Below are 51478 nucleotides of genomic sequence, written 5' to 3' on the forward strand. Positions count from 1 at the left end.
CTTGCCCCTCCAAATCTCAAAAGTCCCCCCTACCCCCCCCAAAAAAACCCCCCCCCCCCCCCCCCCCCCCCCCCCCCCCCCCCCCCCCCCCCCCCCGAGGGCGGGAAGAGGCCGGGGAAGAGGCCGGGTCCGGGGGTCAGCCGAGCCAGGCGCCGTCGCGCATGAGGCCGCGCCCCGCCAGCTCGTTCGCCTCCCGCCAGGCCTGGATGCGGCGCGGCAGGATCCGGAAGTACTGGTAGTCGTCGAGCTTGCGCGGATCGAACCCGGTCTTGTCCGCGAAGGCGTCGGCCGTCTCCGCGCCGAGCTCGGCGATGTCGACCGGCTCCGCGACCCCGTCGATGATCACGACGTCGCGCGTCGGGCCGACGCCGAGGCGCACCCTGCCGTCGGCCAGCAGGTTGCGGCCGGTGACCGACTTGCGGGGCGTCGAGACGACGATCGCGGTGCCGTCCCAGAGGTACGAGAGCGGGATGAGGTGGACGCCGGCCGAGCCGCCCGAGGTGGCGACCCAGAGATCCACGTCCTTCTCCAGGCGCGCCCGGGTGTCCCGCAGCCTCTCCTCCAGTTCACGCGGTGGTGCCTCCGTCATGCTTCCTCCATCCATGTCATGCGGATTCCCTGTCCGGGAGGTCTCCGTCGGTCGTCGGACGGGCCGCGGGCGCCGTGGCCGCCACGGCGGCCAGTGCCCTGACGGCCTCGTGCACACCGATCATGTCGTGCGCGCGGTGCGTCATGAAGCGCACGTATCCGTTCGGCAGCGGCAGCACGGCCACCCCGTGGTCGGCGAGGCGCGCGGCGCACTCGCCCGGGGTGAGCCCGGCGAGCCGTGCCATGACGACGTTGGTCGGCCGCGGCGGGCGCATCAGCTCGACGCCGGGCACCGACCCCAGCCCCGAGGCGAGCGCCGCCGCCGTCTCGTGGTCGGCGGCCAGGTCGGGCAGGCGGGTGAGCGCGACCAGGGCGGGCGCCGCGACGACGCCCGCCTGGTGCAGGGAGCCGCCCAGCCATCCCCTCAGTTCGCGGGCGTGCGCCACATAGGCGCGTGACCCGCACAGCAGCCCGCCGACCGGCGCGCCGAGCCCCTTGGAGACCGAGAAGGTGACGCTGTCCGCCGGCTCCGCCAGCGCCCTGGGGGGAACCCCGAGGGCCACGGCCGCGTTCGCCAGCCGGGCGCCGTCGAGGTGGACGTGCGCGCCGTGACGGTGGGCCAGCGCGGCCACGGCGCGCGTCGCTTCGGCGTCCAGGGCGTTGCCGGAGCGCATCATGCTCGTGTTCTCGAGACAGACCACGGTCGGCGGGCCCGCCCCGGTGGCGAGCAGCGCGGCCAGCGCGTCGAGGTCGGGCAGGCCGTCGGGGCGCTGCTCCACCGGCACCAGCTCGACACCGCCGAAGCGGCGCAACCCGTCCGGTTCGAGGAACGCCATATGGGTGTCGGCGCCGACGATCAGCCGTGGCGCGGGCGATCCGGCCGGCCCGGCCGCGGCGAGCGGGGCGAGCAGGTTCGCCATCGTGCTGGTGGGCGTGAGCAGTGCGGCCTCGGTGCCGAGCAGCCCGGCCACCCGCTCCTCGAGAAGGGCGACCGTGGGGTCGTCGCCGTACACGTCGTCCCCGACCTCCGCTTCGGCCATCGCCGCGCGCATGCGCGCGTCCGGCACGGTACGGGTGTCACTGCGGAAGTCGAGCCGTGGGGAACCGTTCCAGCCCATACGGCCTACCGCCCCGGCCGGTGGGCCACCCACACGGCACGGGGCCTGGTGTAGCCCTCCACCGCGTGGATGCCCAGCTCACGGCCGTATCCGGACTGGCCGAGGCCCGAGACGCTGACCGTCTCCTCGGTGTCGCCCCAGGTGTTGACCCACACCATGCCGGCGCGCAGGGCCCGGCCGAACCGTTCGACCCGGTCGGCGTCCGACGTCCACACCGAGGCCGACAGGCCGTAGGCGGTGTCGTGCGCGAGGGCCAGGGCCTCGGCGTCGGTGCCGAACGACGCGACGGACAGCACCGGGCCGAAGATCTCCTCGCGCCAGGCGCGGCTGTCGAACGGCACGCCGTCCACGACGGCCGGGTGGACGAAGAACCCTCCGTCGAGATCGTGCCGAACTCCCGAGCGGCCGGGCGGAAGGATCACCCTCGCGCCCCGCGCCGCCGCCTCCGCGACGATCTCCACCGTACGGTCGGTGGCCGCTTCGCTGATCAGCGGGCCGAGATCGGTGCCGGGGTCGGCCGGGCGGCCGACCCGGAGGGCACCGGAGAGCTCGGCCACGCGCGCGACGAACTCGTCGTGCACGGCGCGGTCGACGACCAGCCGTGAACCCGCCACGCACACCTGACCGGTGTTGCCGGTGAAGCCCATGACCACGGCCCGCGCCGCCAGGTCGAGGTCGGCGTCGCGGAAGACCACGACCGGGCTCTTGCCGCCCAGTTCGAGGGAGACGGGCTTGAGGCCTTCCGCGCAGCGCCGCGCGACGTCGCGCCCCGCCGCGGTGGAGCCGGTGAACGAGACCATGCCGACGGCCGGCTGGCCGCAGAGCAGCCTTCCGGTCTCTGCGCCGCCGTAGACCGCGGTGAGCACGCCCTCGGGCAGCACCGCGGCGGCACGGTCGACCAGGCGGCGGATCGAGAGCGGGGTCTCGGGCGCCGGTTTCACGACGACCGTGTTGCCGTAGGCGAGTGCCGCTGCGATCTTCCAGACGGCGAGCAGGAGCGGGTAGTTGTTCGGGACGATCGCCGCGCACACCCCGACCGGCACCCGGTCGGTGTACGTCCGCATGCCGGGTCCGGTCGGATGGGTCTCCCCCACCGGGTACCGGGCGGCCGCCGCGAACCAGTCGGCGACCTGGGCGGCGAAGTCCACCTCTCCGGCGGCGCGTGCCGTGGGCTTGCCCGCGTTGCTGCGCTCCAGGGCGGCGAGTTCGTCCCGGTCGTCGCGCAGCAGCTGCGCGAGCTCGCGCAGGAGGCCGGAGCGGTGGGCCGGGGAGGTGTCGGCCCAGCCCTCGTGGAACGCCGTGTCCGCGCGGGCCACGGCGGCGGCGACGCCGGATTCGCCGGTGTCCGGCACATGGGTGAGGACCCGGCCGGTGGCCGGGTCGAGGACGGGCCTTCCCTGTGCGGCGGCCGGATCGGGGAGCGCCCGTTCCGCCGCGGCGACCAGGCCTGCTGCCGCCCTCACCCCAGCACCTGCGCGTTGCCCGCGAGCCGCAGCCCCGCGTCGATCCCGGCGACCAGGGCGTGGAACGCCTCCCGCCCGAGGCCCGCCCCCGCGCTGCCGAGCAGCCTGAGGTCGTACCCGTCGGGGTGCTGCCACCAGGCGTCGCAGGACCCGAACTCGGCACTGAGGTAACCGAGGTGCACCGGGCGGCCGCCGAGGTCACGCACCTCGTCGGTGGCGGGGTGCTTGTCCCGCTCCGGCGGGAACGCCAGCCGCCCGCCGCCGGTCCGCTGCACCGTGAGGCGCAACTCGCCGCCGGACGCCGACAGATAGACGACGTCCAGCTCCCGGACCGAGGAGCCGTCGCCGAACGTCGCGGCGCTCTCCGCGCGGAATCCGCCGGCCGACACCGGCACGCCCTGCGCGGTGAGGAACGCGGTGACCTCCCCCGACGGGATCCAGTCGCCCTCGTGCTCGCGCCCGCGCCGGTGGAAGTGGAAGACGCCGGTGGGCACCGACACCATCTCGGCCGGGTGCCTGGCCCAGTAGCTCAGCTCGGAGAACGGTGTGGCCAGCACCCGCGGCACCGCCTGCGGCACGGCCGGCCGCAGCGCGGCGAACAGCGCGACGATCTCGTCGTCGGTGAAGTCGCCTTCCAGCACCGACAGTTCGACGGTGGTCCGGGCCATCCGGGCGCTGCCGGCCCGGTTGCCCAGGTAGTCGGTCCCGAGCCAGACCACCCGGCCCTCGCCGATCTCGGCCGGCCGGGTCTCACTGCCCCACAGGCACGGGTGGTCCGCGGCCGGGAAGGCCCAGTCGTACAGGAACTGCTTGAGGCGCAGGCGCCGTCCGCCGCCGGAGATCTCGGTGCGGTAGCCGGCCGGGTTGGCGTCGCTCCAGGGCGAGCGGCCCTCGGCCTCGACCCGTCCGGGCGGCGCCTCGCGGCGCAGCGTGCCGACGCTGGTGTCGCAGCCCTCGGGCAGTGCGGACGGCCGCCACAGCACGAAGTTGCACCCGTCCTGGGCGTGCGCCTCGTCGAGCACCGGGGGCACCCGGTCGAGGCCGTCAGCGCGGTCCAGGATCTGCCAGCGCCACCGGGGTACGGGACTGCTCACCATGACTCCTCGGGTCGGTTCTGAGCTCCGCGAGGTGGCCGAGCCAGGCGGAGGTCGAAGCAAGGAACATCCATTCGCCGACGCCCAGTTCGGCCCGGAGCGCATCCGGCAGCGGCGGCAGCCCGAAGGGTGCGCCGAGCCCGTCGGCGAGCTCGGCCAGCTGCCGTACGTAGCGCGGGTCGGTGGGGGTCGGAAAGCCCTGTTTGGGGCGGTGCCGCACCGAGTCGGGCAGCAGGTCGGCGAGCGCGTCCTTGAGCAGCCCCTTGTGGCTGCTGCCGGGCTCGCCGGAGTCCTTCAGATGCTCGGGGCAGCGGAAGGCGAGCTCGGCTAGGGCGACGTCCTGGAAGACGGGCCGGTCCTCCAGGGTGAAGGTCGCCGAGGTGGCGTCCACCATGTCGTTGACGTAGACGAGGAAGCGCCGCAGCAGGTGGTGCCGGCCGCGTTTGAGCGGGGACGCCGTCTTGAGCGACCGGTACGCGTCCATGGTGCGCTCCCACACCAGGTCGGTGACCGCCGTCATGTCGACGCCGAGCTCCGCGGCCATCCAGGTCACCAGGCGCGCCCAGACGGGCCGTTCGTCGGAGTAGAGCTGGTGGGTGAGGTAGTGGCGGCCGTGGATGTACGTGGGTGCGTAGGGGTCGACGACGGGGAAGTAGCGGCCCGCCTGGTAGCCCCACAGCTCGTCCGCCCCGTGGCCCGAGTAGACGACCACGTTCCGGTCCTTGGCGATGGTCCCGTACAGGTGGTGCATCGCCAGCTCGGCGCCGTGCAGGAGCGGGCGCATCAGCCGGGTGGGCAGCACCGGTACGAGGTCCGCGGCGGCGTGCCGGTCCAGGTCGCAGACGGTCAGCGGCACGCCGAGCCGGTCGGCGGCCTCGGCGGCGTGCACCACGTCGTCGCCCGAGCCGCCGATGCCGTCCTGGTAGCGCAGGACGTATCCCTCGACGGGCACCCCCAGGGCGGTCAGGCCCGCCACCGTCGCCGTGCTGTCGACGCCGCCGCTGAGCACCGCCGCCCGCGGCACGTCGGACACGGAACGCTCCGCGATCGCCCGGTCGAAGGCCGCCCTGATCTCCTCGGCGGAGACCAGGCCGTCCACCGGCGTGGGCTGCCAGTAGCGGTGGACGCTCGTGTGCGGCCGGTCGGCCACCAGGTACTCGGCGGGCTGCAGCGCCCTGATGCCGCGCACCCAGGTGTGGTCGTCGGCCGCGTCCATCCGGATCCAGGAGCGCAGCACGTACTCCAGGGGGTCCACCTCGGGGGTCACCAGGCCGGTGCGGAGCAGCACGCCGGACTCCGATGCGAACAGGATCCCGCCGTGGGTGAAGGCGTAGAACAGCGGCTTCACCCCGAAGTGGTCGCGGGCCAGGACCACGCGGCCGGTCGCGGTGTCGTGCCAGGCGAGCGCGAACATGCCGGACAGCGGGCGCAGCGCGGCCGCGGGGTCCGTCTCGCGGCAGACCTGCTGGAGGACGAACTCGGTGTCGCAGGTGGTGCGGCGCGGCCACACCGTCGGTGCGGGCGAACGGGAGCCGTACACCTCGCCGTTGTGCACCAGGACGACGCGTCCGGTGGGGTCGGCCATCGGCTGGTCGCCCGCCTCGGTGCGGTCGCGGATCGCCAGCCGTGTCGCGCACAGCATCACGGTGCCGCACGAGGAGACGTAGGGGGCCGAGGCACCCTCGCCGCGGTGTGCCATGGCGTCGGTCATCGTCCGGCCCAGCGCGTCCAGCCACGCGGGGTCCCGCCGTCCGTCCAGGCTGATGAAGCCCGCTATGCCGCACACGTTTCGGCCCCCGTTTCCCGCCACACCCGCCGGAGCTCCGCCAGCGCCTCGGCGAACACGTACTCGATGCCGTGGTGTCCGCCCTCGTGCTCCCGGTAGAGATGGGGGACGCCGTGTGCGTCGAGGGCCGTGTGGAGGGCGCGGACTCCCCAGTGCATGCCGTAGTCGTCGCGTTCGCCGACGCTGAGGTGCAGCAGGCCGAGTCCGGCGAGCCGGCCGGCGTGGGCGGGGAGCATCCGTACCGGGTCGTGGGTGAGCCAGCGCTGCCACACCTCGTCGCGGAACAGGCCCGTCGTGGGGTCGCAGGGCAGCGCGTCCGACGGGGTGGTCCCGGGATCGTCGGCGTAGCACATGCCCATCGCGACGAGGCTCATCGCCACCATGAAGGGGACGTCGTGCGGGCCGCCGGTCCGGCGGGCCAGCAGCCCGTCGAGGCCGCCGGCCGCCCTGACGGTGTCGAGCGCGGCGGGCAGCAGCGGAAGGTAGCAGTGCTCGAACCCGGCGTCGGGCGAGAAGGCGAGCACCGACCCGAACAGCTCGGACGTCATGCCCGCGACGAGCGCGCCGTAGCCGCCGCTGGACTTCCCCGCCACGGCGCGCCAGGCCGGCTCCGGCCGGGTCGCGAACCGCCGGTCCACCTCCGCGACGACCTCGGCGAGATAGCCGGCGTACCGGCCGGAGGCGGCGGAGTCGAGGTACTGCGAGCCGCCGTAGGCGGTCGTGCAGTCGGGTACGACGAGCAGCGCGGGCGGCACCCGGCCGTCCGCCATCGCCCCGCGCAGGCGGTCGGCGACGGATCCGCCGAAGGCGAGCGCCCGGCCGGCGAGGCTGGGGTGGGCGCCGAACCCCGGCAGCCAGTACACGACCGGGTACCGCCGGACACCGTCGTACCCCGGCGGCAGGTGCACCTCGATCCGGCGGTGGTGCGGGTCGCCCAGCGGGTTGCCGCGCAGGCAGCTGCTCTCGTGGTCGAGCAGCACCGCTTCGAGGGTGTCGGTCATGGACCGCTCGCCTCCCGCAGTGCCCGCTCCACATGGCGCGTGTAGAACGACGGGTGGTGGAAGACCGCCGACAGCAGGACGCCGTCGCTGGCCCACAGCCCGAAGGAGCTGCCGAACAGCAGGTCGGCGTCGAGCATGGCCTCCAGCGTGGCGGCCGCCGTCTCGGTCCAGCCCTCGCCACCGGCGAGGTTGCTCCGGGCCGGTCCCGGGCCGAGCCGTGTCACCCGGCCCGCCACCGGGTCGAGCAGGAAGGAGGTCTCGCCGCCGTCGTCCTCGTACAGCGAGACGACATGGCGTCCGGCGCCGTCGTCCAGCGCCCGGTACCAGTAGTCGGTCGCCACCAGACGGTCCAGCAGCTCGCGCAGGAGGTCCTCGCAGGCGCGGGTCTGACGGCCGTACCGGTCGCGCGAGGCGTCGAACGGCGGCACGGGCGTGTCCGGGTCGAGCGTCACCTCGGCGTAGACCTCGTCGAAGTCGTAAGTACCGGGCGCGACCGGCCCGTCGGCCGGGCGGGCCTTGCCGTCCGCCACCTCGATGACCTGGCCCGGGCCCCACAGCAGGCCGTCCCGGCCCAGCTCGTCCAGCCGCCGCAGGGCCTCGACCGGGGTGAAGGGGAAGATCGTCCGGTTGCACCAGGAGTAGTCGCGCTCGCCGTCGCCGCTGATGCGCCACCCGAACGAGGAGGGCACCGTCACGGCCGCGGGGATCGACTCGACGTACCGGTCGAAGTTCGCGACGGCGCGGGCGCGGACCGCCTCCGGGTCGGTCAGCGGGCGGCGCTCGGTGAGCACGCCCGGCGGCGAGATGCTGTGCGCGGGGACGAACACGGCGTCGAGGCGGGGCGCGTCCTCGCGGCGGAAGGCCGCCACGGTGTCCTCGTGCAGGAGCGCGTCCCCGCACAGCATGACCGCCGCGTCGGCCGTCTCCACCAGCACGCTCATCTCGGGGAACGACACCGCCGAGGGGAACGTCCGCAGGGTCGCCCCGCCCAGGGTGATCGTGTCGCCCGGCGTCACCGGGTGCAGGCGTTCGTAGCCGAAGCGGCGGAGCGTCCAGGCGATCGCCTGGTGCCCGAGCCCCGATGCGGTCAACTGCGGCGGCACGGGACCGGCGGGGTAGATGCAGGTGACCCCGGAGCTCTGCCGCGGGCTGTCGTCGAAGTCCACGTCGGCGCCGTCGACGAGGCGCAGCAGTGAGGGGAAGTGGTGGTGGTCGAAGTGGTGGTGGCTGAGCACCACGTAGTCGACGCCTTCGTCGAGCACCTCACGGACCAACGGGTCGGGCAGCGGGGGGTGGTGCTCCCAGAAACGGTCCAGGCGCTGGGTGAGCCACGGGTCGAACAGGATCCGCTCCGTCCCTGTGTCGACGAGCACCGCGGCATGGCCGAGGGAGGTCAGTCGCATCAGTCGCCCGCCTCGTACACGCAGCGGAAGCCGACCTCGTTGTGCCGGTCGGTGATCAGGTCCTTGCCCCGGTAGAACGTGGTCAGGCAGGCCGGCGGCGACGTCCAGGTGCCGCCGCGCAGCACGTGGAAGGCCTCCTTGCGGTTCATGAAGTCCAGCGGGTGCCGTCCCTTGAAGAACGGGTCCATGTCGTCGCCCGTGTAGAAGTTGGTCCGCGTCAGCTCCCAGACGTTCCCCGACATCTGCAGCACGCCGTAGGGGCTCGCGCCGTGCGGGAGGGAGTCCGCGGGCAGCACCGGATGGGCGGGGTTCTCGCCCTGTTCGATGGTGACCAGCAGCGCCTCCAGGGAGTCGAGGTCGGCCACGGCCTCGCCGAACGACCGCTCCACGTAGTTCACCCGGTCGGGGTCCCACTCCTCGCCCCACGGGAAGCGGCGGCCGTCCACGCCGCGCGCGGCCTTCTCCCACTGGACCTCGCTGGGCAGCGAGCCACCGGCCCACTTCGCGAAGGCGTAGGCGTCGTACCAGTCGATGCCGACGACCGGGAGGCCGGGTGCGTTGAAGCGCGGGTCGTGCCAGTGCGCCGGGCGGTGCGAGCGCTCCAGAGGCTGGTCGGGGTGGTCGAACTCACCGGAGTCGCCGGCCTCTTCCAGGAACTCCCGGTAGCGCGCGTTGGTCACGGTGGTCCGGTCGATGAGGAACGCGGGGACGTCCACCGCGCGCAGCGTGCTGTCGTCCTGCGCCATGCGGAAGGCGTCGGGCTTCTCGTCCGCACCGATGATCGCCGGGCCGCCCGGCACCAGGACGACGTCGGTGTGGCGCCGGGGGCGCTTGCGGGCGGCCTCGACACGTGCCCGCATGTCGGTGAAGTACTCGTCCTCGAGACGGCGGAGTTCGGCGGAGTCGCGGGTGCCGAAGACGGCGATGAGGGCGCGCTTGGTGAGCGCCGCGCCGCAGCCGACGGGCTTGCGCACCCAGTCGGGCCGGGTGAAGTTGCTGGGCCAGCCGGAGATGCGGATGAGGTCGGGGACGGCGGCGGCGATCCGGTGCTCCGTGATGACCTTGAGCGCCGTGAACGCGACCCAGTCGACGGTGTCGTGGGTGGCGGCGGCCACGGCGGCGTCGGCGGCGGAGTCGCCCGCGTGGTGCGTGGCCAGCAGCCGCACGGCGCCGGCCCGCACCGGCCACTCCGGGTGGGTGACCGCGAGACTCGCCAGCAACGGTATCCCCTCGGCGGTCCGCCCCTTCTCCTCGGCCAGCTCGACGATGCGCTCCACCGATGCCCAGTAGCGGTCGTCGGCGGAGTCGTCGATCACCAGTAGATCGGCGGGAATGTCGATGACTTGTGAAACGCGATTACCTACCATGTCGAACCTCTCTTGGACCACCTGCCGCCCGTACGGAATTGAATTCCGTACGGGCGGCATAATTCGCTGATCAGCGCATTACCACTTGCTGGTCTCCTGCTGCGCGTCACGGGTCTCGATGAAGTCGCGGTCGCTCATTCTTCACTCCCTCCGTCGTATCCATTTTTATGTGGCCCAATGGCCTCACGACTCGGAAGAATACGGAGGGCGCAGAAGGCACGGCAACGTGCCGTGCCCCGCGCACCTTGAACACGAGAAAAGGGAAGAAAGGGAGCTGAGAATGGTTGACACCCATTCCCGTGACCTGCGGGAGAACGGATTCGTACGACTCCCCGCGCTGGCGGACGGCGACGCGCTCGCCCGGCTGCGGCGCGCGGTGGGCCGGCTTGAGGAACTCGCCCGCGGCCGTACGGTCTCGACCGGGGAGTTCGTCCTGGAGGCGGCCGGCATCGGCGGCTGGGCGGCCTGGCAGCAGGGGGCCGAGGCCCTCACCGGGGTGCTCCGGTCGGCCGACCGCATCCATGAGCACGTCCCCGAGTTCGACGCCGCACAGCGGTCGCTGGGCCTGGCCGGCGGGCCGGTCGCCCGGGCCGTCGGGGCCCCGGGCACGCTGGTCAACGCCTTTTTGTGGGCCAAGCCGCCCGTGGTGGGCTCGGCGAAGCCCTGGCACCAGGACATAGCCTTCGCGCCGGAGGGGTTCGGCCCCGAGGAGCACGGCATCGTGACGGTCTGGGTCGCGCTCGAACCCGCCACCCCCCGCAACGGCTGCCTGGAGTTCCTCCCCGGCTCCCACCTGCTCGGGCTGTTCCCGCACACCGGGGACCGCGAGCGCCTGCCGGGCGAGGCGCCGCTGACGGCAGCCGTCGAGCCGCATGTCGCGGACGAGCACCTGCCGCGTACGGCCGAACCGGTCGCCGTACCCCTGGAGCCCGGCTCGGCCGTCCTGTTCGACGGCATGGTGCTGCACCGCTCGGCGCCCAACACCACGCAGGCGGAGCCGCGCACCGCCGTCAGCTTCGTCTACCGGGTGCCCCGGCCGTCCTGGACGCGCTGGGAGCCGGCCGTCGTCACCCGCCGGTGACGTTCGACCGCGGCGGATCGGCAGTCGAACGTCACCGGCGGGTTCAGGAGGCGGCAACCTGGGCCAGGGCGTAGAACGCGGCGCCGTCGAGATGGCGGATCGTGTTGAGGTCGCGCTGCACGACCTCCTCGAGGTCGTGCAGCAGCGTCACGATCACCGGGTAGGTGAGGTCGTCCACCGTCGGGGTGATCTCCTGACCCGGTTTCACCAGGGTCGCCAGGGTGTGGAAGCTCTCCAGCCGCTCGATCTCCTCGATGCCCCGGTACTCGCTGAGCACGCCCCGCACCGGCGAGACCAGGCCGGCGATCGCGCAGTAGCGCCGCACCGCGTACGGGGTCCCGGCCCGGGCGTGGAAGCGCTCGGGCCGCAGACAGGCCTCGACGGTCCACTCCAGCTGTGACTCGCCGATGCCGAGGCCGGCGCTGGCCGGGATGCCGCCGCCGGCGATCCGGGCACCGACCTCCACCAGGCACGGCCCCTGCGGGGTCATCCGGATCTCCACGTGCGCCGGACCGTGCCGGATGCCGAGAGCGTCCAGCACCCGGAACGCGTAGGCCCCGAGCGGTTCCACGACCCGGCTCTCCGAGTCGATCAGCAAGAGCGCGTCACAGAGGTCGACGACGCCGTTGGCGCTGACGCGGCTGGTCCGCCAGACGTCGCACACATGGTGGCGTCCGTCCCGGCTGACGGTGTTCACCATGTACTCGGTGCCCGGGAGGTACTCCTGCGCGACGGCCCCGTTGTTGGGCTGCGAGAAGACGTCGTCCGCGGCGGCGAGGGCCCGGAAGGCCCCGGCCGACTCCTGCGGTGTGTCACAGAAGAAGACCCCCTGGCTGCCCGCGCTGCGCAGCGGCTTGACGACGACGCGGCCGCCGAGTTCGCGGTGCCAGGCGGCGAGGCCGTCCGCGTCGGTGGCCCGCAGCTGCCGGGCCGCGCGGAGGCCGGCGGCGCGCACGGTCTCGACCATGAGGTGCTTGTCGCGCCGTGCGGCACTCAGCGCCGTACCGTTGCCGGGCAGGCCGAGGCGCTCCGCGAGCAGGTCCGCGAGCTCCACCCCGATCTCCCCGCCCGCGAGGACCGCGACCGGCGCGAACGCCGCGACCTCGGCCACGGTGGCGTCCAGGTCCCCGTCGTGGCGGATGTCGGCGACGAAGTCGTCCGGGACGAACGGGGCCGAACGGTAGACGAACGGGATCTCACGCGTGCTCTGCACACGGACGACGGAGCATCCCTGCTCCCGGAATTCCAGCACAAGTGAACGTGCCGCGGCATAGGCATCGACCATGACGATGCACGGGCCGCTTTTCATGGCTACTGTCATGCGTTCAACGGTAGACAGACCTTCCGCTCGCCGAAATCCGTTCAACTCTGACATCCTCCAGCCCTGGAGGAGTAGCTGATGACATCGTTTTCCACGAGATTTTCCACGAGGTTTTCCACGAGCTTTTACGCAACACTTTCCGCGCGGTTTTCCGCAGGATTTTCCGGAAGGTTCCGGTCGCCGTATTTCACTCCGGTACTGCTGTTCGTGAACGCGCTCGGGAGTTTTCTGGTCCTCGTGAGCCTCTCCACGCGCGTGGGGTCGGCGACCGGGTCCGGACTCCTCGCCGGGGCCGTGCTGAGCGCGCCGTGGCTGCCCGCGCTGCTGCTGGCCGGTCCGCTCAACCGGCTGCTCAGCCGGCACGCCCCGGAGCTGCTCGTCCGGCTGGCCGAGGCGGCGAGCCTGGTGCTGACCGCGGCCGCCCTCCTGGCGCCGGGCCCTGCGCTGCTCGTCGTCGCCACCGTGCTGCTCCTGGTCCGCGGGTACTTCGAGGCGATCACCCGTTCGGCCACCTCGCTCGTGCTGCGGGGCGCGGTCCCGGCGCAGCGGCTGGACCGGGCCAACACCGTCGCCGAGATCGGCAAGCTGACCGGGCTCAGCATCGGTGCGGCGCTGGCGGGACCGGCCGGAGCGGTCCTGTCGCTCCGGGGCCTGATCGCGCTGAACGCGGCGACGCTGGCGCTCTCCGCGCTGCTCGCCTGGGCGTTGCCGGCCTCGCCCGGGCAGGATCCCGTGGGCGCCCGGGACGGCACGGACTCCACCGCCGGCACCCGGCCGCGCGTCATCGACCCGGGCCTGCGCAGGCTGTTCGCCCGTTTCCTGCTGGTGGCCTTCTGGCAGGGCTTCCACACGGTGGCCGTCACCGTGGTCCCCGTGCAGGTGCTCGGCGGCGGAACCCGCCTGGTGGGCGTGTTCGTCGCGGTCTCGGCCGTCGCCATCTTCGCCGGCTCGCTCGCCGCCCTGCCCGCCCAGCGCTACCTCGACCGGCTGCCCTCGGGCGTCTGGGCCCTGCTGCCCATGCCGTTCCTGCTGGCCGCCCTGCTGGTCGGCCGGACGAGGCCGACGCTCGTGCTGTACGCGCTCTTCCTCGTGCTGTTCGAGGTCGCGTACGTCCACTTCAACAACCGGCTGCTGGCCGCGTCCTCCGCCGAGGAGCTCCCGTCGGTGGTGACGCTCCGGGCCACCCTGCTCCCGTCGGGTGTGGCGGTGTCCATCCTGGTCACGGGCGCGCTCTGCGATCTCGCGGGCCCGCTGCCCACCGCCTTCGTGGTGGCCGCCGTCACCGTCGTCGTCACCGCCGCGACCGGCGCCGCCCGGGGAACCCGGCAAACCTGGAGAAGCCCCGTCCGCGATGCGTGATCAGGATGGCAGGGGGCGGGAAGCCCGGCGCTTCCCGCCCCCTGCCATCCCCCACTCCCTGACCGAAGGACATTCGTCGTGCGGGTTCTCCTGGTGCCGTTTCCGTGGAAGACACATGTGTACAACCTGGTTCCGCTGGCGTGGTCGCTGCAGACGGCCGGGCACGAGGTACGTGTGGCCGCGTGGCCGGACTGCCTCGACGCGGTCACCGGGGCCGGGCTGACGGGGGTCGGCGTCGGTGCCGGCGAGACCACGCAGGAGCGGACGAGACAGGACCAGCGCAGGGCGGCTCGGAAGGCTCCCGCGCCGGGCACGGCTCCCGGGGCTCCCGCGTCTGCCGCCGATACCACGGGACGGCCCCCACAGGGCGGCCTCGACCCGCTGTTCGACATCCGGCCGGATCGCGAGCGGCTGAGCTGGGAGCAGGTCACCCGGCTCTTCGGCACCCTCGTGGTGCCGCAGGCGCGGCGGTTCAACGACTCGATGATGGACGACCTGGTCGCCTTCGCCCGCGCCTGGCAGCCCGACCTGGTGCTCTGGGGGGCGAAGGCGTTCGCCGGGGCGGTGGCCGCCGCCGCGGTGGGGGCGGCGCACGCCCGGGTGCTGTACTCGGTCGACGTCTACCCCCGTATGCGGGAGGACTACCTGCACGCCATGGCGCTCCAACCGCCGGGTGAGCGCGTCGACTTACTGCGTGACTGGCTGGAGGGCTGGACGGCGAAGTTCGACTGCGCGTTCTCCGAGGAGTTGGTGAGCGGGCAGTTCACGATCGACCCGCTTCCGGAGGCGTTCCGCCCCGACCACCGGACGACCACCGTGCCCATGCAGTTCGTTCCTTACAACGGGCCGGCTGTCGTGCCGGGTTGGCTCGCCGAGCCGCCGCGGGCGCCACGGGTCCTGATGACCTTCGGCGACTCGGTGAACGACGGGCCGGTACAGCAGCTGGTGCCCCTCGAACGCATGCAGGACATCCTCGACTCGGTGCGCGACCTGGAGATGGAGCTGGTCCTGACCCTGCCGGCGGACGCCCAGCGACAGCTGCGCGACGTCCCGGCCAACACCCGCCTCGTGGAGTCCGTGCCCCTCGCCGACATCCTGCCGACCTGCGCGGCCATGGTGCATCACGGCGGGGCCTGGTCGTTCGGCTGCGCACTGCGCTACGGCGTACCCCAGCTGCTGGTCAGCCGCGCGTTCGACGTTCCGCTGAAGGTCCGGTGCCTGGACCGGTCGGGAGCGGGGCTCGCCATGCATCCCGACGAGGTGGACGGTCCCGGAGTCCGGGCCGCGATCCTCCGGCTGCTGCAGGACGGAACCATCCGGGCGAACGCCCGGCAGCTCCGCCGGGACGTGCTCGGCACGCCCTCCCCCAACGAACTGGCGCACACCCTGGAAGACCTGGTCACCGCCCACCGGGGCGGCACCGCTCCCACCCGGCGCTGACGGAGAGAGGGCGGGCCCCGCACGGCGCTCGTGCGGGGCCGCCTGACGGCGGATCAGGACGCCGGCACGGGGTCCGCGGGCGCCTGGCAGGTGGCGTCGACCCCCTCCACGGAGGCGGGACGGGTGCCGTCCCTCAGGTAGTCGCCGACGTAGGTGTTGAGGCAGGTGTCGTTGTTCGCCGACAGCGCCGCGCCGACGTTGTGGCCGCCCTTCTCCAGGACGAGCGCGGAGTTCGGGAACAGCTCGTGCGTCTCGTAGGCGCCCGTGACGCCGTGCGCCGTGTCGAACTCCGGCTGCACCAGGAGGACGTTCACCCGGGGGTTGCCGACCTTCGGCGGCGTCTTGGCGTGCACCGGCCAGAACGCGCAGGGCGCCATGTACCAGGCGTTGGTCCAGGTCAGGAACCGGTTCCCGGCGTCGTACTGGCGGGAGTAGTCCTCGTGCCAACGGTCCCAGTCCTGCGGCCAGGAGGCGTCGAGGCACTGGTCCGCGTTGTTCATCGCCTGCCGGTTCTGGTGCGGGAAGCCCGGGACCGTGAAGGTGGCCCGCAGCGACGTCGGGTCATTGCGGACCACCCAGTCGGCGAGCACCTTCGCGCGGGAGATCCAGGTCCAGCTGCGGTAGACGACCGGCTCGAAGACGTCCGCCCACTCGGCCGGCCCGATCTTGCCGTCCACCGGCGACTCGCGGAGCGCGTCCTCGCCCTTGTAGTAGTTCGCCTCGGCCTCGGCCTCGGTGGCGCCCAGGTGGTAGACCGAGTCGTACTTGGCGACCCAGCCGAAGAAAATCTTGGCGTTCTGCTCGGTCGTCTCGTTCTTGTCGAGGTTGTTCTGGTACCAGACACCGCCCGGCCGCACCACGCTGTCCAGCACCATCCGGTTCACCCGGTCGGGGTACATCGAGGCGTAGACCGAGCCGAGGTAGGTGCCCCAGTCGGTGCCGAGGTAGGTGATCTTCTTCTGGCCGAGCGCGACGCGTATGCGGTCGAGGTCGCGTGCGGCGTCCTTGGTGCCGAGGTGCTTGAGCACATCGCCGTACTTGTCGCCGCAGCTCTCGGCGTACGCGCGGGCCCGGTCCACCCAGTCCTGCTCGTCCTCGGGTGTGCTCGGCACGGGGTCCGCCTTCGCGTACCCCGGGTCGACATAGTCGGGGTCGCAGACGACCGACGGTTCGCTCGCCCCCACGCCCCGCGGGTCGAACCCGATCCAGTCATATGCGGCGCCGACGTCCTGCGCCAGCCCGCTCGTGCCCTTGGCGTACCGGGTGGGCAGGTCGCGGCCGATGCCACCGGGCCACTGGCCGCGGTTCAGCAGGACGACTCCCTTGTACTGGGCATCGGCGACGGTGTGCTTGGCCCTGGTCAGCGCCAGGGTCAGCTGCCTGCCGTCGGGCCGGCCGTAGTCGAGCGGCACCTGTACCGAACCGCACTCCAGGCCCTTGAGCAGGCTGCCGAGCATCGGGTCGGAGTCCGGGCACGGCGACCAGGCGACGCTGGGGGCGGCCACCTCCGCTGCGTCCTCCTCGGCCGCCACCGGGGTGACGGCCGGACCCCCCAGTCCGATCAAGATCACTGATGTGACCAATGCGAGCTTTTTCACTTGGTTTCCCTTCTGGATACAAGCCGCTCGCACCCTGACAAGTCGCTCTCCGATTCCGGTCAAAGATGGCTTGATTCCAGCCGGAGCGAGCAAGAACGGAGAAGCGCCGAGTCCGCGGAATTCCCTAGCATGCGAAAAGAGATCCCAACCCCCAGGAGCGTTCAAATGGGTAAGCCCGCCACCCAGGGAGTCAAGACGGTGCTCCATCCCGTCACGGACCTGGCGAAGGCCAAGAAGGTGTACACCGCGCTGCTCGGCATCGAGCCGCAGACCGACGAGGACTTCTACGTCGGCTACGACGTCGCGGGGCAGCACATCGGCCTGGTGCCGGGAGCCGCGACACAGGGCATGACCACGTCCGTCGCCTACTGGCACGTCCCCGACCTCGGGGCGAAGCTGGCCGAGGTGACGGCCGCCGGCGCCGCGGTGCGGGACGAGGCCTCGGACGTCGGCGGCGGCCGTCTGGTGGCCACCGTCACGGACTTCGACGGCAACGTGCTGGGGCTGCTGCAGGACCGCTGAGAGCGCGGCTCCTCGAAATCCCCTCGAATCCCTCTCGAATCCTTCTCGAATATTTCTCGAATCCCCCGCGAGTTCTGTTCGAGTCATCCTCGAGGGGGATTCGAGGGTCTCCCATCACACTCCCCGAACGGGGCCGGGCGAGCGAGGGCGGTCCCCATCCGCGAGATGGAGACACGATGAGCAGGGACACCAGGACGGACGCGTCCTCCCCGGAGCCGCACGCCGCCGACCGTCACGATCTGATCCGCGTGCACGGGGCCCGGGTCAACAATCTCAAGGACGTCACCGTCGAGATTCCGAAGCGCCGGCTGACGGTGTTCACGGGGGTGTCCGGCTCGGGCAAGAGCTCGCTGGTGTTCGGCACGATCGCCGCGGAGTCGCAGCGGCTGATCAACGAGACCTACAGCACGTTCGTCCAGGGCTTCATGCCGACGCTCGCGCGTCCCGAGGTCGACGTCCTGGAGGGGCTGACGGCCGCGATCATCGTCGACCAGCAGCGTCTCGGCGCCGACCCCCGCTCCACGGTCGGCACCGCCACCGACGCCAACCCGCACTTGCGCATCCTGTTCAGCCGGCTCGGGCAGCCGTACGTCGGCCCGCCCAGCGCGTTCGCCTTCAACGTCCCCAAGCGGACGGCGAGCGGGGCCATGAGCGTCGACAAGGGCGAGGGCGAGCGGATCGTGGTACGCAAGGCCGTCTATCACGGCGGCATGTGCGCGCGCTGCGAAGGCCGTGGCACGGTCTCCGACATCGACCTGACCCAGCTCTACGACGACTCCAAGGCGATCGGCGAGGGCGCGTTCACGATCCCCGGCTGGACGCGGGACAGCTTCTGGACCACCCGGGTCTACGCCGAGTCGGGCATCCTCGATGCGAAGAAGCCGATCCGCGACTTCACCGCGAAGGAGATGCGGGACTTCCTGCACGGCAAGCCGACCAAGGTGAAGGTCGACGGCGTCAACCTGACCTACGAGGGCGTGATCCCGAAGCTACAGAAGTCGATGCTCTCCAAGGACCTGGACTCCCTGCAGCCGCACATCCGGGCGTTCGTGGAGCGGGCGGTGACCTTCGCCTCCTGTCCCGAGTGCGCCGGCACCCGGCTCGCCGCGGAGGCCAGGTCGTCGAAGATCGGCGGGATCAGCATCGCCGACGCCTGCGCGATGGAGATCAGGGACCTGGCCGCGTGGGTGCGGGGTCTGGACGAGCCGTCGGTGGCGCCGCTGCTGACCAAGCTGCTGCACACCCTGGACTCGTTCGTGGAGATCGGCCTCGGCTACCTCTCGCTCGACCGGCCGTCGGGCACCCTGTCGGGCGGTGAGGGACAGCGCATCAAGATGATCCGCCACCTCGGCTCCCCGCTCACCGACACCACCTATGTCTTCGACGAGCCCACCACCGGCCTGCACCCCCATGACATCAGCCGGATGAACGACCTGCTGCTGCAGCTGCGCGACAAGGGCAACACGGTCCTCGTCGTGGAGCACAAGCCGGAGGCGATCGCGATCGCCGACCACATCGTCGACCTCGGCCCGCGCGCGGGCGCCGGCGGCGGCCAGGTGATGTTCGAGGGCACCCTCGAAGGGCTGCGCGGCAGCGGCACGCTCACCGGCCGCCACCTCGACGACCGGGCCACCCTCAAGAAGACGGTACGCAAGCCCGCGGGCCGCCTGGAGATCCGCGGCGCCGCGACCCACAACCTGCGCGACGTCGACGTCGACATCCCCCTCGGCGTGCTGTGCGTCGTCACCGGGGTGGCGGGCTCCGGCAAGAGTTCGCTGGTCCACGGGTCGGTGGTGGGCCGGGACGGCGTGGTGGCCGTCGACCAGTCGCCGATCAAGGGGTCGCGCCGCAGCAACCCGGCGACGTACACCGGCCTGCTCGACCCGGTCCGCAAGGCTTTCGCGAAGGCCAACGGCGTGAAGCCGGCGCTGTTCAGCGCCAACTCCCAGGGCGCCTGCCCCACCTGCAACGGCGCCGGCGTCGTCTACACCGATCTCGGCGTGATGGCGGGCACCGCCACCACCTGCGAGGACTGCGAGGGCAGGCGTTTCGAGGCGTCGGTCCTGGACCACCGGCTGGGCGGCCGCGACATCAGCGAGGTCCTCGCCCTGCCGGTCGACGAGGCCAAGGAGTTCTTCGGCACCGCCAAGGCGCATGTCCCCGCGGCCCACCGGATCCTCGAACGCCTCTCCGACGTGGGACTCGGCTATCTGGACATCGGCCGGCCCCTCACCACGCTCTCGGGCGGTGAACGCCAGCGCCTCAAACTCGCCACCCGCATGGCGGACCAGGGCGGCATCTACGTCCTGGACGAACCCACCAGCGGTCTCCACCTCGCCGATGTCGAGAACCTGCTCGGACTGCTCGACCGGCTGGTCGACGCGGGCAAGTCGGTGATCGTCATCGAGCACCACCAGGCCGTGATGGCCCACGCCGACTGGATCATCGACGTCGGCCCCGGTGCCGGCCAGGACGGCGGCCGCATCGTCTTCGAGGGCACACCCGCCGACCTCGTCGCCGCCCGCTCCACCCGCACCGGCGAGCACCTCGCGGCCTACATTTCCGCTTGAGCCGGCAATCTGAAAGATGCCCGGAAATCGGGTGATTCTCTAGCGTGAATTCCACGGTATCCATCCCCTCATCGAAAAGGGAAAAGACAGATGCTTCCGTGGAATTCCGACTGCGATGTGATCTCATGAGAATCCTCGTCACCGGCGGAGCCGGATTCATCGGCTCGCATTATGTACGCACCATGCTCGACGGGGGATATCCGGGCTTCGAGGACGCCGAGGTCACGGTCCTGGACCTGCTGACCTACGCGGGAAACCGGGACAACCTCCCCGCCGCCCACCCGCGGCTCACCTTCGTGCGGGGGGACATCCTCGACCGGGACCTGCTGCGCACGGTCCTGGACGGCCAGGACGCGGTGGTGCACTTCGCCGCCGAGAGCCATGTGGACCGTTCGATCGAGAGCGGCGCCGCGTTCGTCCGGACCAATGTGGAGGGCACGCAGGCGCTGCTGGAGGCCTGCCTCGCGGCCGGCGTCGAGCGGATGGTGCACATCTCGACGGACGAGGTGTACGGGTCCATCGAGGAGGGGGTCTGGACCGAGGAGTCCCCGCTCCTGCCCAACTCGCCCTACGCCGCGTCCAAGGCCGCCTCCGACCTGATCGCCCTGGCCTACTTCCGCACCCACCGGCTGAACGTCTCCGTCACCCGCTGCTCCAACAACTACGGCCCCTACCAGCACCCCGAGAAGTTCATCCCGCTCGCCGTCACCAACCTGCTCGAAGGACGCCCCGTCCCGGTCTACGGGGACGGGCAGAACATCCGCGAATGGCTGCACGTGGACGACCACTGCCGGGCCGTGCACCGGGTGCTCACCGAGGGCAGGGCCGGCGAGGTCTACAACATCGGCGCCGGCACGGCCGTACCGAACCTGGCGCTGGCCCACCGGCTCGCCGAGCTGTGCGGGGCCGGACCGGACCTGATCCGGCACGTCACCGACCGCAAGGGACACGACCGGCGCTACGCCCTGGACCAGAGCCGGATAGAGCGGGAGCTGGGCCATCGGCCGCTCACCCCGTTCGACCAGGGCCTGGCGCAGACCGTCGCCTGGTACCAGGACAATCCGCAGTGGTGGAAGCCGGTCAAGGAGAGCGGTGGTCGGCCGTGACCGCACCGGTTCTGGTTCCGCGCTCCCGGGCCGGGATCTCCGAAAGGCTGGCCCGGTCCGCCGCGGCCGCGGAAGGTGTCGACATCGCGACGGCCGACGTGGCGGGCTGGCTGGAGGGGCACCGGCAGTCCTGCGGGACGGCGGTCCGGCGGATCCCGTTCGCCGAGCTCGACCACTGGTCGTTCGCGGCGGAGACCGGAAACCTGCAGCACAGCAGCGGACGGTTCTTCACCATCGAGGGGCTGCACGTCGTGCGGCCCGAGGTCGAGTGGCAGCAGCCGATCATCGTGCAGCCGGAGATCGGCATCCTCGGCATCCTGGCCAAGGAGTTCGACGGGGTCCTCCACTTCCTCATGCAGGCGAAGATGGAGCCCGGCAACCCCAACCTGGTGCAGCTCTCCCCCACCGTGCAGGCCACCCGCAGCAACTACACGAAGGCCCACGGCGGTTCGGCGGTCAAACACCTGGAGCACTTCCTCGACCCGGCCCCGCGCCGGGTGCTCACGGACGTGCTGCAGTCCGAGCACGGCGCCTGGTTCTACCGGAAGCGCAACCGCAACATGATCGTCGAGGCGGACGGCGACGTGCCCGCCGACGACGCGTTCCGCTGGCTCACCCTGGGTCAGCTCCTGGCGCTGCTCCACCAGGACAACGTGATCAACATGGACGCACGCACCGTCCTGGCGAGCGCTCCGACGGCTCCGCCCGAACCCGGGGCGCTCTCCTCCGACCCCGCCCTGCTGGCCTGGTTCACCGGGGAACGGGCCCGGTACGACGTCCGCACCCGCCGGATGCCCCTGCGGGAGGTCGGCGGGTGGCAGCGCGACGAGACGTCCGTCCGCCGTGCCGACGACCGGTTCTTCCGGGTCGTGGCGGTCGCCGTCGAGGGCGCGGGCCGCGAGGTCGCCGGCTGGACCCAGCCGATCATCGAACCGGTCGGTACCGGGATCGTGGGCTTCGCCTACCGCGAGTTCGACGGCGTCCCGCACGTCCTCGCGCACGCGCGGGTCGAGGGCGGCTTCCTCGACACGGCCGAGCTCGCGCCGACGGTGCAGTACGTCCCGGAGAACTACGCCCAGCTGCCGGAGGAGCAGCGACCGCCCTTCCTCGACCTGTTTCTCGGCGCGTCCTCCGACCGCGTGCGCTACTCGGCGGTCCACTCCGAGGAGGGCGGCCGGTTCCTCGACGCCGAGAGCCGCTACCTGATCGTCGAGACCGACGAGGCCACGACGCCCGCCCAGGCGCCGCCGGGATTCCACTGGGTCACGCCGGGCCAGCTGAACTGGCTCGCCGGGCACAGCCGTTACGTCAACGTCCAGGCCCGGAGCCTGCTCGCCGTCCTCAACACCGGGGCGGCCGCGCGCTCCCACCTGTCCGGCTGAGTCCGCGAACCCCAAAAGGCCCTGTTCGGTGGAGACTCCACCGAACAGGGCCTGAATACGTAAGGCGTTACCGGGATGCGGCGAGCCGGGTGGTCATGGGCGTCCACTTCTTGGGGTTCACGCGCCAGTCCACCGGCTCCTGCTTGGTGACGACATTGACCCGGTTCCAGAGGTTGACCAGACCGATGTGCAGCACAATGGCGCCGAGCTGCACCTGGTTGAAGTGCCTGGCCGCCTCGTCCCAGACCTCGTCCGGCACCGGGTCCTCCCGGTCGTTGATCCGGGTGGCGCCCTCGGCCAGATCCAGCACCGCGCGCTCGGCGTCGGTGAAGCAGGTCTGCTCCCGCCAGGTCGCCACCAGGGGCAGACGGTAGTCCTCCTCCCCCGCCTCCTCGAACTCCTTCTTCTTCACGGGGATCTGGACCGGGCGGCCGTTGATCTGGCTCACCCGCAGGTGAATGAGCACCAGCGTCTGCAACGGCACGCCGACATTGTTGACGGCCTTGACCAGCTCGCGCATGGGCGGCAGAACATCGGGAACGACCAGCGACGGGTTAGGCATCCGCGGCGACATCGGTAATTCTCCTTCGGATTGGGATCTGATAACAGCTTGCCCGCAGGGCCGTCTTTTCCACAAGCATTGCGAATTTCGGCGGCTAGTTCATTTTCGGGCGTCCGGCGGCTTGCGCAAGTGCGTGATGAAGTCGTTTGTCGGCTGTGTGTCCGGCTTCCCATTGCACGCCGACCGCAAAGGGGTGATCCGTGACTTCGACGGCCTCGACGGTGCCGTCCTCGGCCCAGCCGGTGGCGGTGAGACCGGCGCCGAGCCGGGCCACGGCCTGGTGGTGATGGCAGGCGGTCTCCGGCTCCTCCTCGTCGAGGACGGCGGCGATCCGGCTGCCGGGCTCCAGCTTCAACCGGCGGTGGCCGAGCGTGAAGGACGGCGTGCGCGGCCGGTGGCCGTCGTGGCCCGTGACGTCCGGCAGGTGCTGGTGGAGGGTTCCTCCGTGCAGCACGTTGAGCAGCTGCATGCCGCGGCAGATGGCCAGGACGGGCACCTCGGCGTCGAGTGCCGCTCGGACCAGGGCCAGTTCGACGCGGTCGGCGTCCGGGCTCACGGCCCGGGTCACGGGGTGCGCCTGCGCACCGTAGAGCGCCGGATCCAGGTCGGGGCCGCCCGGGATCAGCAGGCCGTCGAGCCGGCCGGCCAGGCTCTCCACGCCGGGCAGCAGCGGCAGCAGCAGCGGTGTGCAGCCCGCCTCGGCCAGGAACGCGACGTGCGCCTGCAGGGCGAGGCTGACGACCATGTCGCTGCCCTGGAGCGTGACCGGCGCGGTCCGTGCGCAGATCCCGACCACCGGCCGCCCGGTGCCCGCCGGATCCTTCACGACTGAATTCATGACCACCCTCGTGGGTTTCCGGGTTCAACTGAGGAGAATGCGCAGATGAAACAACCGCTTCCGCGAACAGCGGGCGCCGTCCAAAAATAACTACGGAGGGGAAGCCGGGGCCATCGTTCAGACCCGGGCGGCCCACGTCTACTGAACGGATTCCCGCCCCTGGTACCACAGGTGGGCGCGGAGCATTTCATTCCTCCGTAAATCTCTTGCAGCCCATTCACCCGAGGTGACCATGATCGAGGCCAAGAACCTCACCAAACGCTACGGTGACAAAACGGCCGTGAACGACCTGTCCTTCACGGTCGAGTCCGGCCGGGTCACCGGCTTCCTTGGCCCCAACGGCGCCGGAAAGTCGACCACCATGAGGCTGCTGCTCGGGCTCGACCGGCCCGACAGCGGCGAAGCCACCATCAACGGCGTGCCCTACCGCGACCTCCCGCGTCCCCTGCGGGTGGTCGGCGCACTGCTGGAGGCGCGTGCCGTGCACACCGGCCGCAGCGCATACGACCATCTGCTCTGCCTCGCCCAGACCCAGGGCATCGGCAGGCGCCGGGTCGAGGAGGTCGTCGACCAGGTCGGCCTGGCCTCGGTGGCCCGCAAGCGGGCGGGCGGATTCTCGCTCGGCATGGGGCAGCGACTCGGCATCGCCGCCGCACTGCTGGGCGACCCCGCGACGCTGATCCTGGACGAACCGCTCAACGGCCTGGACCCCGAGGGCATCGTCTGGATCCGGAACCTGATGAAGTCGCTGGCGGCGGAGGGTCGCGCCGTCTTCGTCTCGAGCCATCTGATGAACGAGATGGCCGTCACCGCCGACCACCTCATCGTCATCGGCCGGGGCCGGCTGGTCGCCGACTGCTCCACCGAGGAGTTCATCGAGCGCAGCACCGAACAGAGCGTCCTGGTGAAGACCCCCGACCGGGAGCGGCTCGCCGAGCTGCTGAAGGCCGAGGGCGCCACCGTCACCGACGCCGACGACGGCGACCTGGACGTCATCGGCGTGGAGGCCGCTCGCATCGCCGAACTCGCCTCCGCCGGCGGCCTGGTGCTGCACGAGCTGGCGACCCGGCGCGGATCGCTGGAGGAAGCCTTCATGGAACTGACCAAGGACGCCGTCGAGTACGACGCCGAGGTGCCCACCGCCGGAGGAGTGAAGTGACCACCGTGACCGCATCCGTCCACGCGTCCGCGCCCGTCGACGACGCGCGCGGGCCGAGCTTCGGGCGGCTGATGCTCTCGGAGTGGACCAAGATCCGCTCCGTCCGCTCCACGCTCTGGTCGCTCGTCATCCTGTTCGTGCTCACCCTCATCGCCACCGCGGTGTTCATGAAGATGGGTGTCGCGAACTGGGACAAGAGCAGCCCGTCCCAGCAGGCCGAGATGAGGCTCGACCCGACCGGAACCATCCTGGGCAGCGGCATCCTGCTCAGCCAGCTCGCGGTGTGCGTGCTGGGCGCGATGGTCATCGCCTCCGAGTACTCCACCGGCATGATCCGGGCCAGCCTGCTCGCGGTGCCCAAGCGGGTGCCGGTGCTGGCGGCCAAGAGCGCGGTCTTCGGACTGCTGGTCCTGGTCGCCGGCGAGCTGACCGCGTTCGCGTCCTTCCTCGTCGGCGCGCCGATCCTGCACGACAAGGCCCCGGTGGCGATCGGCGACCCGGGCGTCCTGCGGGCCGTTGTCGGCTGCGGTCTCTACCTGTCGCTGCTCGGCCTGTTCGCGCTCGCCGTCGGTGCGATCATCCGGCACACCGCGGCGAGCATCACCGTCGTCATCGGCTTCGTCCTGGTGATCGCGCCGATGACCAGGATGCTGTCCGGCAGTGTGGGCAAGCACATCCACGGCTATGTCCCCACGGAGGCCGGGTTCCTGATCACCCAGCAGCACTCCCGCGCGGCCGACGTGCTCGGGCCCTGGCAGGGCCTCGGGGTGCTCGCGCTGTGGACGGCCGCCCTGCTGGCCGTCGCAGCGGTGCTGCTGCGCCGCAGGGACGCCTGACCCGCACGCAGGCCGCGGGTGTTCGCCGGTCCGGCGGGCACCCGCGGCCTGCGTGTTTCCAGGGAGCGTCCACCTTGCCTCGACTGCAGCTAAAGACCCTGTTGCGACCCTCGACGTGAGCGGCAACGAAGAGGGAGTGAACGGAATGGCTCAAAGCAACGGGCAAGCCGTCTTGATAACGAGTGCATTCAGCTCCGTCAGGACGGAGAGCGCTGAATCATCGGCCCGCAGTGAATTCGACCCGAAGAATTTCGAGCAACTGCCGGCCCGCGATGTCCCCGTCACCTCGCTGTCCCCTGGAGTGGCCCTGCGTCAGGGCGGCACGGACGCCGCACACATCCAGCTTCTCGTCGAGGCGGCGGGTACGGCGGAACTGCCGCCCATTCTGGTCCAGATGGACGGCTACCGCATCATCGACGGGCTGCACCGGCTGGAGGCCGCCAGGCTCCGGGGCGACCACACCATCAAGGCGCGATTCCTCGACTGCTCGGACTCCGAGGCGCTCGTCATCGCCATGAAGGCGAACGGCACGCACGGACTGCCGCTGTCGAAGTCCGACCGCGTCTGTGGAGCCCAGCGTGTCCTGCGCTCCCATCCCGACTGGTCCGACCGCGCCATCGCCGGCATCACCGGGCTGAGCGCGAAGACCATCGCGTCGCTGCGGGCCCGCTCGGCCGACACCGCGCCGCTCGACGGCAAGCGCATCGGCCGGGACGGCAGGCGGCGCCCGGTGGACGCGGCCGAGGGCAGGCGTCGCGCCGCCGAGTACATCGTCGCCCACCCGAACGCCCCGCTCCGTCAGGTCGCCAAGGAGACCGACGTGTCGCTGGGCACGGTGCACGACGTGAGCGCGCGGCTGCGGCGCGGTGAGAGCCCCGAGCGGGACGGGCGCCGTCGCACCGCGCAGCCGGAGTCGGTGCAGCCCGCGCAGCCGGTGCAGCCCGTCTGGCCCGTGCAGGCCGTGCAGCCCGTGCGGGCCGTCCGGCAGGGCGAGGAGGTGACACGGCCCGTCGCCGTGGTTCCCGGCGGCACCGCACGGGTGCCGCTGCGGGTGGCCCCGAGCATCGACGCCACGCCGCACCGCAGGAACCACACCGACGTGCCGCCCTCGTGGGCGACGGTGGCGGCCAAGATGGCCGGCGACCCCGCCATCCGCTACACGGCGGGCGGCAGGGAGTTCCTCCGCTGGATGCAGCAGCACGCCACCGACCCCGACGACGAATGGCGCGAGCTCGTCGACGCGGTCCCGCCGCACTGGCTCGGCGTCATCGCCCCCATCGCCGAGCGCATCGCCAGGGAGTGGGGCCTGCTGGCCGAGCGTCTCAAGGCCAAGCAGGACATGGTGCTGTGATCCCCTGTCCTCACGACCGTGACGGCGCCGGTGCCGCGGACGCCACCCGCAGGTGGGCCGCGGCCCGGGGCCGTCCGACGGGTTCGGGCCCCGGGCTGACGGAGGCGCACCCGGGGTGTGACCTGACGACCGCCGGGGGTTCGAGTTCGGGCAGCGCGAGCAGGACGGGCGGATCGGAGAGCCGGCCCGGGCGCAGCCGCACCGCCGCGCTGGTGACGCTGTCGGCGGTCACGGCCACGGTCGCCGCACCGTGGCCCCCGACCAGCGGGGTCCGCCGGGCCTGCGGATCGGGCCCGATGCCGTCGGCCACGGCCACCGCGAGCAGATGCCAGCTTCCTTCGGGCACGTCCTTCAGGGAATAGCAGGAGGGACGCCCGCTCGGCACATCGATGAGGATCGCGGCGACGGACGGATGCTGGACGACGCGCGTGTGGAAGGCGCCCAGGAACACCCGCGCGTTCCCGTGGCCCTCCGGCAGGCTGACCGTCCCGGCGACCATGCCGAACCCGGACTGCGAGCCGGGATCCGGCATCGGCTCCGGCAGAGCGGGCCCCCCGTCCCGCGACAGCTGGCGGAACCGGCCGGGCGACACGCCGACGCTGGCCGTGAAGGAGTTCGTGAACGAACCCAGGCTGTTGTATCCGACCGCATAGGAGATATCGGTGATGCTCATCGAGGTGGTCTCGATCAGCCGCTTGGCCTGATAAATACGGACCGCGGCCAGGAATCTGCCCGGCGTGAGCCCGGTCTCCTCTTTGAACAGCCGTGTGAAATAGAAACGGCTGAGCAGAGCGCTGTCAGCGATCTCCGTGAGAGTCAGCGGTTCGCCGTAACGCTCCCGAATGAACTCGATCGCCCTTTCTACTGCATTATCCATATCCGCTCCACACGTCTCGACACGCTGCAGGATGACGCGGGAAGATCGCGATCGGCTCGAGTAACGCTAGTGATCTGACCAGCCTGTTCAGGCCGAAGGCGCCACGTTCAGGCCGCAGTTGATGAACACGGCCCCGGTGTCGGTGCTCTGGGATATGGTCCGGTCACGACATCCCCCACTGTTGAGATCCGCAAGGGAGACATCTGCCATGAGCGGTACCGGGAGCAGCTCGTACGAGGGATTCACGGCCGAGGAACGGGCCGCGATGAAGGATCACGCCAAAGAGGTGAAGGCGGCGGCGCGCCGCAGCTCGCGTGCGGACAAGGCGGCGCAGGCGGAGCAGGACGTGGTCGCGAAGATCGCCGAAATGAAGGACTCGGACCGGGTCATGGCCGAACGTGTCCACGCCGTCATCAAGGCCGCGGCCCCGGACCTCGCCCCCAAGCTGTGGTACGGCATGCCCGCCTACGCGCTGGACGGCAAGATCGTCTGTTTCTTCCAGAGCGCGGAGAAGTTCAAGGCGCGCTACGCGACGCTCGGTTTCAGCGACGAGGCGAAGCTGGACGACGGCGCGATGTGGCCGGCCGGCTTCGCCCTGGCCGAGGTGACCCCCGAGGTGGAGGAGCGCATCGCCGAGCTCGTGAAGCGGTCGATCGGCTGACCGAGCGCCCGTACGGCCCGGGCCGGTTGTGGGCTACTCGTTGACCAGCACGGGAAGGGAGACGACCGCGGCGGCCGGAGTGCCGGTGAGGTGCCCCGCGGGGGCGGTGAAGTCGATGCCGTCACCGGCGGCACGCGGGCCGTCGTGGTGGTCGCTGCCGTGCGCGTCCTCGCCTTCCTCCTGGTACTGGAAGCTGCCGGTGCCCAGCAGGCGGCCGTGGGAGTCGTAGTAGGCGGCGCGGACTTCCAGCGCGAGGACGTCGCTGACGTCGGAGGTGATGGCCAGGTGCCCGGTGACCGCGGGCTTGTCCGTGAGCTTCAGGCCCGTCAGGCGCACCCGGTCGGTGAACGGTCCGGCCTCGATGCGGACTTCGCCCTGGTGCGGGGCCGGGGAGAGCGTGGGCGCCGGGGCCGGCGCGGAGCGCGGGGCGGGCAGGGCGGCCCCGGCGGCGGAGGCGCGCGGCTTCGGGGCGCCCGGGTGGTCGGCCGCCGGGTCGCCGCTGCAGCCGGTGAGCGCCACCAGGGCGGGGACGAGAAGGCCGAGCGCGGCGGCCGTGGTGCGGGTGAGCGGGCTCATCGGGCGTACTCCCGGGGCGTCTGGAACGGTCGGTGCGGTCGGTGCGGTCGCGGGGCCGGGGCGCGGAACGCGCACCCGGCCCCGCGGGTGGGTCAGCTGGTGCGCGGAGCCGTGCCGAACAGGGAGCGGTACATCTTGCCGTACAGCTCGGTGTTGTTCTGGCTGGTGGCGAACCGCTTGCCGCCCGGGCCGTACGCGTAGATCGGCACGTCGGCGCCGGTGTGGTTGCCGGAGAGGTAGGACAGCCACAGGCTGGCCTCGGGGGTGCCGTCCTTGACGTCCGCCGGGTCGTCGGGCGTGCGGAACGTGGCGGGGCCGAAGTTCTTCGCGTCACCCGCGCCGGCGCCGTTGACGATGCCCGAGGAGCGGGCGGGGTCCTTGACGTTGGCCGAGGACGAGCGCGACGGCGTGGAGTTGTTGGCCGGGTTGCCCGCGTCGGTGTTGGCCGGCGGAGCGGCCGCCTCGGCGTTGGTGAAGGTGCCCTTCTCGATGATGTTGAAGCCGGCGCACTCGTGGTCCGCCGTCACGACCACCAGGGTGTGGCCGTCCTTCTTGGCGAAGTCGACCGCGGCCTTCACGGCGTCGTCGAACGCCTTGACCTCGGCGAGGGTCTGCGCGGCGTCGTTGGCGTGCGAGCGCTTGTCGATCGAGGCGCCCTCGACCTGGAGCAGGAAGCCCTTCTTGGAGCGTCCGCCCAGCAGGGAGAGCGACTTCTTGGTCATCTCCGCCAGGTTCGGCTCCTGCTTCTGCGGGGCGTCCGCGGGCAGCTGGGCCTTGGCCTGCTCGACGGTCAGGTTGCCGCGGTTGAACAGGCCGACGACCTTGCCGCGCTTGACGCTCTCCAGGTCCGCCTTGGTGGCGACCTTCTGGCTGGCGGCGGTCTGCGCGGGCAGCGCCGGGTCGCCGAAGCTGCCGAGCACCTGGTAGCCCTGCGCCTGCAGCGCCTTCTGGTCGTCCGGCTCGAAGCGGGCCAGGCCGCCGCCGAGGATCACGTCGGCGGTGCCGTTGCGGGCGATCTGCTCGGCGATCGGCGTGATCAGCGTCTGGTCGGCGGGCTTGTCCTCGAAGGTCCCGTCGGCCTTCTTGGGCAGGCAGGAGGCGTCCGAGTAGACCGGGCCCTGGCAGCCGCGCAGCAGCGCGTGGCTGAACTGGGCGGCCGGGGTCGCGTCGGTGACCTCGGCGGTGGAGACGTTGCCGGTGGCGAAGCCCGCCCTGTGGGCCTGCTCCATCAGCGTCGCGACCTTCTTCTCGTAGGCGTCGACACCGAGGGCGGCGTTGTACGTCTTCACGCCCGAGGACCAGGCGGTGGCCGAGCTGGCGGAGTCGGTGACCAGCGCCGGCGTGGCGCTGCCCTTCTCGACGGCGTACGTGGCGACGGCGCCGTAGTTCGGCAGCCGCTCCATGTTCAGCTTGCCGCTCGCGCCGTAGTAGCGCTCCCGGGCGGCGGTCACGTGGGTGCGGCCCATGCCGTCGCCGAGCAGGTAGATGACGTTGCGTATCTCGGTGCGGTGACTCCCCTGCTGAGGCGTCGAGTTGGCCGCCACGGCGGTACCGGCGGCGAGCGCGCCGGTCGTGGCGACGACCGTCAGGATTCTGACGGATCTGCGCATGCGGATGCTCCTAGGAGGCTGGGCGCCGCGACCCGACCCCCCTTGCGTGCCGGCCGCGAGCGCGCCCGTACGAGCCGGGCGGCAGCGACGGTAAGAGCAGGGTATGAACACGACAAGAGGTCAGGATGTCATCGCGGGGAACACAGTCGGCCTTCGGCGGGGACTGCTTCGGCCTACTCCTCCAGCGTGACGGCGGGCAGCTCTGCCAGTCGGCGTACGACGCCGAGTCCGTCGGGGGTGCCGGGCCAGTGCCGGGCGAGGGCCTCGGTGCCCGCCTGGCGGACCACCGTCCGCAGCACCAGTGCCACGGCGATGGCGTCGTCGGCGTAGCCCAGGACCGGGATGAAGTCGGGGACCAGGTCGGACCGCCTCGGTGAGCAGGTTGCCCTTGGGGCGGGCGATCGCGACGACCGCCCGTGGCCCCGTCCGTCGGCAGGACGGGGCCGGAGGGCTACGGGGTTACGGAGCGGGCTGGTAGGTCACGGTGGTGGTGGGGCATGCGTCCGCGAGCTGGTTGAGCGCCTCCTGTTCGACGGCGTCGACGGTGAGCCCCCAGCGGAGCTTGGTTGCGGTCCACTCCGAGACGTAGCGGCACAGGACGTCGACGGACGGCGGCAGCCACTCGGCCGGGTCCTGGTCGGCCTTGCTGCGGTTCGAGGCGGCGGAGACGGCGACGAGGGAGGTCGCGGCGTCGAGGTCGTTGGCGTAGGCCTCGCGGCGCGCCGCGGTCCACTGCGACGCCCCGGAGTCCCAGGCTTCGGCGAGCGGCACCATGTGGTCGACGTCCAGGCCGGAGGCGGTGGTGATCCACTTGGCGTCGTAGTACGACCACCAGCGCCCGCCGGACAGCTTGCAGCCCGCAAGCACCGTCGGCTTGTCGACCGCTTCGGCGAGGAGCACTTCGGCTCGGGTGTTGCAGCCGTCGGTGGGGTTCTTGCCCGCGTTCCAGTGCTTGAAGCTCGTGCGCTGGTAGCCGTCCCGTACCTCTGCGGCCAGGGGGAGGACCCGGACCGCGGTCCTCAGCGGGAGGGTGTGCGTGTCGACAGCGCGGTGCTGTGCGTGGGCCGGGGTGGGTGCCATGAAGGGCACGACGAGGAGGGCGGCCGCGATCGCGGCTCGCCTGAAGTTCTTGATCACGCATCGCAGAGTTGACTGCGCGTACCTCGTTCGAGGGGTTCAACTCGAACGAATGAGCCAAATGGAGGCCTGAGTTCACCAGACAGACGTGCTATCGATCGCCCGATGGAGGAATGGCTTCACCAGAGGCCCCTTGTCGCTTGCCAGGGGTTCGTACCTCATGCCCGAGGCCGTCACAGAGCCGAAGTCGATGCGTCGGTGGACACCTCTGCCCAGACCGTCTTGCCCACGGGATGACGAGGCGCCGAGCCCCAGCGCACGGCCAGGACGTCCACCAGGAGCAGGCCACGGCCCGACTCGCCCCCCGGGTACGACGAGGGGGCGGCAGCAGGCGGCCGTTTCGTTGCGGCGGCGTCGGCGACCTCGATCCGGACCAGGCCCGCCGCCTTGTCGAGGCCGAGCCGAAGCCCGAAGTCGCGCCCCGGTACGCGGCCGTGCTGCACGGCGTTCGCGGCGAGCTCGGCGACGACGAGGGCGACGGCGCACGACACCTCCGAGGCTGCCGGGTATCCCCCCTCCTCCATCCACCGCAGGGCGAGGCGTCGGGCGAGCCGTGCGCTGCGGGGCGAGGGGGCGAACTGCGCGGTGAGCGGCGGGTGTTCGCCTGCGGTCGTCGTTCCTGTCAGCACAGCGTGTCCGTCCTTGCCTGTCGAGTGCACGAGTCGTCACGTTCCGTGCTCAAGAGTCGTCGGACAGCCCTACGCTCGGAAGGTGACGCAGCCTTACCTTTCGGTTCGTAAGGAACGGAAGTAACGCCTTGGCCAACGAAATTGACCCCGGTACGTCGATGGCGGCGCTGTTCGGTTCACGGGTGCGCAGACTCCGTACAGCGGCCGGACTGACCCAGGCCGAACTCGGCCGGATGACACACGTGGTGAGCACCCGGATCACGCAGATCGAGCGGGCCTCAGGGGCGAAACCGACGCTGGCGCTGGCGCGTGCGCTGGACGCTGCGCTGGGCGCGGACAACTTGTTGGTCGAGCTTTGGCCGTATGTGTATCGGGAGGCGTTCCCGGACTGGTCGCGGGCGTTCATGGCGCACTCGGAGAGAGCGGTGTCCATCGCAGAGTACGCAGCGCATGTGGTGCCCGGTCTCCTTCAGACCGAGGCGTACGCGCGGGCCGTCCTGAGTGTCGGCCTCACTCTCAGCAATGACGCGCAGTTGGAGGAGAGGCTCACTGCACGCATGGGCCGCCAGGAGCGGCTCGGCTCAGCCGATCGACCGGCCCTGTGGGTCGTCCTCGACGAAGCGGTACTGAGGCGTCCGATCGGCGGCCATGCTGTGATGCGTGAGCAGTTGGAGCGCCTGCTCGAGGCCGCAGCGGAACCTCACGTCACCGTGCAGGTGCTGCCATTCGACCAAGGCGAGCACGATGCGATGGGTGGCTCGCTGACCATTCTCGCTCTGCCTGACGCCTCGGAAGTCGCCTACACAGAAGGCGCGCACTACGGCCAACTCATCGAGGATCCAGCCGAGGTCAGAACGTTTTCCCTGACCTACGATCGGTTACGGGCGGCAGCCCTGCCCCCGCTCATGTCGCTCGACATGATCCGATCCGTGATGGAGGGCAACCACCGTGGAGCGAATGTCCCGTCCCGATCTGCACGGCGCCGCGTGGCGCAAGAGCAGCTACAGCAATCAGGAGGGCGGCAACTGCGTGGAGGTGGCCGACGGGTTCCCCGGCATCGTCCCCGTCCGTGACAGCAAGGTCCCGCACGGCCCCGCGCTGACCTTCGAGGCCGGTTCCTGGGCGGCGTTCATAGGCCGGCTGTAGGTCTTCCGGATCCGCCGGATCCTTGTCCGCGAGGGTCCGGCGGGCCACTGAACTCCCAAAGAACCGGGGCTCTCCAGAACTGCGACGACGGCGACCGGGCATTCCGCGCGCCGGAACCCGGCCGCTGCCGGGGCTGCCGGTCCGGCAGTCGTCTCCCTGCGGCCTGCTGAGCCGGGCGTAAAGACTGGCCGTCATCCCGGGCCGGTCCGCAGATCGCGCACGGCCTGAGCATCGCTCCGGTCGAGCTGCACATCAGGCGCAGACGGACCACCGACCTGGCCGGGCATGCCTATCTTCCCGGGGCCGAGTGCCTCAGAAGAATCATCGTCCGCCTCGGGCAAGCGTGCCTTTCTGGGAGGACCGCCCTGCTTCCCCGGGTCCGATGGGTACCACGTGCCGTCATCGCACTGAATTACGGACTGGCAATCGACGCCGCCGTTATCATTTGGCGAGCAGAAGGCGCCGTCCTTGCAATTCGACTTTTTACCTTCACCCACGCTCAATGTAGTCTTCTTCTTTTTCTTCTTGTTTGTGTCCGGCCTCTGTTCCGGCGCCGACGCCTTCTTCACCACCGGAGCCTTCTGCGGCGCCGGTGCCGCGAAGGCGCTCCCCGCTCCCAGCAGGGCACCTGCGGACACAGCCGTTGAGATGGCTGCCGCTACGAGTCCTCTTCGCCAAGTAATCACGATCTCCTCCATTCCCTTGAGGGAACTTGCCGTCCTTACCCCTCAAGGACATGCGGCGGAGAGGACCCCGTCACGTCACTGAAAGTCGTGCCTTGACGCAAGAATGCGATCTTGGTAGATCATGTTCCGGCCGAACGCAGCTCGCGCAGGATGCGCGTCAGGTCGGCCGGTGCCGCGGCCAGGCGGATCGGGGTGCCGGCGTCGTCGAGTTCGGCGATGTGCCAGCTTCTGGGGACGGTGTCGCCGTCGCTGCCCCGGGCGCGTCGTACGGTCCGGACGGTGAGCCGCTCGACCGGGATGGGTTTCGCCGCGAAGCGGCCCGGGCCGGGCGTCACCGCGGGGGCGCCGTCCCCGAGGACGATGTGCGTGCCGAAGCCGTTCGGGTTGAAGTCGGTGGACTCCAGGAAGCGGGCGGACAGGAACACCTCGCCCTGCTCCGCCTGTTCGGCCGCCCCGGCGTCCTCGGGCCTGCGGATGCGGGTCGCACGCCAGGCCGCGGTGAGCAGCGCCAGGGTGACCAGGGTGCCTGCCGCCGCCCAGATGATCTGCCCGGGCGAGGAGAGCGGGTCGGTCGGGTGGAGGTAGCAGAGGGGCAGCAGCCACAGGGCGGTGCCGGCCAGCGCACCCGCGAACGGCAGGGCCGAGGGCAGCACTTCGTCGTCCGGCAGCCTGCGCCCGCGCAGGTACAGCAGCACCTTCGCGCCCGGATAGCCCGCGGCCAGGGCCAGCAGGGCCGCTACGACCGCCAGGGAGCGAGGCGTGGTGACGTGCTCGTGCCAGCTGTGACCGGCCCCGGCCACCTTCATCACCCGGCCGCGCCAGAGGGTCAGCCGGACATGGTCGCCGGGCCGGAAGTCCTCGGCGGCCTCGGATGACACCTCCAGCCGATCCAGCGGCCGGCTGTCCGTGAAGTACAGCCAGCTGGGCTTCTTGGGCTGATTGGCGTCGGTGCGCGCGATCACCGCCGGGACGGTGGTCAGGCAGTCGTCGCGCCGGGTGGCAGGCGTCCCGGCCGTACAGGGCGCGGCGCTGCGCCACGCCTGCTCCTCCGCTACGGCGCCCGGGACGAACCACACACTCAGACCCGCGGCCGCGAGCAGCAGCGCACAGAGGGCTGACGCCCCCGCCCAGCCACCGCCCGCGGCTCGAGGCCGGCGCGTCACTTCCGAAACGTTCTTCACGAGCAGAGTCTCCGTCATGCGCACCTCAAACAGATGTGCGGGTCACCCTTCGAAGCGGTAGCCCATGCCGGGCTCGGTGATGAGATAACGGGGGCTCGAGGGGTCGGTCTCGAGCTTGCGTCGCAACTGGGCCATGTAGACCCGCAGATAGTTGGTCTTGTTGCTCTGGGAGACGCCCCAGACCTCGTGGAGCAGCTGCTTCTGGGTGATCAGGCGGCCGGGGTGGGTGACCAGGATCTCCAGCAGGTGCCATTCGGTCGGGGTGAGGCGTACGTCGCGGCCGTCCCGTACGACCTTCTTCGCGAGCAGGTCGATGGTGAACCCGTCCGTCTGCACCAGCGTGGTCTCCGGCACGAGCGGCAGGTCCTCGGTGCGGCGGACGGCGGCCCGCAGCCGGGCCAGGAGTTCGTCCATGCTGAACGGCTTGGTGATGTAGTCGTCGGCACCGGCGTCGAGGGCCGAGACCTTCTCGTCGGAGGACTGCCGGGCGGACAGGACCAGGATCGGCACCCGGGTCCAGCCGCGCAGGCCCTTGATGACGTCGACGCCGTCCATGTCGGGCAGGCCGAGGTCGAGCAGCACCACGTCCGGCTGGCGGGCCGCCGCCAGCCGCAGCGCGGTGGCGCCGTCGGGGGCCGCGTCGACGCCGTATCGGCGGGCCTGAAGGTTGATCACGAGGGCCCGTACGAGCTGCGGGTCGTCCTCCACCACGAGCACCCGGGTCATGGGGGTGTGCCTCTCCTGTCATGCCTGCGGGAGCCGGCACCCGGAGGTGCCGACTCCCCGTGCGAATCGCGTAAGGCGGTCACTTCTTCGCCGCGAGGTCCTTGAGCGCGATGTTGAGTTCCAGGACGTTCACGCGGGGCTCCCCCATGAAGCCGAGCGTGCGGCCGGTGGTGTGGTCCTTGACCAGCTTCTCGACCGCTGCCACGGACAGACCGTTCTTCTCCGCGACACGGTGGACCTGGAGTTCGGCGTACTCCGGGGAGACGGCCGGGTCCAGACCGGAGCCGGAAGAGGTGACGGCGTCGGCGGGGACGTCGGACGGCTTCACGGTGTAGCCGGGAACGGAGTTGTCCTTGACCACCTTGGCCTTGGCGTCCTCGACCTGCTTGAGGAGCACCTTGCTGTCCGCGGACAGGTTGGTGGCACCCGAAAGGATCAGCTTGTACTGGGAGTTGAGGCTGTTCGTGCCGAGACCGTTCGCCGGGCGGGGCTGGAAGTACTTGAGGCTGTAACCCTGTTGCCCGATCAGGGACGAGCCGACGACCTTGCCGTCCGCCTTGATCTCGGAGCCGTTCGCCTTGTCGTGGAACGCCGTCTGGGCGATGCCGGTGACGACCAGCGGGTAGATGACGCCGGTGACCAGGGTCAGCACGAGCAGCGCCCGAAGGCCCGCCCCCAGCAACCGGAGGGTGTTGGTTACGGAGTTGTTCATGGCGATCAGCCGATCCCGGGGATGAAGGAGATGATCACGTCGATGATCTTGATGCCGATGAAGGGCGCGATCAGGCCGCCGATGCCGTAGATCCCGAGGTTGCGCCGCAGCATCTTGTCCGCGCTCATCGGCCGGTACTGCACGCCCTTCAGGGACAGCGGCACCAGCGCGATGATGATCAGCGCGTTGAAGACGACGGCCGACAGGATCGCGGAGTTCGGCGAGGACAGCTGCATGACGTTCAGCTTGTCCAGGCCCGGGTAGACCGCCGCGAACAGCGCCGGGATGATCGCGAAGTACTTCGCGACGTCGTTGGCGATGGAGAACGTCGTCAACGCGCCCCGGGTGATGAGGAGCTGCTTGCCGATCTCGACGATTTCGATGAGCTTGGTCGGGTTGGAGTCGAGGTCGACCATGTTGCCGGCCTCCTTGGCGGCCGACGTACCGGTGTTCATGGCCACGCCGACGTCCGCCTGGGCGAGGGCCGGGGCGTCGTTGGTGCCGTCGCCGGTCATCGCGACCAGCTTGCCGCCGGCCTGCTCCCGCTTGATGAGGGCCATCTTGTCCTCGGGAGTGGCCTCCGCCAGGAAGTCGTCGACGCCCGCCTCCTCGGCGATCGCCTTGGCGGTCAGCGGGTTGTCACCCGTGATCATGACCGTCTTGATGCCCATGCGGCGCAGCTCCTCGAACCGCTCCCGCATGCCGTCCTTGACGACGTCCTTGAGGTAGATGACACCCAGGACGCGGGCGCCCTTGTCGTCCTTGACGGCGACGAGCAGCGGGGTGCCGCCGGCCTCGGAGATGCGGTTCGCGATCGTGTCCGCGTCCTCGGCGACCTGGCCGCCCTCCTCCTCCACCCAGGCGATGACCGAGGCGGTGGCGCCCTTGCGGACCTTGCGGCCGTCGACGTCCACGCCGGACATACGGGTCTGGGCGGTGAAGGCGATCCACTCGGCGTGCGCCAGCTCGCCCTGGTGGCGCTCGCGCAGCCCGTACTTCTCCTTCGCCAGGACGACGATGGAGCGGCCCTCGGGCGTCTCGTCGGCCAGCGAGGAGAGCTGGGCGGCGTCGGCGACCTCGGCCTCCGTCGTCCCGCGCACCGGCACGAACTCGGCGGCCTGACGGTTGCCGAGGGTGATGGTGCCGGTCTTGTCGAGCAGCAGCGTGGAGACGTCACCGGCGGCCTCGACCGCACGGCCCGACATCGCCAGCACGTTGCGCTGCACCAGACGGTCCATGCCCGCGATGCCGATCGCGGAGAGCAGGGCGCCGATGGTGGTCGGGATCAGACAGACCAGCAGGGCGACCAGCACGACCATCGTCAGGTGCGTGCCCGCGTAGTCGGCGAACGGCGGCAGGGTGGCCACCGCGAGCAGGAAGACGATCGTCAGCGAGGCGAGCAGGATGTTCAGCGCGATCTCGTTCGGCGTCTTCTGCCGGGCCGCGCCCTCGACCAGGTTGATCATCCGGTCGATGAAGGTCTCGCCCGGCTTCGTCGTGATCTTGATGACGATCCGGTCGGACAGCACCTTCGTACCGCCGGTCACGGCCGAGCGGTCACCACCGGACTCACGGATCACCGGAGCGGACTCACCGGTGATCGCCGACTCGTCGACGGATGCGACGCCCTCGATCACGTCACCGTCACCCGGGATGATGTCGCCGGCCTCGCAGACCACCAGGTCACCGATGGTCAGGGCCGTGCCGGGGACCTGCTCCTCGGTACCGTCCTTCAGCAGCCGCCGCGCGACCGTGTCGGTCTTGGCCTTGCGCAAAGTGTCGGCCTGCGCCTTGCCACGGCCTTCCGCGACCGCCTCCGCGAGGTTGGCGAAGATCACGGTCAGCCACAGCCAGGCGCTGATCGTCCAGCCGAACCAGTCGGCCGGGTCCTTGACGGAGAACACCGTGGTGAGCACGGAGCCGATCCACACCACGAACATCACGGGCGACTTGACCATCACCCGCGGGTCGAGCTTGTGGAACGCGTCCGGCAGCGACTTGACCAGCGCCTTGGGGTCGAACAGGCCCGCACCGACACGGCCCTCGGCGGGCTTGTGCCCGGTCGGCGCGTCCTGATGGGGCGCGAGAGTGGGAGTGGACATCGAGTCCTCGTGCTTCTGTACGTCGGTGCTCATCACGCCAGCCCTTCGGCGAGCGGCCCCAGCGCCAGGGCCGGGAAGTACGTGAGACCGGTGATGATCAGGATCGCGCCCACCAGCAGGCCGGTGAACAGCGGCTTCTCGGTGCGCAGGGTGCCCGCGGTCACCGGGACGGGCTTCTGCTCGGCGAGCGAGCCGGCCAGCGCCAGCACGAACACCATCGGCAGGAAGCGGCCGAAGAGCATCGCGAGTCCGGTCATGGTGTTGTACCAGTCGGTGTTCGCGTTCAGGCCGGCGAAGGCCGAGCCGTTGTTGTTCGACGCCGACGTGAAGGCGTACAGCACCTCGGAGAAGCCGTGCGCACCCGAGTTGAGCATCGAGTTCGGCGGGGTCGGCAGCGCCATGGAGGCCGCGGAGAAGACGAGCACCAGCGCCGGGGTGATCAGGATGTACGCGGCGGCCAGCTTCATCTCGCGGGCGCCGATCTTCTTGCCCAGGTACTCGGGCGTACGGCCCACCATCAGACCGGCGATGAACACCGCGATGACCGCCATGATCAGCATGCCGTAGAGGCCGGAGCCGGTACCGCCGGGCGCGATCTCGCCCAGCATCATGCCGAGCATCGTGATGCCGCCGCCGAGGCCGGTGAAGGACGAGTGGAAGGAGTCCACCGCACCGGTCGAGGTGAGCGTGGTCGACACCGCGAAGATCGACGAGGAGCCGACCCCGAAGCGGACCTCCTTGCCCTCCATCGCGCCGCCGGCCGCCTGGAGCGCCGGGCCGTGGTGGGCGAACTCGGTCCACATCATCAGCGCGGTGAAGCCCAGCCAGATGGTGAACATCGTGGCGAGGATGGCGTAGCCCTGCTTCACCGAGCCGACCAGCACGCCGAAGGTGCGGGTCAGCGAGAACGGGATCACCAGGATCAGGAAGATCTCGAAGAGGTTGGTGAACGGCGTCGGGTTCTCGAACGGGTGGGCGGAGTTGGCGTTGAAGACGCCACCGCCGTTGGTGCCCAGCTCCTTGATGGCCTCCGTGGAGGCGACCGCGCCGCCGTTCCACTGCTGCGAACCACCCATGAACTGGCCGACCTCGTGGATGCCGGAGAAGTTCTGGAGGGCACCGCAGGCGACGAGGATCACCGCGGCGACGGCGGCGATCGGCACCAGGATGCGCAGGGTGCCGCGCACCAAGTCGCTCCAGAAATTGCCCAGTTCACCGGTGCGCGAGCGCGCGAAGCCGCGTACGAGGGCGACCGCCACGGCCATGCCGACGGCAGCGGAGACGAAGTTCTGCACGGCGAGCCCGGCCGTCTGCACGACGTGACCCATGGTCTGCTCGCCGTAGTACGACTGCCAGTTGGTGTTGGTCACGAAGGACACGGCCGTGTTGAACGACTGCGCCGGGTTGACCGAGGAGAAGCCCATCGAGCCGGGCAGGATGCCCTGGAGCCGCTGGAGCAGGTAGAGGAAGAGGACGCTGACGGTCGAGAAGGCGAGGATGCCGCGCAGGTACGCGGGCCAGGTCATCTCGGCGTCGGGGTTGGCGCCGATGGCCTTGTAGATCCACTTCTCGACGCGCAGGTGCTTGTCGGAGGAGTAGACCCGGGCCATGTAATTACCGACCGGGATGTAGACGAGCGCCAGCGCGCCTATGAGGGCGAGCAGCTGGAGCACGCCTGCGAGTACGGGACCCATGTCGTGTCTCAGAACCTCTCCGGGAAGATCAGGGCGAGGACGAGATAGCCCAGCAGGGCGACGGCCACGACCAGGCCGACGATGTTCTCGACGGTCACAGCTTCGTCACCCCCTTGGCGACGAGGGCCACCAGCGCGAAACCCGCGAGCACGGTGACGACGAAGGCCAGATCGGCCATCGCGAACTCCTGGAGTGAGGTTCGGTTGAAACGGACGGTTCGAGGAAAGCGCCTGGCTGGCCGGATCCGACCGCCGTTGACGGCCCTCTTACGGCTGCCCCTACGGCTTTGACGGGTCTCTTACGGCTGCTGCGCTCAGAGCACCCGGAACCGCAGCCGGCAGATCACCGCGTCCGTCTCCCGCCGTACGGCGTGGGCGACGACGGCGCCCCGCTGGTTCTGCAGCAGCCGCTGCCACAGCCGCTCCGGCTCCGTCTCGGGGATCAGCACGGTGACCCGCGTGGCCGGCTCGGCGGCGGCCACCTCACGGACGTACGCGGCGATGGGACGGCCCAGGCTGCGCCGCGCGCAGGACAGCCGCACCAGCTCCACCCCCGGGTCCCACTCGGCCCAGGCGCGCTCCAGGGCGTGCAGCTGCGTGCGGTCCTCCGGGTCCGGGTAGCACACGGTCACCGCACGCACCTCGTCGCCCAGGGAGGCCGCGGCCGTCAGCGCCTCGGAGGTGAGCCGGGACAGGGACGAGACGGGGACGATCACCAGCGAGCGGTCGCGGTGCGGTGCCTCGGGGATGCGGCCGAGGCCGAGTCGCTCGCCGATCCGGGCGTAGGCGCGGTGCACGGCGCCGAAGGCGGCGACCAGCAGGGGCAGCGCCACCACGATCAGCCAGGCGCCCTCTTCGAACTTGCTCGCGGTGACGACGACCGTCGAGACACCGGTGAGCACCGCGCCGAAGCCGTTCAGCAGCGCCTTCCCGCGCCAGCCCCTCCCCTGCTCCAGGCGCCAGTGCCGGACCATGCCCACCTGCGCGATCGTGAAGCCGACGAGCACCCCGATGGCGAACAGCGGCACCAGGGTGTTGGTGTCGCCGCCCGAGAAGACCAGCAGCGCGGCCGAGACCAGGGCGAGTGCGAGCACGCCGTGCCGGTGGACCTGGCGGTCGGCCTTCAGGGCGAAGACGTGCGGCAGGTAGTTGTCGCCGGCGAGCAGCTTCAGCAGCACCGGCAGCCCGCCGAAGGAGGTGTTCGCGGACAGCGCCAGCAGGATCATCGTCGCGAACTGGATGACGTAGAAGGCCCAGTTGTGGCCGAGGGAGGCGTCGGCGAGCTGGGCGAGGACCGTGACACCCTCGACCGGCTGGAGGTGGAAGCGGGAGATCAGCACCGACAGGCCGATCAGCATCAGGCCGAGGACGGCACCGAGCGCGACCTCCGCGCGCTGGGCCCGCCGGGCCCGCGGGACGCGGAAGGAGGGGACGGCGTTGGCGATGGCCTCGACGCCGGTCAGGGCGCTGCACCCGGAGGCGAAGGCTTTCAGCAGGAGCAGGGCGCCGACGCTGGAGGCGTTGTCCGCGAGGACCGAGGCGTGCCCGGCCGCGGTGGCCGTGCTCACGGGGTGAGAGCGGAACAGCCCCACGATGATCAGCACGAAGATCGAGCCGACGAAGACGACCGTCGGCACGATGAACGCCTTCGCCGACTCCACGATGCCCCGCAGATTGACGCCCGTGATCAGCACGAGCACCGCCAGGCACAGCCACAGCCGGTCGTCGTAGAGGCCCGGGAAAGCGGAGGTCAGGGCGGCCACGCCCGCGGTGACGGCGACGGCGACGTTGAGGACGTAGTCGAGGATCAGCGAGGCGGCCGCCACCAGGCTGGTCCGCGCACCCAAGTGCGTCTTGGCCACCGCATAGGAGCCGCCACCGTCCGGGAAGGCCGCGATGACCTGCCGGTACGACGCCACCAGCACCGCGAGGAGCCCGGCGATGGCCAGGGTGACCGGCAGGGTGAAGCCGAGACCGTGCGCGCCCGCACCGGCCAGCACCAGCACGATCGCCTCCGGGCCGTACGCCACCGACGCCATGGCGTCCAGCGACAGCGCGGCGAGACCGGTGACGGCGGTCAGGCGATGCCGTTCCCCGGTATCAGGGGGCTCTTCGTCGGTGGGGGCGGCGCCCGGTTCGAGGGTCAGGACGGACATGGGTGCGTGCTCCTTCTTCGTTCAGCCGCGCACGAGGGCTGAACGGTGCTCGGGTGCACCCAGGTTGTGTCCCGTCGCGATCGTGTCCGAGTGTTCCTTGCGGCATCTTCGCGCCCGACCGCCCGACTTTGACGGGATCTTGACGGGTCGGACGCACGGGTCAGGTGGCCGGCCCCGACATGTCCAGGGCGGCCCTGGTCTGATCGGCCCTTTTCGGACGGCGGTCGTTGGTTGCGATGAAAGGGTTTTCGGCGCCGGTACAGGGGTGACGGGTGGGCGGTCTGCGGGAGCTAGCAGCGCCCTTCGTGGTGCCCGGTCCGGCGGGGGTGGCGATCCGGACCCGGCTGCGGGTGTCGGCAACGGATGTCGCGGTGCTTGGCGAGGTCGGGGCGCTCCTCGGCGCACTAGCCGCCGGGGATCTCGCGGAACGCTCCCGGCAGGGCCTGAAGCACGACGCCGCCTCGTGGGCAGTGCGGAAGCGGAATCTGACCGGCGTCTCGTCTGCCCGTTGGGCGGGCAGCATCACCAAGGCCACACACGACCAGTGGGCGTCGGCCCGGCGTGGCCAGGCGGCGGAGATGGCCTGGCTAGGCAGGCAAATCACGTCGATCGAGGCAAGGCTGGCGCGGCCGCTGGGCGCCAAGGCCGACAAACGTGCCCGGCTGCCGCGCGGCTACGGCTCGCGGACAGAGTGGCACGCCAAGTCCCGCCGCCTCCACGCGCTCAAGGACCGGCTGACGGCTGTGGAGGCGGACTGGGCGGCTGGCCGGGTCCGCGTGGTGCGCGGCGGCAAGCAGCTCGCCCGGCTGCGCCATCACTTGGACCAGGCCGGGCTGGACGAGCGGACGTGGCGGGAGCGCTGGCAGGACGCGCGGATGTTCCTGGCTGCCGACGGCGAGTCCGGCAAGCGCTGTGGCAACGAGACCATCCGCGTCACCGACACCGGGCACATCTCGATCAGGCTCCCCGCCGCCCTGGCCCATCTCGCGAACGCCCCGCACGGCCGGTATGTGCTGGATGCCGTCGTGGAGTTCAAACACCGAGGCGCGGAATGGCTCGACCGGGTCACCACCGACCGGGCGGTGGCCTACCGCATCCACCACGACGTCCTGCGCGGCCGCTGGTATGTCACCGCCTCCTGGCAACGGGCGGCCGTCCCGGTACTCCCCTTGGAGGCGGCCCTCGCCCGCGGTGTGGTGGCGGTGGACATGAACGACGACCACCTCGCCGCCTGGCACGTCGACGTATGCGGCAACCCGGTCGGCGAGCCCCGGCGCTTCTTCTACGACCTGTCGGGCAACACCAGGCACCGGGATGCGCAGATCCGGCACGCCCTGACCCGGCTGCTGCACCACACCCGCCACCGTGGGGCCGTGGCAATCGCCATCGAGGACCTCGACTTCACCGACGGTAAGTCCCGGGAGAGACACGGCCGCAACAAGCGTTTCCGCCGCCTCGTCACACGCTTCCCCACCGCGAAGCTCAAGGCCCGGCTGGTGTCGATGGCCGCCGAACACGACATCGCGATTGTCGCGGTCGACCCGGCCTACACCTCGATGTGGGGCGCCCAGCACTGGCAAAAGCCCCTGACCACAAAGACCCGTAAGACCACTCGCCACGATGCTGCGGCCGTGGCAATCGGACGGCGCGCCCTGGGGCTCCCGATCCGGCGACGGACGGCACCGCCCCGTACTCACCAGAGCGATGGGTACGGGCATCGGACCGCCCAGGCCGGACCAGGTACCCCGGGGCGTGAGGGACCCCGCCCCCGCATTCCCGGACCACGCACGAGATGCGTGCCGCCCGGGCGCGGAGCGAAAGCGGGCGACCAGCGTGCCCAACACCGTTCGGGGCACGCGGCTGAGCATGCGTCCTGGCAACAGGACTCACTCCCGCTCAGTCTTCAGGAACGGTGAGCATGAAGCGGCCGACGAGCAACAGGACCGCCGTCTCCACGTCGGCGGACGCGGTGATGTCGAACTTCTCGTACGGCCGGGTGAGGAAGAAGTCAAACCAAGCCGCCGCCGACAGCGCCGCCACGGCACCCGCCGTGCGGCTCCCCAGCGCGGCCACCGCGACGACCACGACGACGAGGACCAGAGCGGCGTTCGTGCGCGACAGGTCCGTACGGAACGGCACGAGAGCCGCCGCCACCAGGAGCGGGGCTACGACGCCCGCCGCGAGGGCGAGCCGGTCGCGGAGTGGCCATGTGACCGGCACCGGGCGCGCCCTGCGCAGTCGGAATGTACTGGTCTCGGTGCTCATCAGGCACCTCCCACACTCTGCGCGCCCTGCGGGTGCGCGTGCTGTTCGGCGAACGGCAGCGACACGACCATGGTCAGGCCGCCGCCGGGGGTGTCCTCGGGGGTGAGGGTGCCGCTCATCGCCTCGGTCAGGCCGCGGGCGAGGGCGAGCCCGAGCCCGAGGCCGGTGGTGTTGTCGGTGTCGCCGAGACGCTGGAACGGCTCGAAGAGGCGCTCCCGGCCGGCCTGGGGAAGTCCGGGGCCCCGGTCCACGACCCGCAGCTCCACCCGGCCCGCCAGCGCGCTTGCGGTGACCAGCACCTTCCGGCCGGGCGGGGTGTGCCGGGCGGCGTTGCTCGCGAGGTTGGCGATCACCCGCTCCAGCAGCGGTGGGTCGGCCAGCACCGCCGGGATCGCCTCCGTGTCCGCCACCTCGACGCCGGAAACGTCCGCCAGCGCCATGGGCAGCACCTCCTCCAGGGAAGTCGCGCGCAGGTTCAGGGTGAGGGCGCCCGCCTCCAGACGGCTGAGGTCGAGGAGGTTCTCCACCAGCCGGTTCAGCTTGGCCATGGACGCGTCGGCGGTGGCGAGGAGTTCCTCCCGGTCGGCGGCGGAGAACTCGACCTCGCTACTGCGCAGGGAGGTGACGGCGGCCCAGCCGGCGGCGAGCGGGGTGCGCAGATCGTGGCCGACGGCCCGCAGCAGCGCCGTACGCATCCGGTCGGCGGCCCGGACGGGCTCGACCTCGGCCGCCGCCTGAGCGAGCCTGGCCCGCTCGACCGCGGAGCCGACGTGCGCGGCGAACGCGGCCAGCACCCGCCGCTCGGAGGAGGACAGGGTGCGCCCGCGCAGCACCAGATGGGCTCCGGGGCCGGCCGGTACGGCCGTCACGTCCGCGGTGCCGGGCGGCTCGTCCACCAGCTCCGCCGACTCCATCCCGAACGTCTCCCGGGTGCGCTCCAGCAGCGCCGGGATGGTCGCGCCGCCGCGCACGATGGTGCCGGCCAGGGACGACATGGTCTCGGCCTCGGCGGTGGCCCTGGCCGAGCGCCGGGACAGCCTGAGGGAGCGGTCGACGACTCCGGCCACCGTGGCCGCGACGACCGCGAACACCGCGAGGGCGAGCAGCGCGTTCGGGTCGTCCAGCGTGAACCGGCCGACGGGCGGGATGAACCAGTAGTTCAGCAGCAGCGACGCCGTGATCGACGCGATCACCGCCGAGGCGACCCCGCCTATGCAGGCCACGCCCACCACGGCGAGCAGGAACAGCAGAGCCTCGCTGGTCAGGTTCACCGTCCCGCGCACCTGGGCGAGGCAGACCGTCAGCAGCACCGGGAGCACGAGCCCGGCCACCGGTCCGGCGATCAGGCGTGCGGTGGACAGGGTGCGCCGCCGGGAGGGCAGCAGGGTGCCGAGCCCTGAGCGCTCGTGGGTGACGCGGTGGACGTCGATGTCGCCGGACAGCTCGGTGACGGTCTCGCCCGTGCCGGGCCCGGTGACGAACCGTTCCAGCCGTCCCCGGCGGCTGGTGCCGAGGACCAGCTGGGTGGCGTTCTCGGCGCGGGCGAACTCCACCAGCGTCGTCGCGATGTCGTCGCCGACCACCGAGTGGTAGCTGCCGCCCAGGTCCTCCACCAGCCGGCGCTGCCGGGCCAGCGAGGCGTGCGAGACTCCGGCGGCCAGGCCGTCGCTGCGGGCCACGTGCACGGCGAGCAGGTCGCCCCCGGCGGAGCGGGCGGCGATCCGCGCGGCCCGCCGGATCAGCGTGTCCCCCTCCGGCCCGCCGGTCAGTGCGACGACGACCCGCTCCCTCGTCTCCCACACCCGGCCGATGCCGTGCTCGGTGCGGTACTCCTGGAGCGCCTCGTCGACCCGGTCGGCCACCCACAGCAGCGCCAGCTGACGCAGCGCGGTCAGATTGCCGGGCCGGAAGTAGTTGGCGAGGGCCGCGTCGATCTTCTCGGGCGCGTAGATGTTGCCGTGCGCCATGCGGCGGCGCAGCCCCTCCGGGGGCATGTCGACGAGTTCCAGCTGGTGGGCGCGGCGGACGACGTCGTCCGGGACCGTCTCGTGCTGGGGCACGTGCGTGATCTTCTCGACCACGTCGTTGAGCGACTCCAGGTGCTGGATGTTCAGCGCGGTGATCACGTCGATGCCGGCGGCGAGGAGTTCCTCGATGTCCTGCCATCGCTTTGCGTTGCGGCCGCCTCCGGGGACGTTGCTGTGGGCGAACTCGTCCACGATCGCGACCTGCGGGCGGCGGGCGAGCACCGCGGCCAGGTCCATCTCCTCGAACGCACCGCCCCGGTAGGCGCACCGGGCCCGCGGGACGACCTCCAGGCCGTCCAGCATGGCCTCGGTGCGGGTCCGGCCGTGGCACTCGGCGAAGCCCACCACCACGTCCGCCCCGCGGGCGGCACGGCGGCGCCCCTCGTCGAGCATCCGGTAGGTCTTGCCGACTCCCGGGGCCGCCCCGAGGTAGATCTTCAGTCGTCCGGGCCGTACGTCACTCATCGTCGCCGACGCACTCCGCTCACTGGCTCAACTCCCTCGGGAGGGCGGGTCACTGCTCCTAAGGAAGCGCTTCCGGGCTCGGCGGGGTGCCCGTGTTAGCGATTCCTTGGCACCGGTCCCGGGGACCTTGACACTGTCTTGACGTGCCGTGGCCGGATAGGGTGAAAGCGGTGTGCCGGGAAGTCTGGTCGGCGGGGAGTCAGGGTGGCTCCCGTGAAGCCCCAGGGGGACGGCATGCGCAGCGTAGGGACGGTTCTGGCACTGGTCGTACTGGCCACCGTCGTAGCGACCTTCGCGCGCCGGTGGCGCATTCCCGCGCCTTCCCTGCTCGTCGTCGCCGGTCTCGCCGTGGCCCTGCTGCCGGGCACCCCGCAGATCGAGATCAGCCCCGAGATCATCGGGCTCGTCGTGCTGCCGCCGCTGCTGTACGCGAGCGCCGAGGAGATGCCCTGGCGGGAGCTGCGGGCGGTGTGGAAACCGGTCGGGATCCTTGCGATCGGGTTGGTTCTCGCCTCCGCGGCGGCCGTCGCCGCGGTGGCGGCCCTGGTCACTCCCCTGTCCTGGCAGATGGCGTTCGTGCTGGGCGCGGTGCTGGCCAGCACCGACCCGGTGGCGGTGACCGCGCTCGGGCGCAGGCTCGCGCTGCCGCCGAAGGTGCAGGTCCTCGTGCAGGCGGAGAGCCTGTTCAACGACGCGACCTCCCTGGTGTTGGTCCGGGTGGCGGCGGGCATCGCGGTGGCGTCGGCGGCGGCGAACTGGGGCTCCGCGGGCGGCAAGTTCCTGGTGCTGGCCGGCGGCGGTACGGTGATCGGCGCCGCGGTGGCCGGGGTGGTGGCCCTGATCCGGCGGCGCACCGAGGAACCGGTCCTGGAAACCGTGATAGCCCTGGTCACTCCCTACGCCGCGTATCTCCTGGCGGAGGTCGCGCACACCTCCGGGGTGACGTCGTGCGTGGTGGCCGGGGTGGTCCTGGGCGGCCGCGGCGACCGCCTCACCAACGCGCGGATACGACTCCAGCTGCACGCCGTGTACGGCACGGTCGTCTTTCTGCTGGAGAGCGTGGTCTTCTCGCTCATAGGGCTGGCGCTGCCCGCGGAGGTACGGGCGCTGGCCGACGGCGACCGGGCCTGGCCGCTGTACGCCCTCGCCGTCGCCGCCACGCTCATCGCCGTACGCCTGTTGTGGCTCGCACCGCTGTCGGCGGTCGTCCAGCACAGGGGCGGGATCGGCCGGATGAACTGGCGGGTGCCGATGGTGCTGACCTGGGCGGGCACCCGCGGGGTGATGCCGCTGGCTGCCGCCCTGTCCATCCCGGAAGTCATGAAGAACGGCACCCCGCTCGCCGACCGGCCCCTCGTCCTGGTCCTGACCACCTCGGTCGTCGTGGTCACCCTCGTCGTCCAGGGCTTCACCCTCGCCCCGGTCGTCCGCCGCTCCGGCATCGCCCTGGAGCCCGCCCACACCGAGCGCGAGGAGATCGAGGCCCGCTCCCGCCTCGCCCACGCGGGACTCGCCCGGCTGGAGGAACTGGCCGAGCTGGAGGCCGTACCGGACGTCGTCCTCGACCGCCTGCGCCGCGGCCTGAACGCCCGGCTGGAGGACGCCCGCGACCGCCTCGCCGAGAGCAACGGCAGCGCGGCGGCCGGCGAGTCCGCCGACCTGGTCTACCGCCAGCTGCGCCGCGACCTGATCGCCGTGGAGACGGAGGAACTCCAGCGCCTCTACGACGGCCACCGCATCAGCGACACGACGCGCCGCCGGCTGCAGCGGTCCTTGGACCTGGAGGAGGCTCGGCTGTCGGACGCATGAGGAACCGGATCAGCGGAACTCCGCCAGCCTCGGCCGCAGACCGAGTGCGGTGAGCGCCATCGCGGCGAGCAGCAGGGCGGCCGCCCAGGGCAGGACTGTGTTCACGGCCGAACGGCCCGCGCGCACCGACGAGTCGAAGTGGGCCCGGTTGATGTCCGTCACCTGGACCAGGGCCTTCATCCATGCGCCGAAGTGGGCGTTGGAGGTGCCGGGCTGCCAGTCCATGCAGAACTCGGTGGCAACCCGTTCCTGCCCGGTCGCGACCAGCGAGCGGATCTTGCGGTCGTCGTGCTCGTAGACGGCGTACGCCCGCACGGTCCGTTCCGCCGCGGTGCGCTCCCCGGGGAAGGTGACGTTGTCCAGCTCGCGCCGGAACTCGCCGGTGAAGCGCAGGTCGTGGCGGTCGGTCTCGTAGGCCTGCCAGGTGGTGGCCACTTCGCCGTAGTACGTGGCGAGGGTCGCGCCCTTCAGGCCGTACAGCTTCTGGGACTTGGCGAGGAACGCGCTCTCGTACTGCTTCCGGCGCTGCGGATCGAGCAGGTAGCGGCTCTCGTCGGCGTTGGCGTCGTAGGCGATGGCCCGGGCCCGGGAGAGCGCGACGACGGAGTCGAAGGCGTCGCGGCGGGCGACGCGCAGGTTCCCGGACGTCGAGGCGAGCAGCTGCGCGCCGAGGACCACGGCGAGCAGGGTGCACACGGTGGCGGCGAGGACGCCGGGGTTCAGGATCCGGTGGAAGCGGCGGGCCAGGTACCACTGGAGGAGGCCGAGCACGGCGAGCAGGAGGACGCCGAGCGCGACGACGGCGACGAGCCGGCCGGCCAGGGCGGAGCGCGCGGCGCCGTACTCCGCGTCGAAGGCACGGTCGTTGGAGTCGACCAGGGTGCGGGACTCGGGGAGCAGTCTGCTCTGCAGGAGGTCCGTCGCCCTGCGGTAGTCGGCCAGGGCGGACGCCTTGCCGCCGGCACGCCCGTCGTTCTCCAGGGCGCGTCCGATCAGCTCCTGGTACTCGGCGAAGTCGTCGGTCAGGTTTTCCACGGTCCTCTCGTCGGACCGGTCCCCCTGGGCCGCGACGGCGAGGGCGCGCAGGTCGTGCCCGATCTCGCGCCGGGCGTCGCCGTAGAAGCCGACCGCCTTCTCGTACGGCGTTTGCAGCCGGACCTTGCCCGCGTCCCCGCTGGACAGCAGGATGTTGGCGGCCTGGGCGTCCATGTCGTTCAGGGCGAGGTTGAGGTCGGCCGCGCTGGTGGTGCGCGGCGCGTCGCGTCCGGCCACACTGTCCCAGGTGCCGTTCGCGGCCAGCCCGGCGACGGTCAGAGTCACAGCCAGGGCGGTGGCGAACAGGAGCGTGGCCGCGCGCAGCAGACGCAGCCGCGCGGGCACGGTGGCCCACAGGCGACGGCGCAGAGCGGCCCGCGCGGCCACGACCTGCCGATGAAGAGCCAGCCCCGGACCGGGATCGCCCGTCCGCGAACCCCCGCGTCTTTCCGGTCCGGGGCTGCCCCCTGACGGGTCGGCCCTCTCCTGCCGTGGTGGTGCGCCCCCCTCGGTCCTTGCACCCTGCGCTGTCCCGGCCGTGAGAGTCACGGTCCCTCCAACGTCACGCCACGGACGGTCGCCCGTCCCCCGTTGACGATCAGTCTGCGACCGGATTCGGCCACCGATGGCCGACGTTGACGCGTTCCTGATGGTTCCTCGGCCTTGTTTGACGGCACTTTGACGGGGGCTCGGGCCTCGCCGTATGGGTGCCGCACATTCCTTGCCCGGAGGGCCGGTTGGGGGCACGGGCCGGGCTAGATTCGCTGTCGGCCGCCCCTGGGGCCGCGGGCGTCAGCGGCCCCTCACGACTGGTGGAGTACCTGACTCCGCAGTGCAGGGAGGGCGGTCCGGTGCCTGTCCCGGGGACAGACACCCGCGCACCACGCATTGCCGTCCCACCGCCGGCGTCGGTGCGCCCGTGGGGGGGGGGGGGGGGGGGGGGAGGAGCAAAAAAGGGGAAACCCCCCCCCCTCCCCCCCGAAACAAAAAGGGAGAGGGTGTCCTCCACCCTCCCCCCCCCCCCACCACCCCCCCCCCAC

The 51478-nt window shown here is 71.1% G+C and carries 43 protein-coding genes and 1 pseudogene; 15 read left to right on the plus strand and 29 right to left on the minus strand.

Annotated features, from left to right (window positions below):
- Nucleotides 1–136: 136 nt before the first annotated feature.
- From ACZ5DS_RS25915 to ACZ5DS_RS25950, 8 genes are read right to left on the minus strand one after another with little or no spacing between them, the layout of a single operon-like run.
- Nucleotides 137–589, minus strand: a complete 453-nt coding sequence (locus ACZ5DS_RS25915) for a pyridoxamine 5'-phosphate oxidase family protein (RefSeq protein WP_468242748.1) — start codon at nt 587–589, stop codon at nt 137–139.
- Nucleotides 590–605: 16 nt separating this feature from the next.
- Nucleotides 606–1706 (minus strand): threonine aldolase family protein, encoded by a 1101-nt coding sequence (locus tag ACZ5DS_RS25920; RefSeq protein ID WP_468242750.1) that lies wholly within the window; start codon nt 1704–1706, stop codon nt 606–608.
- A 5-nt stretch (nt 1707–1711) separates the two neighbouring features.
- Nucleotides 1712–3169, minus strand: a complete 1458-nt coding sequence (locus ACZ5DS_RS25925; protein ID WP_468242752.1) for an aldehyde dehydrogenase family protein — start codon at nt 3167–3169, stop codon at nt 1712–1714.
- Nucleotides 3166–4266 (minus strand): hypothetical protein, encoded by a 1101-nt coding sequence (locus ACZ5DS_RS25930; protein ID WP_468242754.1) that lies wholly within the window; start codon nt 4264–4266, stop codon nt 3166–3168. Before ACZ5DS_RS25930 ends, ACZ5DS_RS25925 begins: the two co-directional genes overlap by 4 nt.
- On the minus strand, nt 4214–6049 hold the full coding sequence (locus tag ACZ5DS_RS25935) for an asparagine synthetase B family protein (RefSeq protein ID WP_468242756.1): 1836 nt from the start codon (nt 6047–6049) through the stop codon (nt 4214–4216). Before ACZ5DS_RS25935 ends, ACZ5DS_RS25930 begins: the two co-directional genes overlap by 53 nt.
- Nucleotides 6037–7050 carry an alpha/beta hydrolase-fold protein gene (locus ACZ5DS_RS25940; protein ID WP_468242758.1) on the minus strand — a complete coding sequence of 338 codons (1014 nt, stop codon included), beginning with the start codon at nt 7048–7050 and terminating at the stop codon, nt 6037–6039. The genes ACZ5DS_RS25935 and ACZ5DS_RS25940 overlap by 13 nt, the downstream gene beginning before the upstream one ends.
- Nucleotides 7047–8453 (minus strand): MBL fold metallo-hydrolase, encoded by a 1407-nt coding sequence (locus tag ACZ5DS_RS25945; protein WP_468242760.1) that lies wholly within the window; start codon nt 8451–8453, stop codon nt 7047–7049. Before ACZ5DS_RS25945 ends, ACZ5DS_RS25940 begins: the two co-directional genes overlap by 4 nt.
- A complete protein-coding gene (locus ACZ5DS_RS25950) occupies nt 8453–9769 on the minus strand; it encodes a formylglycine-generating enzyme family protein (RefSeq protein ID WP_468242762.1) in 1317 nt (438 codons plus the stop codon). The genes ACZ5DS_RS25945 and ACZ5DS_RS25950 overlap by 1 nt, the downstream gene beginning before the upstream one ends.
- Before the next feature lie 331 nt (nt 9770–10100).
- Here ACZ5DS_RS25950 and ACZ5DS_RS25955 point away from each other — a divergent pair, with 331 nt between their 5' ends.
- Entirely contained in the window at nt 10101–10901 is an 801-nt protein-coding gene (locus tag ACZ5DS_RS25955) for a phytanoyl-CoA dioxygenase family protein (protein WP_468242764.1), read from the plus strand.
- Between the two features lie 43 nt (nt 10902–10944).
- On the opposite strand, the gene ACZ5DS_RS25960 is transcribed toward ACZ5DS_RS25955, so the two are convergent.
- Nucleotides 10945–12222, minus strand: a complete 1278-nt coding sequence (locus ACZ5DS_RS25960) for an ATP-grasp domain-containing protein (protein WP_468242766.1) — start codon at nt 12220–12222, stop codon at nt 10945–10947.
- Nucleotides 12223–12300: 78 nt separating this feature from the next.
- On the opposite strand from ACZ5DS_RS25960, the gene ACZ5DS_RS25965 reads away from it, so the two are divergent.
- Nucleotides 12301–13581, plus strand: a complete 1281-nt coding sequence (locus tag ACZ5DS_RS25965; protein WP_468242769.1) for an MFS transporter — start codon at nt 12301–12303, stop codon at nt 13579–13581.
- A 78-nt stretch (nt 13582–13659) separates the two neighbouring features.
- Complete coding sequence (locus tag ACZ5DS_RS25970; RefSeq protein WP_468242771.1) at nt 13660–15021, plus strand: nucleotide disphospho-sugar-binding domain-containing protein; 1362 nt, start codon at nt 13660–13662, stop codon at nt 15019–15021.
- Between the two features lie 53 nt (nt 15022–15074).
- On the opposite strand, the gene ACZ5DS_RS25975 is transcribed toward ACZ5DS_RS25970, so the two are convergent.
- Nucleotides 15075–16592, minus strand: a complete 1518-nt coding sequence (locus ACZ5DS_RS25975; protein ID WP_468242773.1) for an alpha/beta fold hydrolase — start codon at nt 16590–16592, stop codon at nt 15075–15077.
- Between the two features lie 192 nt (nt 16593–16784).
- On the opposite strand from ACZ5DS_RS25975, the gene ACZ5DS_RS25980 reads away from it, so the two are divergent.
- From ACZ5DS_RS25980 to ACZ5DS_RS25995, 4 genes are all read left to right on the plus strand, one after another.
- The gene (locus ACZ5DS_RS25980; RefSeq protein WP_468242776.1) at nt 16785–17141 is read left to right on the plus strand and encodes a VOC family protein; all 357 of its coding nucleotides are present in this window, start codon (nt 16785–16787) and stop codon (nt 17139–17141) included.
- 176 nt (nt 17142–17317) lie between these two features.
- Nucleotides 17318–19711 carry an ATP-binding cassette domain-containing protein gene (locus ACZ5DS_RS25985; protein WP_468242778.1) on the plus strand — a complete coding sequence of 798 codons (2394 nt, stop codon included), beginning with the start codon at nt 17318–17320 and terminating at the stop codon, nt 19709–19711.
- A 125-nt stretch (nt 19712–19836) separates the two neighbouring features.
- Nucleotides 19837–20817 (plus strand): dTDP-glucose 4,6-dehydratase, encoded by a 981-nt coding sequence (gene rfbB / locus ACZ5DS_RS25990; protein WP_468242781.1) that lies wholly within the window; start codon nt 19837–19839, stop codon nt 20815–20817.
- Nucleotides 20814–22199 (plus strand): NDP-hexose 2,3-dehydratase family protein, encoded by a 1386-nt coding sequence (locus ACZ5DS_RS25995; protein ID WP_468242783.1) that lies wholly within the window; start codon nt 20814–20816, stop codon nt 22197–22199. The genes rfbB and ACZ5DS_RS25995 overlap by 4 nt, the downstream gene beginning before the upstream one ends.
- A gap of 67 nt (nt 22200–22266) precedes the next feature.
- Here the strand turns inward: ACZ5DS_RS25995 and ACZ5DS_RS26000 are convergent, their stop codons facing one another.
- Nucleotides 22267–22773, minus strand: coding sequence for a carboxymuconolactone decarboxylase family protein (locus ACZ5DS_RS26000; protein ID WP_468242785.1), 507 nt, complete (start codon nt 22771–22773; stop codon nt 22267–22269).
- Between the two features lie 82 nt (nt 22774–22855).
- Nucleotides 22856–23599 (minus strand): gamma-glutamyl-gamma-aminobutyrate hydrolase family protein, encoded by a 744-nt coding sequence (locus ACZ5DS_RS26005; protein ID WP_468242787.1) that lies wholly within the window; start codon nt 23597–23599, stop codon nt 22856–22858.
- Between the two features lie 232 nt (nt 23600–23831).
- Between ACZ5DS_RS26005 and ACZ5DS_RS26010 the strand changes: the two genes are divergently transcribed.
- From ACZ5DS_RS26010 to ACZ5DS_RS26020, 3 genes are all read left to right on the plus strand, one after another.
- Nucleotides 23832–24758: an ABC transporter ATP-binding protein gene (locus ACZ5DS_RS26010; protein WP_468242789.1), complete on the plus strand. Its 927-nt coding sequence runs from the start codon at nt 23832–23834 to the stop codon at nt 24756–24758.
- Nucleotides 24755–25594 carry an ABC transporter permease gene (locus ACZ5DS_RS26015; RefSeq protein ID WP_468242791.1) on the plus strand — a complete coding sequence of 280 codons (840 nt, stop codon included), beginning with the start codon at nt 24755–24757 and terminating at the stop codon, nt 25592–25594. The genes ACZ5DS_RS26010 and ACZ5DS_RS26015 overlap by 4 nt, the downstream gene beginning before the upstream one ends.
- Nucleotides 25595–25739: 145 nt before the next feature.
- Nucleotides 25740–26945: a ParB N-terminal domain-containing protein gene (locus ACZ5DS_RS26020; RefSeq protein ID WP_468242793.1), complete on the plus strand. Its 1206-nt coding sequence runs from the start codon at nt 25740–25742 to the stop codon at nt 26943–26945.
- Nucleotides 26946–26955: 10 nt separating this feature from the next.
- On the opposite strand, the gene ACZ5DS_RS26025 is transcribed toward ACZ5DS_RS26020, so the two are convergent.
- Nucleotides 26956–27822, minus strand: a complete 867-nt coding sequence (locus tag ACZ5DS_RS26025) for a helix-turn-helix domain-containing protein (RefSeq protein WP_468242795.1) — start codon at nt 27820–27822, stop codon at nt 26956–26958.
- A 208-nt stretch (nt 27823–28030) separates the two neighbouring features.
- On the opposite strand from ACZ5DS_RS26025, the gene ACZ5DS_RS26030 reads away from it, so the two are divergent.
- Nucleotides 28031–28483: an iron chaperone gene (locus tag ACZ5DS_RS26030; RefSeq protein ID WP_468242797.1), complete on the plus strand. Its 453-nt coding sequence runs from the start codon at nt 28031–28033 to the stop codon at nt 28481–28483.
- Between the two features lie 33 nt (nt 28484–28516).
- On the opposite strand, the gene ACZ5DS_RS26035 is transcribed toward ACZ5DS_RS26030, so the two are convergent.
- The 5 genes from ACZ5DS_RS26035 to ACZ5DS_RS26055 all read right to left on the minus strand — a co-directional run bounded on the left by ACZ5DS_RS26035 (nt 28517) and on the right by ACZ5DS_RS26055 (nt 32435).
- On the minus strand, nt 28517–29059 hold the full coding sequence (locus ACZ5DS_RS26035; protein ID WP_468242799.1) for a hypothetical protein: 543 nt from the start codon (nt 29057–29059) through the stop codon (nt 28517–28519).
- A gap of 92 nt (nt 29060–29151) precedes the next feature.
- On the minus strand, nt 29152–30669 hold the full coding sequence (locus ACZ5DS_RS26040; RefSeq protein WP_468242801.1) for an alkaline phosphatase: 1518 nt from the start codon (nt 30667–30669) through the stop codon (nt 29152–29154).
- Nucleotides 30670–30842: 173 nt separating this feature from the next.
- A complete protein-coding gene (locus tag ACZ5DS_RS26045) occupies nt 30843–31028 on the minus strand; it encodes a YkvA family protein (RefSeq protein ID WP_468243007.1) in 186 nt (61 codons plus the stop codon).
- Nucleotides 31029–31128: 100 nt separating this feature from the next.
- A complete protein-coding gene (locus ACZ5DS_RS26050; protein WP_468242803.1) occupies nt 31129–31806 on the minus strand; it encodes an HNH endonuclease family protein in 678 nt (225 codons plus the stop codon).
- Between the two features lie 173 nt (nt 31807–31979).
- Nucleotides 31980–32435: an ATP-binding protein gene (locus tag ACZ5DS_RS26055; RefSeq protein ID WP_468242805.1), complete on the minus strand. Its 456-nt coding sequence runs from the start codon at nt 32433–32435 to the stop codon at nt 31980–31982.
- A 158-nt stretch (nt 32436–32593) separates the two neighbouring features.
- On the opposite strand from ACZ5DS_RS26055, the gene ACZ5DS_RS26060 reads away from it, so the two are divergent.
- Together ACZ5DS_RS26060 and ACZ5DS_RS26065 are read left to right on the plus strand one after the other, a co-directional pair.
- Nucleotides 32594–33508 carry a helix-turn-helix domain-containing protein gene (locus tag ACZ5DS_RS26060; RefSeq protein ID WP_468243009.1) on the plus strand — a complete coding sequence of 305 codons (915 nt, stop codon included), beginning with the start codon at nt 32594–32596 and terminating at the stop codon, nt 33506–33508.
- Nucleotides 33471–33581, plus strand: a complete 111-nt coding sequence (locus ACZ5DS_RS26065) for a DUF397 domain-containing protein (protein WP_468243012.1) — start codon at nt 33471–33473, stop codon at nt 33579–33581. The genes ACZ5DS_RS26060 and ACZ5DS_RS26065 overlap by 38 nt, the downstream gene beginning before the upstream one ends.
- 191 nt (nt 33582–33772) lie before the next feature.
- Here the strand turns inward: ACZ5DS_RS26065 and ACZ5DS_RS26070 are convergent, their stop codons facing one another.
- The 8 genes and pseudogenes from ACZ5DS_RS26070 to ACZ5DS_RS26105 all read right to left on the minus strand — a co-directional run bounded on the left by ACZ5DS_RS26070 (nt 33773) and on the right by ACZ5DS_RS26105 (nt 42837).
- A complete protein-coding gene (locus ACZ5DS_RS26070; protein ID WP_468242807.1) occupies nt 33773–34279 on the minus strand; it encodes a hypothetical protein in 507 nt (168 codons plus the stop codon).
- 107 nt (nt 34280–34386) lie between these two features.
- Nucleotides 34387–35415 (minus strand): annotated as a pseudogene (locus ACZ5DS_RS26075) (PH domain-containing protein); the annotation flags it as partial.
- Between the two features lie 75 nt (nt 35416–35490).
- Complete coding sequence (locus ACZ5DS_RS26080) at nt 35491–36174, minus strand: response regulator (RefSeq protein WP_468242810.1); 684 nt, start codon at nt 36172–36174, stop codon at nt 35491–35493.
- Between the two features lie 79 nt (nt 36175–36253).
- A complete protein-coding gene (locus ACZ5DS_RS26085) occupies nt 36254–36886 on the minus strand; it encodes a potassium-transporting ATPase subunit C (protein WP_468242812.1) in 633 nt (210 codons plus the stop codon).
- A 5-nt stretch (nt 36887–36891) separates the two neighbouring features.
- Nucleotides 36892–39021, minus strand: coding sequence for a potassium-transporting ATPase subunit KdpB (gene kdpB / locus ACZ5DS_RS26090; RefSeq protein WP_468242814.1), 2130 nt, complete (start codon nt 39019–39021; stop codon nt 36892–36894).
- On the minus strand, nt 39021–40682 hold the full coding sequence (gene kdpA / locus ACZ5DS_RS26095; protein WP_468242817.1) for a potassium-transporting ATPase subunit KdpA: 1662 nt from the start codon (nt 40680–40682) through the stop codon (nt 39021–39023). The genes kdpB and kdpA overlap by 1 nt, the downstream gene beginning before the upstream one ends.
- An 8-nt stretch (nt 40683–40690) precedes the next feature.
- On the minus strand, nt 40691–40780 hold the full coding sequence (kdpF, locus tag ACZ5DS_RS26100) for a K(+)-transporting ATPase subunit F (RefSeq protein WP_067057375.1): 90 nt from the start codon (nt 40778–40780) through the stop codon (nt 40691–40693).
- Between the two features lie 215 nt (nt 40781–40995).
- A complete protein-coding gene (locus ACZ5DS_RS26105) occupies nt 40996–42837 on the minus strand; it encodes an APC family permease (protein WP_468242819.1) in 1842 nt (613 codons plus the stop codon).
- A 272-nt stretch (nt 42838–43109) separates the two neighbouring features.
- Between ACZ5DS_RS26105 and ACZ5DS_RS26110 the strand changes: the two genes are divergently transcribed.
- On the plus strand, nt 43110–44753 hold the full coding sequence (locus ACZ5DS_RS26110) for an IS200/IS605 family accessory protein TnpB-related protein (RefSeq protein WP_468242821.1): 1644 nt from the start codon (nt 43110–43112) through the stop codon (nt 44751–44753).
- On the opposite strand, the gene ACZ5DS_RS26115 is transcribed toward ACZ5DS_RS26110, so the two are convergent.
- Nucleotides 44734–45102: a DUF4118 domain-containing protein gene (locus ACZ5DS_RS26115; RefSeq protein WP_468242823.1), complete on the minus strand. Its 369-nt coding sequence runs from the start codon at nt 45100–45102 to the stop codon at nt 44734–44736. The genes ACZ5DS_RS26110 and ACZ5DS_RS26115 overlap by 20 nt on opposite strands.
- Nucleotides 45102–47594 (minus strand): sensor histidine kinase, encoded by a 2493-nt coding sequence (locus ACZ5DS_RS26120; protein WP_468242825.1) that lies wholly within the window; start codon nt 47592–47594, stop codon nt 45102–45104. Before ACZ5DS_RS26120 ends, ACZ5DS_RS26115 begins: the two co-directional genes overlap by 1 nt.
- A gap of 234 nt (nt 47595–47828) precedes the next feature.
- Here ACZ5DS_RS26120 and ACZ5DS_RS26125 point away from each other — a divergent pair, with 234 nt between their 5' ends.
- The gene (locus ACZ5DS_RS26125; RefSeq protein WP_468242828.1) at nt 47829–49403 is read left to right on the plus strand and encodes a Na+/H+ antiporter; all 1575 of its coding nucleotides are present in this window, start codon (nt 47829–47831) and stop codon (nt 49401–49403) included.
- A gap of 9 nt (nt 49404–49412) precedes the next feature.
- Here the strand turns inward: ACZ5DS_RS26125 and ACZ5DS_RS26130 are convergent, their stop codons facing one another.
- Nucleotides 49413–50825: a hypothetical protein gene (locus ACZ5DS_RS26130; protein WP_468242831.1), complete on the minus strand. Its 1413-nt coding sequence runs from the start codon at nt 50823–50825 to the stop codon at nt 49413–49415.
- Nucleotides 50826–51478: the final 653 nt, after the last annotated feature.

It is taken from the genome of Streptomyces sp. NPDC031100, assembly GCF_055570785.1.

Excerpts from the sequence above, each read along its gene's own strand:
- ACZ5DS_RS25940 (WP_468242758.1), bottom strand. The coding sequence starts at position 7,050 with ATGACCGACACCCTCGAAGCGGTGCTGCTCGACCACGAGAGCAGCTGC.
- ACZ5DS_RS26005 (WP_468242787.1), bottom strand. The coding sequence starts at position 23,599 with ATGAATTCAGTCGTGAAGGATCCGGCGGGCACCGGGCGGCCGGTGGTC.
- kdpB (WP_468242814.1), bottom strand. The coding sequence starts at position 39,021 with ATGAGCACCGACGTACAGAAGCACGAGGACTCGATGTCCACTCCCACT.
- ACZ5DS_RS26080 (WP_468242810.1), bottom strand. The coding sequence starts at position 36,174 with ATGACCCGGGTGCTCGTGGTGGAGGACGACCCGCAGCTCGTACGGGCC.
- ACZ5DS_RS26040 (WP_468242801.1), bottom strand. The coding sequence starts at position 30,669 with ATGCGCAGATCCGTCAGAATCCTGACGGTCGTCGCCACGACCGGCGCG.
- ACZ5DS_RS25920 (WP_468242750.1), bottom strand. The coding sequence starts at position 1,706 with ATGGGCTGGAACGGTTCCCCACGGCTCGACTTCCGCAGTGACACCCGT.
- ACZ5DS_RS25930 (WP_468242754.1), bottom strand. The coding sequence starts at position 4,266 with ATGGTGAGCAGTCCCGTACCCCGGTGGCGCTGGCAGATCCTGGACCGC.
- ACZ5DS_RS26035 (WP_468242799.1), bottom strand. The coding sequence starts at position 29,059 with ATGAGCCCGCTCACCCGCACCACGGCCGCCGCGCTCGGCCTTCTCGTC.
- ACZ5DS_RS25960 (WP_468242766.1), bottom strand. The coding sequence starts at position 12,222 with ATGACAGTAGCCATGAAAAGCGGCCCGTGCATCGTCATGGTCGATGCC.
- ACZ5DS_RS26085 (WP_468242812.1), bottom strand. The coding sequence starts at position 36,886 with ATGAACAACTCCGTAACCAACACCCTCCGGTTGCTGGGGGCGGGCCTT.
- ACZ5DS_RS25965 (WP_468242769.1), top strand. The coding sequence starts at position 12,301 with ATGACATCGTTTTCCACGAGATTTTCCACGAGGTTTTCCACGAGCTTT.
- ACZ5DS_RS26010 (WP_468242789.1), top strand. The coding sequence starts at position 23,832 with ATGATCGAGGCCAAGAACCTCACCAAACGCTACGGTGACAAAACGGCC.
- ACZ5DS_RS26030 (WP_468242797.1), top strand. The coding sequence starts at position 28,031 with ATGAGCGGTACCGGGAGCAGCTCGTACGAGGGATTCACGGCCGAGGAA.
- ACZ5DS_RS26060 (WP_468243009.1), top strand. The coding sequence starts at position 32,594 with ATGGCGGCGCTGTTCGGTTCACGGGTGCGCAGACTCCGTACAGCGGCC.
- ACZ5DS_RS26120 (WP_468242825.1), bottom strand. The coding sequence starts at position 47,594 with ATGAGTGACGTACGGCCCGGACGACTGAAGATCTACCTCGGGGCGGCC.
- ACZ5DS_RS26105 (WP_468242819.1), bottom strand. The coding sequence starts at position 42,837 with ATGTCCGTCCTGACCCTCGAACCGGGCGCCGCCCCCACCGACGAAGAG.
- ACZ5DS_RS26115 (WP_468242823.1), bottom strand. The coding sequence starts at position 45,102 with ATGAGCACCGAGACCAGTACATTCCGACTGCGCAGGGCGCGCCCGGTG.
- rfbB (WP_468242781.1), top strand. The coding sequence starts at position 19,837 with ATGAGAATCCTCGTCACCGGCGGAGCCGGATTCATCGGCTCGCATTAT.
- ACZ5DS_RS26000 (WP_468242785.1), bottom strand. The coding sequence starts at position 22,773 with ATGTCGCCGCGGATGCCTAACCCGTCGCTGGTCGTTCCCGATGTTCTG.
- ACZ5DS_RS26020 (WP_468242793.1), top strand. The coding sequence starts at position 25,740 with ATGGCTCAAAGCAACGGGCAAGCCGTCTTGATAACGAGTGCATTCAGC.
- ACZ5DS_RS25955 (WP_468242764.1), top strand. The coding sequence starts at position 10,101 with ATGGTTGACACCCATTCCCGTGACCTGCGGGAGAACGGATTCGTACGA.
- kdpA (WP_468242817.1), bottom strand. The coding sequence starts at position 40,682 with ATGGGTCCCGTACTCGCAGGCGTGCTCCAGCTGCTCGCCCTCATAGGC.
- ACZ5DS_RS26125 (WP_468242828.1), top strand. The coding sequence starts at position 47,829 with ATGCGCAGCGTAGGGACGGTTCTGGCACTGGTCGTACTGGCCACCGTC.
- ACZ5DS_RS26070 (WP_468242807.1), bottom strand. The coding sequence starts at position 34,279 with ATGGAGGAGATCGTGATTACTTGGCGAAGAGGACTCGTAGCGGCAGCC.
- ACZ5DS_RS25980 (WP_468242776.1), top strand. The coding sequence starts at position 16,785 with ATGGGTAAGCCCGCCACCCAGGGAGTCAAGACGGTGCTCCATCCCGTC.
- ACZ5DS_RS25945 (WP_468242760.1), bottom strand. The coding sequence starts at position 8,453 with ATGCGACTGACCTCCCTCGGCCATGCCGCGGTGCTCGTCGACACAGGG.
- ACZ5DS_RS25915 (WP_468242748.1), bottom strand. The coding sequence starts at position 589 with ATGACGGAGGCACCACCGCGTGAACTGGAGGAGAGGCTGCGGGACACC.
- ACZ5DS_RS26025 (WP_468242795.1), bottom strand. The coding sequence starts at position 27,822 with ATGGATAATGCAGTAGAAAGGGCGATCGAGTTCATTCGGGAGCGTTAC.
- ACZ5DS_RS25985 (WP_468242778.1), top strand. The coding sequence starts at position 17,318 with ATGAGCAGGGACACCAGGACGGACGCGTCCTCCCCGGAGCCGCACGCC.